Annotated in this window: 54 protein-coding genes and 1 pseudogene (2 of these 55 only partly in view); 30 read left to right on the top strand and 25 right to left on the bottom strand. The window is 69.0% G+C overall.

Annotated elements, in window-relative coordinates; all coding sequences use genetic code 11:
- The 5 genes from ABD727_RS01975 to lgt form a co-directional block, all read right to left on the bottom strand.
- Positions 1-193, bottom strand: the beginning of a protein-coding gene (locus ABD727_RS01975) for an SLC13 family permease (protein ID WP_344705714.1). Its footprint begins 1,214 nt before the window's first position; only the first 193 of its 1,407 coding nucleotides appear in the window; its start codon is at positions 191-193; its stop codon lies off the left edge, out of view.
- A gap of 62 nt (positions 194-255) precedes the next feature.
- On the bottom strand, positions 256-1,035 hold the full coding sequence (pgeF, locus tag ABD727_RS01970) for a peptidoglycan editing factor PgeF (protein ID WP_344705713.1): 780 nt from the start codon (positions 1,033-1,035) through the stop codon (positions 256-258).
- Entirely contained in the window at positions 1,017-1,529 is a 513-nt protein-coding gene (locus ABD727_RS01965) for a GNAT family N-acetyltransferase (protein WP_344705712.1), read from the bottom strand. The genes pgeF and ABD727_RS01965 overlap by 19 nt, the downstream gene beginning before the upstream one ends.
- Entirely contained in the window at positions 1,526-2,482 is a 957-nt protein-coding gene (locus ABD727_RS01960) for a class I SAM-dependent methyltransferase (protein ID WP_425566745.1), read from the bottom strand. The genes ABD727_RS01965 and ABD727_RS01960 overlap by 4 nt, the downstream gene beginning before the upstream one ends.
- A gap of 17 nt (positions 2,483-2,499) precedes the next feature.
- Entirely contained in the window at positions 2,500-3,375 is an 876-nt protein-coding gene (gene lgt / locus ABD727_RS01955) for a prolipoprotein diacylglyceryl transferase (protein WP_344705711.1), read from the bottom strand.
- A 68-nt stretch (positions 3,376-3,443) separates the two neighbouring features.
- Between lgt and ABD727_RS01950 the strand changes: the two genes are divergently transcribed.
- From ABD727_RS01950 to ABD727_RS01930, 5 genes are read left to right on the top strand one after another with little or no spacing between them, the layout of a single operon-like run.
- Complete coding sequence (locus ABD727_RS01950; RefSeq protein ID WP_344705710.1) at positions 3,444-5,111, top strand: class I adenylate-forming enzyme family protein; 1,668 nt, start codon at positions 3,444-3,446, stop codon at positions 5,109-5,111.
- Positions 5,108-7,240 carry a molybdopterin cofactor-binding domain-containing protein gene (locus tag ABD727_RS01945; RefSeq protein ID WP_344705709.1) on the top strand — a complete coding sequence of 711 codons (2,133 nt, stop codon included), beginning with the start codon at positions 5,108-5,110 and terminating at the stop codon, positions 7,238-7,240. The genes ABD727_RS01950 and ABD727_RS01945 overlap by 4 nt, the downstream gene beginning before the upstream one ends.
- Positions 7,241-7,244: 4 nt before the next feature.
- Positions 7,245-8,252, top strand: coding sequence for a ferrochelatase (hemH, locus tag ABD727_RS01940; protein ID WP_344705708.1), 1,008 nt, complete (start codon positions 7,245-7,247; stop codon positions 8,250-8,252).
- A 28-nt stretch (positions 8,253-8,280) separates the two neighbouring features.
- The gene (phbB, locus tag ABD727_RS01935) at positions 8,281-9,003 is read left to right on the top strand and encodes an acetoacetyl-CoA reductase (protein ID WP_344705707.1); all 723 of its coding nucleotides are present in this window, start codon (positions 8,281-8,283) and stop codon (positions 9,001-9,003) included.
- Positions 9,004-9,005: 2 nt separating this feature from the next.
- Positions 9,006-9,245, top strand: coding sequence for a ribbon-helix-helix domain-containing protein (locus tag ABD727_RS01930; protein ID WP_344705706.1), 240 nt, complete (start codon positions 9,006-9,008; stop codon positions 9,243-9,245).
- Here ABD727_RS01930 and ABD727_RS01925 read toward each other — a convergent pair.
- The 3 genes from ABD727_RS01925 to ABD727_RS01915 form a co-directional block, all read right to left on the bottom strand.
- Positions 9,234-10,088: an ATP-grasp domain-containing protein gene (locus ABD727_RS01925; RefSeq protein WP_344705705.1), complete on the bottom strand. Its 855-nt coding sequence runs from the start codon at positions 10,086-10,088 to the stop codon at positions 9,234-9,236. The genes ABD727_RS01930 and ABD727_RS01925 overlap by 12 nt on opposite strands.
- Positions 10,089-10,091: 3 nt before the next feature.
- Positions 10,092-14,717, bottom strand: a complete 4,626-nt coding sequence (locus tag ABD727_RS01920) for an NAD-glutamate dehydrogenase domain-containing protein (RefSeq protein ID WP_344705704.1) — start codon at positions 14,715-14,717, stop codon at positions 10,092-10,094.
- A gap of 87 nt (positions 14,718-14,804) precedes the next feature.
- Complete coding sequence (locus tag ABD727_RS01915) at positions 14,805-15,989, bottom strand: PAS domain-containing protein (protein ID WP_344705703.1); 1,185 nt, start codon at positions 15,987-15,989, stop codon at positions 14,805-14,807.
- Positions 15,990-16,128: 139 nt separating this feature from the next.
- Between ABD727_RS01915 and ABD727_RS01910 the strand changes: the two genes are divergently transcribed.
- The 7 genes from ABD727_RS01910 to ABD727_RS01880 all read left to right on the top strand — a co-directional run bounded on the left by ABD727_RS01910 (position 16,129) and on the right by ABD727_RS01880 (position 22,793).
- Positions 16,129-16,359: a KTSC domain-containing protein gene (locus ABD727_RS01910; RefSeq protein WP_344705702.1), complete on the top strand. Its 231-nt coding sequence runs from the start codon at positions 16,129-16,131 to the stop codon at positions 16,357-16,359.
- A gap of 58 nt (positions 16,360-16,417) precedes the next feature.
- Positions 16,418-16,636 carry a hypothetical protein gene (locus tag ABD727_RS01905; protein WP_344705701.1) on the top strand — a complete coding sequence of 73 codons (219 nt, stop codon included), beginning with the start codon at positions 16,418-16,420 and terminating at the stop codon, positions 16,634-16,636.
- Between the two features lie 64 nt (positions 16,637-16,700).
- The gene (hmgA, locus tag ABD727_RS01900) at positions 16,701-17,993 is read left to right on the top strand and encodes a homogentisate 1,2-dioxygenase (RefSeq protein ID WP_344705700.1); all 1,293 of its coding nucleotides are present in this window, start codon (positions 16,701-16,703) and stop codon (positions 17,991-17,993) included.
- Positions 17,990-19,267 carry a fumarylacetoacetase gene (fahA, locus tag ABD727_RS01895; protein WP_344705699.1) on the top strand — a complete coding sequence of 426 codons (1,278 nt, stop codon included), beginning with the start codon at positions 17,990-17,992 and terminating at the stop codon, positions 19,265-19,267. Before hmgA ends, fahA begins: the two co-directional genes overlap by 4 nt.
- Complete coding sequence (locus ABD727_RS01890; RefSeq protein WP_425566744.1) at positions 19,243-20,565, top strand: M20/M25/M40 family metallo-hydrolase; 1,323 nt, start codon at positions 19,243-19,245, stop codon at positions 20,563-20,565. Before fahA ends, ABD727_RS01890 begins: the two co-directional genes overlap by 25 nt.
- Complete coding sequence (locus ABD727_RS01885; RefSeq protein ID WP_344705697.1) at positions 20,565-20,864, top strand: GNAT family N-acetyltransferase; 300 nt, start codon at positions 20,565-20,567, stop codon at positions 20,862-20,864. Before ABD727_RS01890 ends, ABD727_RS01885 begins: the two co-directional genes overlap by 1 nt.
- 132 nt (positions 20,865-20,996) lie before the next feature.
- Complete coding sequence (locus tag ABD727_RS01880; RefSeq protein ID WP_344705696.1) at positions 20,997-22,793, top strand: autotransporter domain-containing protein; 1,797 nt, start codon at positions 20,997-20,999, stop codon at positions 22,791-22,793.
- A 58-nt stretch (positions 22,794-22,851) separates the two neighbouring features.
- On the opposite strand, the gene ABD727_RS01875 is transcribed toward ABD727_RS01880, so the two are convergent.
- Positions 22,852-23,298 (bottom strand): flagellar hook assembly protein FlgD, encoded by a 447-nt coding sequence (locus ABD727_RS01875; RefSeq protein WP_344705695.1) that lies wholly within the window; start codon positions 23,296-23,298, stop codon positions 22,852-22,854.
- Between the two features lie 78 nt (positions 23,299-23,376).
- Entirely contained in the window at positions 23,377-23,877 is a 501-nt protein-coding gene (locus ABD727_RS01870; protein ID WP_344705694.1) for a flagellar basal body-associated FliL family protein, read from the bottom strand.
- Between the two features lie 104 nt (positions 23,878-23,981).
- Here ABD727_RS01870 and ABD727_RS01865 point away from each other — a divergent pair, with 104 nt between their 5' ends.
- From ABD727_RS01865 to ABD727_RS01840, 6 genes and pseudogenes are all read left to right on the top strand, one after another.
- Positions 23,982-24,725: a flagellar hook-basal body protein gene (locus ABD727_RS01865; RefSeq protein ID WP_344705693.1), complete on the top strand. Its 744-nt coding sequence runs from the start codon at positions 23,982-23,984 to the stop codon at positions 24,723-24,725.
- Positions 24,726-24,748: 23 nt separating this feature from the next.
- Positions 24,749-25,534: pseudogene (gene flgG, locus ABD727_RS01860) on the top strand (flagellar basal-body rod protein FlgG).
- Positions 25,531-25,812 carry a flagellar basal body P-ring formation chaperone FlgA gene (flgA, locus tag ABD727_RS01855; protein ID WP_344705692.1) on the top strand — a complete coding sequence of 94 codons (282 nt, stop codon included), beginning with the start codon at positions 25,531-25,533 and terminating at the stop codon, positions 25,810-25,812. Before flgG ends, flgA begins: the two are co-directional and overlap by 4 nt.
- 25 nt (positions 25,813-25,837) lie before the next feature.
- A complete protein-coding gene (gene flgH, locus ABD727_RS01850; RefSeq protein ID WP_344705691.1) occupies positions 25,838-26,569 on the top strand; it encodes a flagellar basal body L-ring protein FlgH in 732 nt (243 codons plus the stop codon).
- Positions 26,570-26,726: 157 nt separating this feature from the next.
- On the top strand, positions 26,727-27,578 hold the full coding sequence (locus ABD727_RS01845) for a flagellin (protein WP_344705690.1): 852 nt from the start codon (positions 26,727-26,729) through the stop codon (positions 27,576-27,578).
- Between the two features lie 113 nt (positions 27,579-27,691).
- On the top strand, positions 27,692-28,123 hold the full coding sequence (locus tag ABD727_RS01840; RefSeq protein ID WP_344705689.1) for a hypothetical protein: 432 nt from the start codon (positions 27,692-27,694) through the stop codon (positions 28,121-28,123).
- Positions 28,124-28,132: 9 nt separating this feature from the next.
- Here ABD727_RS01840 and msrB read toward each other — a convergent pair whose 3' ends face one another.
- The gene (gene msrB / locus ABD727_RS01835) at positions 28,133-28,561 is read right to left on the bottom strand and encodes a peptide-methionine (R)-S-oxide reductase MsrB (RefSeq protein ID WP_344705688.1); all 429 of its coding nucleotides are present in this window, start codon (positions 28,559-28,561) and stop codon (positions 28,133-28,135) included.
- Positions 28,562-28,666: 105 nt separating this feature from the next.
- Here msrB and ABD727_RS01830 point away from each other — a divergent pair, with 105 nt between their 5' ends.
- Both ABD727_RS01830 and ABD727_RS01825 read left to right on the top strand, forming a co-directional pair.
- On the top strand, positions 28,667-29,179 hold the full coding sequence (locus tag ABD727_RS01830) for a DUF4402 domain-containing protein (RefSeq protein WP_344705687.1): 513 nt from the start codon (positions 28,667-28,669) through the stop codon (positions 29,177-29,179).
- A 101-nt stretch (positions 29,180-29,280) separates the two neighbouring features.
- The gene (locus ABD727_RS01825; RefSeq protein ID WP_344705686.1) at positions 29,281-29,796 is read left to right on the top strand and encodes a DUF4402 domain-containing protein; all 516 of its coding nucleotides are present in this window, start codon (positions 29,281-29,283) and stop codon (positions 29,794-29,796) included.
- Between the two features lie 3 nt (positions 29,797-29,799).
- On the opposite strand, the gene ABD727_RS01820 is transcribed toward ABD727_RS01825, so the two are convergent.
- Positions 29,800-30,657 carry an SDR family oxidoreductase gene (locus tag ABD727_RS01820; RefSeq protein WP_344705685.1) on the bottom strand — a complete coding sequence of 286 codons (858 nt, stop codon included), beginning with the start codon at positions 30,655-30,657 and terminating at the stop codon, positions 29,800-29,802.
- A gap of 3 nt (positions 30,658-30,660) precedes the next feature.
- The gene (locus tag ABD727_RS01815; RefSeq protein ID WP_344705684.1) at positions 30,661-30,912 is read right to left on the bottom strand and encodes a hypothetical protein; all 252 of its coding nucleotides are present in this window, start codon (positions 30,910-30,912) and stop codon (positions 30,661-30,663) included.
- A 115-nt stretch (positions 30,913-31,027) separates the two neighbouring features.
- Here ABD727_RS01815 and ABD727_RS01810 point away from each other — a divergent pair, with 115 nt between their 5' ends.
- Positions 31,028-32,848 (top strand): ABCB family ABC transporter ATP-binding protein/permease, encoded by a 1,821-nt coding sequence (locus ABD727_RS01810; RefSeq protein ID WP_344705683.1) that lies wholly within the window; start codon positions 31,028-31,030, stop codon positions 32,846-32,848.
- A 245-nt stretch (positions 32,849-33,093) separates the two neighbouring features.
- On the opposite strand, the gene ABD727_RS01805 is transcribed toward ABD727_RS01810, so the two are convergent.
- The 3 genes from ABD727_RS01805 to ABD727_RS01795 all read right to left on the bottom strand — a co-directional run bounded on the left by ABD727_RS01805 (position 33,094) and on the right by ABD727_RS01795 (position 35,361).
- Positions 33,094-33,267 carry a hypothetical protein gene (locus ABD727_RS01805; RefSeq protein ID WP_344705682.1) on the bottom strand — a complete coding sequence of 58 codons (174 nt, stop codon included), beginning with the start codon at positions 33,265-33,267 and terminating at the stop codon, positions 33,094-33,096.
- 73 nt (positions 33,268-33,340) lie between these two features.
- The gene (locus ABD727_RS01800; RefSeq protein ID WP_344705681.1) at positions 33,341-34,792 is read right to left on the bottom strand and encodes an ATP-binding protein; all 1,452 of its coding nucleotides are present in this window, start codon (positions 34,790-34,792) and stop codon (positions 33,341-33,343) included.
- Positions 34,789-35,361: a DUF7010 family protein gene (locus tag ABD727_RS01795; RefSeq protein ID WP_344705680.1), complete on the bottom strand. Its 573-nt coding sequence runs from the start codon at positions 35,359-35,361 to the stop codon at positions 34,789-34,791. Before ABD727_RS01795 ends, ABD727_RS01800 begins: the two co-directional genes overlap by 4 nt.
- 163 nt (positions 35,362-35,524) lie before the next feature.
- Between ABD727_RS01795 and recQ the strand changes: the two genes are divergently transcribed.
- The 3 genes from recQ to ABD727_RS01780 are packed head-to-tail and all read left to right on the top strand — an operon-like array spanning position 35,525 to position 38,601.
- Complete coding sequence (gene recQ / locus ABD727_RS01790) at positions 35,525-37,285, top strand: DNA helicase RecQ (protein ID WP_344705679.1); 1,761 nt, start codon at positions 35,525-35,527, stop codon at positions 37,283-37,285.
- 10 nt (positions 37,286-37,295) lie between these two features.
- The gene (locus ABD727_RS01785) at positions 37,296-38,207 is read left to right on the top strand and encodes a sterol desaturase family protein (protein ID WP_344705678.1); all 912 of its coding nucleotides are present in this window, start codon (positions 37,296-37,298) and stop codon (positions 38,205-38,207) included.
- Positions 38,185-38,601, top strand: a complete 417-nt coding sequence (locus ABD727_RS01780; RefSeq protein ID WP_344705677.1) for a protein tyrosine phosphatase family protein — start codon at positions 38,185-38,187, stop codon at positions 38,599-38,601. Before ABD727_RS01785 ends, ABD727_RS01780 begins: the two co-directional genes overlap by 23 nt.
- Positions 38,602-38,619: 18 nt before the next feature.
- Here ABD727_RS01780 and tldD read toward each other — a convergent pair whose 3' ends face one another.
- From tldD to ABD727_RS01760, 4 genes are all read right to left on the bottom strand, one after another.
- Positions 38,620-40,041, bottom strand: a complete 1,422-nt coding sequence (gene tldD / locus ABD727_RS01775) for a metalloprotease TldD (RefSeq protein WP_344705676.1) — start codon at positions 40,039-40,041, stop codon at positions 38,620-38,622.
- A gap of 38 nt (positions 40,042-40,079) precedes the next feature.
- Positions 40,080-40,274: a zinc-finger domain-containing protein gene (locus tag ABD727_RS01770; RefSeq protein WP_344705674.1), complete on the bottom strand. Its 195-nt coding sequence runs from the start codon at positions 40,272-40,274 to the stop codon at positions 40,080-40,082.
- Between the two features lie 50 nt (positions 40,275-40,324).
- Positions 40,325-40,849, bottom strand: coding sequence for a DUF4402 domain-containing protein (locus ABD727_RS01765; RefSeq protein ID WP_344705673.1), 525 nt, complete (start codon positions 40,847-40,849; stop codon positions 40,325-40,327).
- Between the two features lie 112 nt (positions 40,850-40,961).
- A complete protein-coding gene (locus ABD727_RS01760; RefSeq protein WP_344705672.1) occupies positions 40,962-41,471 on the bottom strand; it encodes a DUF4402 domain-containing protein in 510 nt (169 codons plus the stop codon).
- Positions 41,472-41,581: 110 nt separating this feature from the next.
- Between ABD727_RS01760 and ABD727_RS01755 the strand changes: the two genes are divergently transcribed.
- Genes ABD727_RS01755 through ABD727_RS01745 form a run of 3 tightly spaced genes read left to right on the top strand, consistent with a single transcriptional unit; the run spans position 41,582 to position 44,740 of the window.
- Positions 41,582-42,508 carry an ABC transporter ATP-binding protein gene (locus ABD727_RS01755; protein ID WP_344705671.1) on the top strand — a complete coding sequence of 309 codons (927 nt, stop codon included), beginning with the start codon at positions 41,582-41,584 and terminating at the stop codon, positions 42,506-42,508.
- A gap of 31 nt (positions 42,509-42,539) precedes the next feature.
- Positions 42,540-44,117 (top strand): L-aspartate oxidase, encoded by a 1,578-nt coding sequence (nadB, locus tag ABD727_RS01750; RefSeq protein WP_344705670.1) that lies wholly within the window; start codon positions 42,540-42,542, stop codon positions 44,115-44,117.
- Complete coding sequence (locus ABD727_RS01745; RefSeq protein ID WP_344705669.1) at positions 44,114-44,740, top strand: hypothetical protein; 627 nt, start codon at positions 44,114-44,116, stop codon at positions 44,738-44,740. The genes nadB and ABD727_RS01745 overlap by 4 nt, the downstream gene beginning before the upstream one ends.
- Here the strand turns inward: ABD727_RS01745 and ABD727_RS01740 are convergent.
- Both ABD727_RS01740 and ABD727_RS01735 read right to left on the bottom strand, forming a co-directional pair.
- On the bottom strand, positions 44,737-46,776 hold the full coding sequence (locus ABD727_RS01740) for a TonB-dependent receptor plug domain-containing protein (protein ID WP_344705668.1): 2,040 nt from the start codon (positions 46,774-46,776) through the stop codon (positions 44,737-44,739). The two genes, ABD727_RS01745 and ABD727_RS01740, sit on opposite strands and share 4 nt — an antisense overlap.
- 192 nt (positions 46,777-46,968) lie before the next feature.
- Positions 46,969-47,148, bottom strand: a complete 180-nt coding sequence (locus ABD727_RS01735; protein WP_344705667.1) for a hypothetical protein — start codon at positions 47,146-47,148, stop codon at positions 46,969-46,971.
- A gap of 74 nt (positions 47,149-47,222) precedes the next feature.
- Between ABD727_RS01735 and ABD727_RS01730 the strand changes: the two genes are divergently transcribed.
- Positions 47,223-47,909, top strand: a complete 687-nt coding sequence (locus tag ABD727_RS01730) for a Crp/Fnr family transcriptional regulator (protein ID WP_344705666.1) — start codon at positions 47,223-47,225, stop codon at positions 47,907-47,909.
- 27 nt (positions 47,910-47,936) lie between these two features.
- Here ABD727_RS01730 and ABD727_RS01725 read toward each other — a convergent pair whose 3' ends face one another.
- Positions 47,937-48,368, bottom strand: coding sequence for a hypothetical protein (locus ABD727_RS01725; RefSeq protein ID WP_344705665.1), 432 nt, complete (start codon positions 48,366-48,368; stop codon positions 47,937-47,939).
- Between the two features lie 116 nt (positions 48,369-48,484).
- On the opposite strand from ABD727_RS01725, the gene polA reads away from it, so the two are divergent.
- A complete protein-coding gene (gene polA, locus ABD727_RS01720) occupies positions 48,485-51,265 on the top strand; it encodes a DNA polymerase I (protein ID WP_344705664.1) in 2,781 nt (926 codons plus the stop codon).
- The gene (locus ABD727_RS01715) at positions 51,262-52,794 is read left to right on the top strand and encodes a lipopolysaccharide biosynthesis protein (RefSeq protein ID WP_344705662.1); all 1,533 of its coding nucleotides are present in this window, start codon (positions 51,262-51,264) and stop codon (positions 52,792-52,794) included. Before polA ends, ABD727_RS01715 begins: the two co-directional genes overlap by 4 nt.
- A 30-nt stretch (positions 52,795-52,824) precedes the next feature.
- On the opposite strand, the gene purH is transcribed toward ABD727_RS01715, so the two are convergent.
- Complete coding sequence (gene purH / locus ABD727_RS01710) at positions 52,825-54,417, bottom strand: bifunctional phosphoribosylaminoimidazolecarboxamide formyltransferase/IMP cyclohydrolase (RefSeq protein ID WP_344705661.1); 1,593 nt, start codon at positions 54,415-54,417, stop codon at positions 52,825-52,827.
- A 7-nt stretch (positions 54,418-54,424) separates the two neighbouring features.
- Positions 54,425-55,738, bottom strand: partial view of a heparinase II/III family protein gene (locus tag ABD727_RS01705; protein ID WP_344705660.1) — the 3' portion only. The gene runs 324 nt beyond the window's last position; the window shows 1,314 of its 1,638 coding nt (coding positions 325-1,638); the start codon falls outside the window, past its right edge; the stop codon is at positions 54,425-54,427.

Below are 55,738 nucleotides of genomic sequence, written 5' to 3'. Positions count from 1 at the left end.
AGGCGGGCAGGAGCAGGAAGGGCAACAAGGCGGTGGCGGTGAGCGGAAGCGCCTGCGTCATCCACCAGGTCGCCATCAAGGCGGCGAGCGCGACCACCCGCCAGGCGGGAAGCGGCATGCCTTCGGGCGGCGGCAGCAGCAGCAAGGCCGCAATCAGCAGAAGCCCGCCCCAAAATCCCCAACGCTGCGCCATTATAGTCCCCTGCCCTGCCCTCCCCTGTCATCGCGGGCGGGAGGAAGCGAGGCAATCCCCGTTCAGGGGCGGGGCAGACCGATCAGGCTGATCTGGCGGCCGTAGCTTGGCTCGTCCCGGTGCGTGGAGCGGCGGTAGCTGTAGAAGTCCTCCTCGCGGGCATAGGTGTCGAGGCCGAGCGCCTCGATCCGGGTGAGCCCGGCTGCAGCGAGGCGCTGGAGGAGGTAGGCGGGCAGGTCGAAGTGCGGCTTGCCCGCGGGCCCGTCGGCGAAAAAGCGCTCGTTGTCGGGGTCGGCCTCGCAGAAGCGCGCCATGAAGCCGTGGTCGACCTCGTAGCTGGCGCGGGCGATGGTCGGGCCGATCGCGGCGACGATCCGGCCGCGGTCGGCACCGAGCTTCTCCATCGCGGCGATGGTGGTGTCGGTCACGCCGCCCAGCGCCCCTTTCCAGCCCGCATGGGCGGCACCGACCACGCCCGCCTCGCTGTCGGCGAAGAGGACGGGAGCGCAATCGGCATTGAGGATCCCGAGCAGGATGCCCGGCCGGTCGGTGACGAGCGCATCGGCATGGGGCCGGTCAGCGTCGGCCCAGTCGCCGGCCTCGAGGACCTCGATGCCATGGACCTGGTAGGGCGAGACGATCGGCGCACCGGCAAGAACCGCGTCGGCGGCGCGGCGGCGGTTCTCGACGATGAGCGAGATGTCGTCGCCGCTCCCCCAGCCGCAGTTGAGGCTCGCCATCGCGCCCTTGCTGACCCCGCCGGCCCGGCCGAGGAAGCCGTGCGGCAGGTCGCCGAAGCTTCGGGCACGCCAGACCGGCGGGTTCACAGCGAGGCTTCCCACACACGGTCCTCGTCGGGATGGTTGCCGACCATGAAGGTGACGGGTCCGCGATCCGCAAAGCCGAAGCGGCGGTAGAAGGCCTGCGCGCGCCAGTTCTCGCTCCACACCGACAGGGCCATCCGCCGCGCCTGGCGGCGACGCGCCTCGGCAAGCGCCCATTCCATCAGCTGCGCGGCGAGGCCCGAGCCGTGCGCGGCCTTGAGGAGGTAGAGCTGCTTGAGTTCGACCGTGCCCTCGGACTCGACATGGGGAAGCTTGTTCGGGCCGAGCTTGGCATAGCCCGCGATCTCGCCGTCGATCAGGCCGACCGCGAAGGCATATGCGGGGTCGGTGAATTCGGCCGTCCAGCCCGCGGGCGTGAAGCCGCCGAGAAAGGCCGCGAGATCCTCCGCCTGGTAGAGATGGGCGAAGGTGTCGCAGAAGCTGGTGCGAAAGATCCGGTCGATCTCGGGGAGGTCGGCGGCCGTCGCCGGGCGGATCGTGGGCGCGTTCATAGTCCGGCGGGTCTTGGCCAATCGGGCGAGTGGATGGCAAGCACCTTGAACAGGCTGCCCATGGCGTCGGGCCGGCACAGGCGGGCGCGGGCCGCCTCGATCTCGCCGGCGCGCCCGGGCGCTGCCTGGGCCAGCCGCCGGGCGCGGGCCTGGATCCCGAGACGCTCGAGCCAGCTGCCCTGCTCGGCCGGCGCGGTCACGAAGGCACCCGCCTCGCGGGCAACGGCCGCGACCCGCTCGAAGTCGACATGGCTGGTGAGGTCCTGCTCGCCCGGGCGGTCGAGGGCGGGCGCGAAGGCGTGGCCGCGGACCGCCTGGAGCGTGTCGCCGGGCGCGCTGCGTTCATGGCCATAGTCGATCAGGAGGGCGACTCCGCCGAGCGCCACCAGCCCTTCGGACAGCGCCGAGACCGCCTCGTCACGGGCGGGCGAGCTTTCCACCACCTCGCCGTCACGGTCGAAGGCGAGGCCGTCTCCGATCAGCTCGACGTGACGCTCGATCCCGGCGACATGCTGGCGGATCGGAAGCGCGTCGAGAAACTCGTTGGCGACAACCAGCAGGGGCGCGTCGCCGGGCAGGTCGCCGATGCTGTCGTGGTGGGTCGCCCCGGGCACCGCGGCAAGCTGGGCCTCGCGAAGCACCGGGCTGGTCTCGACGAGGTGCACGGGGGGCGCGAGGCCGGCCGAGTGCATCACCCGGAGCGCGTCGGCGGCGAGCGTTCCCCGCCCCGGCCCGATCTCGACATAGCGGACGCTTGCCGGTGCTCCTGCGCGCCGCCAGACATCGACCAGCGCAGCGCCGATCAGCTCGCCGAACATCTGGCTGATCTCGGGCGCGGTGGTGAAGTCGCCGCTGCTCCCGAGCGGATCGCGGGTGGCGTAATAATAATCGTTGCAGGCGCCCATGAAGGCTTCGAGCGTGATCGGTCCGTCCGCCCGGAGCCGGTCGAACAAGGCGCGCTGGAAGGGCGTCAGGCGACGCTCTCCAGACCCACGGTCGGCTCGATCCGCTCGCGCCGGCCCTTGGCGGTCGCCATCAGGTAGAGGCCGCCTAGGATCATCGGCACGCACAGCCACTGGCCCATGTGCAGCCCGGTCGCCTCGGCGAACTGGCGCAGGTGATTGTCGGGTTCGCGGATGAACTCCACCCCAAAGCGGAACAGGCCGTAGAAGAAGAGGAAGGCGCCGACGAGCAGCCCCGGCTGGTAGCGGGCACGGGTCCGCCAGAAGAGGATCGCTAGGATGGCGAAGAGGAGGATGCCCTCGAGCGCGGCCTCGTAGAGCTGGCTCGGGTGGCGCGGCGGTCCGAGCACGACCACGCCGGCGACCACTTCAGGAAAGCGGACGGCCCAGGGCACGGTGGTCGGAGCGCCCCACAGTTCGCCATTGACGAAGTTGGCGAGGCGCCCGGTGAAGAGGCCGATCGGGACCACGCAGGCGACATAGTCGTGGACCCGGAGCCACTGCAGTTTCTCCTTCCAGCTCATGTAGATGATCCCGAGGCTGGTGCCGATGACGCCCCCGTGAAAGCTCATCCCGCCGTCCCACAGCTTGAAGATCTCGAGCGGGTTCTCGGCGTAGAAGCCGGGGCGGTAAAAGAGGACGTAGCCGAGCCGGCCGCCGAGGATCACGCCGAGCGCGGCAAAGAAGACGAGGTCGTCGGCATGGCGCCGGGCCATCGGCGCACCCGGCTGGCGGATCAGCCGGAGCAGGTACCAGTAACCAAGGAAGATGCCGGCAAGATAGGCAAGGCTGTACCAGCGAAGCTCGAAGAAGCCGAGGTCGAGGGCCACCGGCGACAAGCCCAGCTTGGTAAAGTCGATGCCGGCGGATGATACACTGTTCATTATCGTCTTTCCCTTGGCCCCGCGCGTCTCATAAGAGGGGGCAAGACAAAGTCCAAGGAGGCCGTTCCATGCCGAGTGAGCTCGACCAACGTTACGACGCCGTTCTTGCGGCGGTCACGGGGCCGGGCGGTCGGGTGGTGGTCGGCAAGGATCCCGAGGGACGGACCGCGGTCACCAACTTTCCCGCGACCCTGCCCGCCTTCTTCAAGACCTTCTGCACCCTCAACGGCCAGGTCGAGGGTGTCATCGCGGGCGACGAGCGGCTGACCTTCGCCGAGCTCGACCGGGTCTCGGACGAACTCGCCCGCGCGCTGGTCGGGATCCACGGAATCGCCAAGGGTGACCGGGTCGGGATCGCGATGCGCAACTGCCCGGCGTGGATCGTCAGCCACATGGCGGTGCTCAAGGCGGGCGGCATCTCGACGCTCCTCAACGGCTGGTGGCAGAGCGCGGAGATGAGCCATGCGCTCGAACTGACCGAGCCCAAGCTGATCATCGCCGACGAACCGCGGGCCAAGAGGATCGCGGCGGCCTGCGGGCCGTGGCCGATCGTATCGCTGCCGATCGAGCGGCCGATCGCCGAGGCACTGGCACCGCTGATGGAGGGTGATGCGAGCGGCGCCGAGCTGCCCGAGATCGGTCCCGACGACGACGCGACCATCCTGTTCACCTCGGGCTCGACCGGCGGTGCCAAGGGCGCGCTGTCGACGCACCGCGCGGTGACCCAGGGCGTCTACACCTATGCGACCAGCATCATGTGCCTGCTCGGAATCATGCAGAGCATGGGGAACGAGCCCAAGAATCCGCCCAAGACACTGGTCAACGTGCCGCTGTTCCACGTCACCGGCGAGGTTCCGGTGCTGCTCAACAGCTTCGTCATCGGGCGGGGCATGGTGCTGCTGCCCAAGTGGGACGCGGGCGAGGCGCTGCGGCTGATCGAGAAGGAGAAGGTGACCTATTTCGTCGGGGTCCCGACGATGAGCCTCGAGATGATGAATCATCCCGACCGCGACCGCTTCGACCTGTCGAGCCTGACCGACATCGCCGCCGGCGGGGCTCCGCGGCCGGTCGCGCACGTCGAGCGGCTGAAGGAGAGCTTCGAGACCGCGCAGCCCGCGCTCGGCTACGGCCTGACCGAGACCAACGCGGTCGGCTGCGGCAACTATTGGGGAAATTACATCGCCAAGCCGGCTTCGACCGGCCGCGCGCTGCCCTATGTCGAAATTGCAATCCTCGGTGCCCAGGACACGCACCTGCCGCAGGGGGAGCGCGGCGAGGTCGGAATCCGCTCGGCCGCCAACATCAAGGGCTATTGGAAGAACCCCGAGGCGACGGTCGACGCCTTCTCGTCCGACGGCTTCTTGAAGACCGGCGACATCGGCTACCTCGACGAGGACGGCTACCTGTTCATCGTCGACCGCAAGAAGGACATCATCATCCGCGGCGGCGAAAACATCAGCTCGGCCGAGGTCGAGGCCGCCATCTACGCCTGCGAGGAGGTCGCCGAAGCCTCGGTGTTCGGAGTACCCGACGAGCGGCTGGGCGAAATCCCGCTGTGCGTGGTGGTGCCGGCCGAGGGGAGCGACCTCGACGAGGCAGCGCTGCGGAGCTTCCTCGCGCCGCGACTGGCGGCCTTCAAGGTGCCCGACCGCTTCGTCTTCGCACGCGAGAGCCTGCCCCGGCTGGGCACGGGCAAGATCGACCGGGTAGCGCTCAAGGCCCAGTTCGCGGCTTGAGGATCGACCGCCGGACATTGCTGGTCGGCACCGGCGCGGGGGTCGGGCTGGCCCTCGCTTATGCCTGGTGGCCGCGGGGCGAGGCCGCCGTGCTCCGTCCGGGTGATGGCGAGCACCTGCTCGGACCGGGGATCGCGATCGGCCGCGACGGGCGGGTGACGGTCGCGGTGCCGCAAGTCGAGACCGGCCAGGGAATCTGGACCGGCCTCGCGCAGGAAGCGGCGGACGAACTGGGCGCGGCGTGGGAGCGGGTGTCGGTCGTTCCCGCCCTGCCCTCCCCGCTGTGGGACAACCCGCTGGCGAAAGGCGAGGGCTGGACCGACGCGCTCGGCCCATGGCGGCGCTGGCGGCTGGACGAGGGCGCGCTCCGGATCACCGCCGGCTCGACCTCGATCCGGGCGATGGCGCCGGTCATGCGCCAGCTGGGTGCCGCGGCGCGGGCCCTTCTCGCCGCCGAGGCGGCGTCGCGCTGGGGCGTCGCGGCGGCCGAATGCGACACCGCCGACGGCATCGTGACGCACGAGGGCAAGGCGCTGGGCTTCGCCGAGCTGGCGGAAGGCGCGGCGTCGCGACGACTGCCCGACAGCGCTCCGCTACGACCGCGACCGGGCAAGCTCGCCGGCCAGCCTCTGCCAAGGCTGGACGCGCTGCCCAAGACGCGCGGAAGCCTTCGCTTCGCCAACGACGTCCGCTTGCCGGGCATGGTCTATGCCTCGCTTCGCAGGTCGAGCGGCGGAGCGGCTCGGGTCGACACGCCGCCGCCGCTGGGCGTCGAGTTCGTGAGCGGTCCGGACTGGGTCGCGGCCCTCGCCGCGGATTGGTGGTCGGCCGAGGCTGCACTGGCCGGGGCTGGCGTCCGCACCTTCGGGCCGGGCGGCGGAGACGATGCGGCGGTGGAAGGGGCCCTCGACGCCGCGCTCGGGAGCGAGGACGCGGAGACCCTCTTCGCGCGTGGCGATGTCGAGCAGGCGTTTGACGGAGTCCGACCGCTCGCCGCGAGCTATTCGGCGGCGGCGATGCTGCACCACGACCTCGAGCCTCCGAGCGCGACCGCCCGGTTGGCGAACGGCCTGCTCGAAGTATGGGCTGCGACCCAGGCGCCCGAGCTCGTCCGCCGCAGCATCGCCGCCACGGGACCGGAGCGAACCGTCCTCTACCCGATGCCGGTCGGCGGCCAGGGCGGACGGGCACTGGATGACGAGCTGGCGGGGATCGCGGTGACGCTCGCGCGGCGCACCGGCAAACCGGTGCAGGTCACGCTCAGCCGGACCGAGCAGGTGCGGAGCGATCCCGTGCGCTCGCCGCTCAAGGCGCGCATGCTGGCGCGACCGATGCCCGACGGAAGCATTGCCGGCTGGCGAATGCGGCTGGCGGGGGTGGACGGGACCGGAGCGGCGATGGCCCGGCTGCTCGGGGGCGAGAGCGGGGCCGTCCGCCCGGCGCTTCTTGCCACGCTGCCTTATGCGGTTCCGAACGTCGCCATCGAGGTCGCTTCCGCAAGCCTTCCGATCCGCACCGGCTACCATCGCGGCGAACTGCTCGGTCCGCTGACCTTCTTCACCGAAAGCTTTCTCGACGAGCTCGCCCGGATCGGCGGCCGCGATCCGCTGGGTCTTCGCATCGGGCTGCTCGGCGGCAATCCGAGGCTTGCGCGCTGCCTCGTCCGGGCGACGGCGCTGGGCGGCTGGGACGGCGGCGGCCCGGGAAGCCAGATGGGGCTGGCGGTCGCAAGCGTGCTCGGAAGCCACATCGCGCTGGTCGCCAGCGCGTCGCTCGGTCCCGGCGGCGCCGTCGCGCCCGATCGGCTGGTCGCGGTGGTCGACTGCGGGCGGATCGTGAACCCGGCGCTGGTCCGCCAGCAGGTCGAGGGCGGACTGATCGCGGCGCTCGCCCAGGCTTCGGCAGCGGCACCTTCCTTCCGCCACGGCCGAGTCCTCGGCCCGCTTCCGCCGCAAGCCCCGGCGATGGCCGCCCAGCCCGAGATACTGGTCGAAATACTGGCTAGTGGGGCCGAGCCCGGGGGTGTCAACGGACTGGGGTCGGCCGTCGCCCCCGCGGCGGTCGGCAATGCGCTGGCGGCCGCGACCGGTCGGCGCTTGCGCTCCCTTCCCTTCGCGCCGATGGCCTGATCCGATGCTTCCTCCTTCCGACCATCCGACCATCCCCGCGCCGAAAGTCGGCGTGCTTCTGATCAACCTCGGCACGCCCGACGCACCCGAAGCCCCGGCCGTGCGCCGCTATCTTGCCGAGTTCCTTTCCGACCCGCGGGTGATCGAGATTCCGAAGCTGGTGTGGAAGCCGATCCTGCACGGGATCATCCTCCAGGTGCGGCCGAAGAAGTCGGCGCATGCCTATTCGCAGGTGTGGACCGAGGAAGGCTCGCCGCTGGCGGCGATCACCCGGCGCCAGGCCGAGAAGCTGCAGGCACGGTGGGGCGAGCGGGTCATGGTCGACTGGGCCATGCGCTACGGCAATCCGGGAATCCGGCCGGCAATCGACAAGCTCAAGGCGGCCGGGTGCGAGCGGATTCTCGTCGCGCCGCTCTATCCGCAATATTGCGCGGCGACGACGGCGACCGCCAACGACAGCGTCTTCGCGTCGCTTGCGCTGCAGCGCTGGCAGCCGGCGCTTCGGACGCTTCCGCCCTACCATGACGATCCACGCTATATCGACGCGCTCCAGCACAGCCTCGAACAACAGCTGGCGACGCTCGACTTCACGCCCGAGCGGCTGCTGCTGAGCTTCCACGGCATGCCCGAGCGGACGCTGATGAAGGGCGATCCCTACCACTGCCACTGCCGCAAGACCGCGCGACTGCTCGGCGAGCGGCTGGCGATCCCGACCGACACCGCCTTCCAGTCGCGCTTCGGCCGCGACAAGTGGCTCGAGCCATCGACCGAGGACGTACTCGCCGGCTATCCCGCCGCGGGCGTGACGAGGCTGGCGATCGCCGCCCCGGGCTTCTCCGCCGACTGCATCGAGACGATCGAGGAGCTCGGCATTCGCGGCAAGGAGACCTTCATTGCTGCCGGTGGAACGCACTTCGCGCGGCTCGACTGCCTCAACGACGGCGAGGAGGGAATGGCGATGCTCGATGCCATCCTGATGCGCGAACTTGCGGGCTGGGTGACGCCTGCCTAGGCTCCCCTCCGATCAGGAGGAGATCAGTATGGCGCGCGTTGCAATCGTCACCGGGGGTACACGAGGGATTGGCGAGGCGATCAGCGTCGCGCTCCGCAACATGGGCATGACCGTCGCCGCCAATTACGCCGGAAACGACGAGCGCGCCCGCGACTTCACCGAACGCAACCGGATTCGGGCCTTCAAGTGGGACGTGTCCGACTATCAGGCCTGTCTCGCGGGAGTGCGCGAGGTCGAGGACGAGCTCGGACCGGTCGACGTCCTGGTCAACAATGCCGGCATCACTCGCGACACGACGATGAAGCGGATGGACCATGCTAAGTGGCAGGAAGTCATCGACACCAACCTCGGTGGCTGCTTCAACATGGCCAAGGCCTGCTGGGACGGAATGAGCGCCCGCGGCTACGGACGGGTCGTCAACATCGGCTCGATCAACGGCCAGGCCGGCCAATATGGCCAGGTCAACTATGCCGCCGCCAAGTCGGGCATCCACGGCTTCACCAAGGCGCTCGCCCAGGAAGGCGCGCGGACGGGGATCACCGTCAACGCCATCGCGCCGGGCTATATCGACACCGACATGGTCGCGGCAGTGCCCGAGGAAGTGCTCGGCAAGATCGTCGCGCGGATCCCTGTCGGACGGCTCGGCCGGGCCGACGAGATCGCCCGCGGCGTCGCCTTCCTGGTCGACGAGAATGCCGGCTTCGTTACGGGCTCGACCTTGTCCATCAATGGCGGCCAGCACATGTACTGACGGTGGAGACCGTCACCTACTCGCCGCCCGTCAAGCGAAGCGTCCTTATCCGCGGCCACCAGACCAGTGTCAGCCTCGAGCCGCTGTTCTGGCGGGCACTGGAAATCGCGGCGCGGGACTCGGCAATGCCGGTCAATGCGCTGGTGGCCGAAGTCGACGAAGCGCGGCTCAAGGTCCGCAATCCGCCCAATCTCACCAGCGCGCTACGCCAGTGGCTGTTCGGGCGGGCGCTAGGCGGCTGAGGCCGTGGCGAGCACCGCCTCGGCGAAGCGCTGCTCGGCCGGGGCATTGCCTTCAAGGAACAATGCGGGCTCGATCAGCTCCATTTCCATCAGCAGCAGACGGCCGTCGTCACCGCGAATGAGGTCGATCCGGGCATAGGTGGTCGCCGCGGGCGCCACGCCGAGGGCGGCTTCGGCCACTGCAAAGGCGCCGTCGGGCGGGGCGGAGGCTTCGGTCGAGCCGCCATGGTCGGGCTGGACCCGGAAGTCGCCGATGCGCGGACGCTTGGCGACACAGTGCGAATAGCGGCCGCCGAAGTAGAGCAGGCTATACTCGCCCTCGTCCTGAACCGAGCGCAGCCACGGCTGGATGAGCATGCGCTCGCCATGCACCTCGCCCGGGACGGGGTCGCCGGGACCAAGACGGAAGGTACCCCAGGCTCCTGCCGAGACCGGCGGCTTGATCACCAGCTGGTCGGTCCCGAGGACGCCGTGCGCGGCGGCGAGCGCCGCTTCGTTGAGGTGGTCGACGGCGAGCGTCGGGACCGTCGGAACGCCCTTTTCGGCAAGCTCGGTCAGATAGACCTTGTCGCTGTTCCAGCGGAGCAGCGCGGCGGCATTGGCAAGCGGCATGCCGCTCGCCTCGGCCCGGTCGAGGAAGGCCAGCCACTTGGGCAGGCGGAGGTGATAGCCCCAGGCGACCAGAGGAAGAACGAGGTCGACCGCGTCCAGCCTTGCCACGTCGGTCCACGGCATCGCCACCACCTCCGCCCCGGCGTCGCGCAGGGCGCGGGCCTGGTTGTCGAAGGCCCAATCGAACGGCCACCCGTAGTCGGGCGCCGGGACCAGCATGGCGATCCGCATCGGCTAGCGCGACAGCAAGATCCGCGCCTGACCGGCGACCTGCGCCAGCATCGGCACGGTGGCGACACCGCCACGGCGGGCCCGCCCGACCAAGCGGCGGAACTGCTCGATCCGCGGAGCCTGGCGCTCGGTCCAGCGCTCGACCGCACCGACCGGATCCTCGCCGCGGGTGCGCGACAGCCAATCGATCCGAAGTTGCTCGAAGTCGCGGGCGAGCCCGGCGACGACCAGCCGCTCCCAATGGTCGGTCGGAGCGAGGCGGACAGCCTGGCTCTGCGCCCAGTCGATCCCGAGCACTTCACCGAGGCGGACATAGGCCTGCGTCAGCGCAAGCTCGTCGACGTCCTTGCGCTGCGCCAGCGCGGCCAGCCCGAATACGCCGTAGAGCTCGTAGAGCTTGACGAGGCCGCGCACGATCTCGGGCCCGGCACCGAGCGCCTCGAGGCTGTCGCGGCGGGCGGCGGCCTGGGCCTTCACCTCGTCGCGGATGATCCGCCCGGCGGCGGCGTTGACCTTCATCAGCCCCGGCTCGAGCATCGCGACCAGCGTCGATATCTCGGTCTCGCCGCTGCCGGCGCGAAGCACGTCGGCGATGTGGCTGCGGACGCTCTGCGCGGCCATGGCGAAGAGCTGGAGCCGCACCGCCTCGGTCACCGGCGCGGCGTCGATCCGGGCCCAGAGGACGTCGAGCTGGAGCAGCCGTTCGACCGTCAGGAAGGCCGCGACCACCTGGCCGAGCGAGCTGCCCTCTTCCTCGGTGAGGTCGAGCGCGATGCTCGGTCCCAAGCGGTTGACGAAGCGATTGGCGATCTTGGTGGCGAGGATCTCGTGGCGCAGCCGGTGCGTGAGGATGGAGTCGCGATGCGCCTCCTGCATCGGTTTGGGGAAGGCCGCGAGGAGCTGGTCCTGAAGCAGCAGGTCATCGGCGAGGCGCAGGTCCTCGGCGGCATCCTGAAGCGCCAGCTTGGACAGGCTGAGCAGCACCGACAGCTCGGGGCGGGTGAGCCCACGATTGTCGGCCATCCGGCGAAGCAGGTCTTCGCTCGAGGCGAGCCCCTCGACCCGACGGTCGAGACGGCCCGAGGCCTCGAGCAGTTCGAGCGTTCGGACCTGTGCCGGGACCGAGGCCGGGCCACCGCTTTCCGCGACCGACAGTGCGAGAGTCTGCAGGCGATTGTCCTCGAGCACCAGGTGGCCGACCTCGTCGGTCATTCGGGCGAGCAGCGCGTTGCGATCGTCAAGCGCGAGCTTGCCCTCCAGCATCTCCTGGTTGAGCGGGATCTTGATGTTGACCTCATTGTCCGAGCAGTCGACGCCCGCCGAATTGTCGATGAAGTCGGTGTTGCAGCGCCCGCCAAGCTCGCTGAATTCGATCCTGGCGGCCTGGGTGATGGCGAGGTTCGCGCCTTCGCCGATGACCCGCGCACGAAGCTCGGAGGCGTCGACCCGGAGCCCGTCGTTGGCGGGATCGCCGACCGCGCTGTGCGCCTGAGAGCTGGCCTTCACGTAGGTGCCGATGCCGCCGAACCACATCAGCCCGACGGGGGCCTTGAGGATCGCCGAGATGAGGGTTGAAGGATCGACGGTTCCGGGCTCGATCCCGAGCGCCGTCGCCGCCTCCTTCGTCAGCTCGATCTCCTTTTGGCCGCGCGGCACGATCATCGCACCGGGGCTGAGCTTCGAGCGGTCGTAATCGTCCCAGCTCGAGCGCGGCAGGTCGAACAGGCGCTGGCGCTCTTCCCAGCTTGTCGCGGGGTCGGGGGTCGGGTCGATGAAGATGTGGCGGTGGTCGAAGGCGGCGACGAGCTGGATCGCCTTCGACAGCAGCATGCCGTTGCCGAACACGTCGCCCGACATGTCGCCGCAGCCCGCCGCGGTGACCGGCTGCGTCTGAACGTCGATGCCCATCTCGAGGAAGTGGCGCTGGACGCTGATCCACGCGCCCTTGGCGGTGATCCCCATCGCCTTGTGATCGTAGCCGTTCGACCCGCCCGAGGCGAAGGCGTCGCCGAGCCAGAAGCCACGCTCGAGCGCAATGGCGTTGGCGACGTCGGAGAAGGTCGCGGTGCCCTTGTCGGCGGCAACGACGAAGTAGGGATCGTCGCCGTCGTGGACCACGACCTGGGCCGGATGCACGACCTTGCCCTCGAGGATGTTGTCGGTGACCGACAGCAGCGAGCGGATGAAGATGCGGTAGCTTTCGGTGCCCTCGGCAAGCCACGCCTCGCGGCCCGCGGCGGCGCTGGGGAGCTGCTTGGGATAGAAGCCGCCCTTGGCGCCGGTCGGGACGATCACCGCATTCTTAACCAGCTGCGCCTTCATCAGCCCGAGGATCTCGGTGCGGAAGTCGTCGCGCCGGTCGGACCAGCGAAGGCCGCCGCGGGCGACCGGCCCGCCGCGCAGGTGGATGCCCTCGACCCGTGGGCTGTAGACCCAGATTTCCCGGTAAGGGATCGGCCGGGGGAGACCCGGGACCTTGCTCGGGTCCAGCTTGAAGGCGAGCGCCTCGTCGGGCTTGGGCGCAAAGGCGTTGGTGCGCAGCGTCGCGTCGACCACGCTTCGGTAGAGGCGCAGGATGCGGTCGTCGTCGATCGCCTTGACGTCCTGGAGCGCGTCGTCGAACGCCGCCTTCTCGTCGCGGACTGCCTGCTCGCGACCGTCGCGGGCCGGATCGTGCGCGGCCGAGAACCAGCCGATCAGCGCCTTGGTCGCGAGCGGCGAGCGCTTCAGCGCGTCGGCGAAGGTGATGAGGCCGTAGGCGACGCCGGTCTGGCGGAGGTAGCGGAACCAGGCGCGGAGCCAGACTACCGGCTGGGGATCGAGCCCGGCGAGCAGCACCAGCTGGTTGAACTCGTCATCCTCCGAGTGGCGCTGGAGGACGGCGGCGATCGCGCCTTCAATGACGTCGGTGCGGGCGAGGATGGCGTCGATGTCGGCGCCGGCCAGCTCGACCCGGAAGTCGTGGATGTGGCCAACCTTGCTGTCGTCGCCGAGCTGGGTCGGGCGCTCCTCGATGACCTCGAAGCCGAAGTTCTCGAGCACCGGGACAGCTTCGGAAAGCGGGATCAGCCCGCCCGCGCGATAGAGCTTGAGGCGAAGCTCGCCCGGACGATCACGCTCGTCGCGGAACAGGCGGACGTCGCGGTCGTCGGGACCTTCGAGCGCAGCCAGCCGCATGATGTCGGAAGCCGCCTCGGCGGCCGAGGCACGGCTCCGATAATCCTCTGGGAAACCCGGGAGGTAGGTAAGGGCGAGGCGCGTGGCCCGGCCTGTTCCGGCCTGCTCGGCAAGCCCGGCCTCAACCGCCGGAGCCCAACCGCGCACCTTCTCGACCAGCTGCTTGTCGAGCTGCGCGACGTCAGGAAGCGGCCGCGATGCGGAGAAGCCGAGGGTGAAGCGGATCATCGCCAGGTCGCCGTCGCCGAGCTCGACCGCCCAGCTGGTGACCGAGGACAGCACCGCTTCCTCGATCATCTTGGCGATCGCCTTGCGGCGCGCGGTGGTGAGCTCGTCGCGGTGGAGCCAGACGAAGGCGAACAGGTGCCGGCGAAGTGCGCCGGGAAGCAGCAGCAGCGCCGGGCGCGGCCGGTCGGCAAGGCTCATCGCGGTCAGCGCGGCGGCACGGACCTCGGCCTCGTCGAACGAGACCAGGAGGTCGTGCGGGAGCGTGGAGATGGCATGGGCCAGCGCCTTGGCGCCGTGGCTGACCGGGGCGAAGCCAAGCAGCCGGTCGAGGTCGACGAGGCGCTGGCGGATGACGGGGATCTCGGCCGGCGGGCTGCGCAGCGCGGCACTGGTCCAAAGCCCGGCATGGATCGACATGCTTCCGTCCGGAAGGTGGACGATGACGACGTCGAGCGGCACCCGGCGGTGGACCGGTGACAGCCGGTCGGCCTTGAGCGCGAGCACCGGCCGGGCCTCGGCCCTGGCGGCCTCGAGCAGGCTGCGTGTGTCCTCGCTGCTCCACAGGTCGAGTTCGGCTCCGGAAAGGATGCCGAGGCCCTCGACCCGCTCGTCCCCGGCGGCGAGCTTCTGATATCCGAGAAGCGTGAAGTTGTTGTCGGCGAGCCAGTGGAGCAAAGCGGCGCTCTCGGCATCGACCGGTTCGACGGCGGCGGCATCCTTGCGCATCCGGTCGCGAAGCGACTTCCAGTCGGTGACCGCGGCTCGGACGCAGGCGAGCACCGAGCGCAGGTCGGCGACCAGTTCCTGCCGGCCACGCGCGTCGGCGCGGTCGAGCTCGACATAGATGACGCTTTCGCCGGTGCCCTGGCCGAGGCCGGTCAGCCGGTCTCCGTCGCGGGTGACCGCAACGATGGGGTGGAGCAGCCGGTGGACGGTCAGCCCGTGGCCGGCGATCACACCCGCGACGCTGTCCACCAGGAAGGGCATGTCGTCGTTGACGATGGCCAGCCGCATGATGCGCTTGCCGATTTCGCCCGGGAGCGACTGGAGCTTGAGCGCCACCTCGCCCGGCTGCCGCACCGCCGCCACCTCGGCGATGAAGGCCGCGGCCTCGGCCTGCTGCGCCGGGTCAAAGCCCGCCGTCTCCCCCGGCAACGCGCCAGTCAGAAGGGCATCGGAAAAGGCGTCCTGCAACAGCAGGGACGCGCGGGGGTCAGCCGCCATGATCGTGATTTGCTCCGCCTCGTGAGATGGCGGGCGTCTAGACCCCGGAGCCCTGCGTCACAACCCTAGCGCACCGAAGCGGAGAGATCAGGCGACCCGGCGAAGCGCCTTTTCGAGCAGCGCAAGGTCGGTCACCGCAGACACCGGCTCGACCCGCCCCTGCGCGTCGCGGCGGACGAGGACCAGCGTGAACTCGTCATTCCCGGCGAGGCTGGAGAGCGGCTGGGCATGGGCGGAACGAAGCCGACTGCGCGCGCGGTCGGCCCGGGTGTCGGTGCGCGGCTCGGGTCGGCGGGCATCGCGCTCGGCCGCGACCACGCCCTTGAGACCGCCAGGGAAGGCCTCGATGAAGGGTAGGAAACCCTCGAAATCGATTTCGAGCCGCTCGGCATGGGCGAGCGCGGCGGCGAACTCGGTCAGGCGCGCCTTGTCATAGTCGACCCCGAAGACGAGCTTGACGATCGGGGTCATCGGCGCGCGGGCCTGCGCCTTGACCCCGGCATCGTCGAGGATCTCGGCATAGTCGTCGGGCACGCGGCGCGCGGCGACCGAGAAATCATAAGCCATCGAGAGCGCCCGGTAGAGCGCGATCCGGCTGCGGCCGTCGGCAGCCTTGAGCACCTCGGCGGTCTCGCGCGCGGCCGAAAGCCGGTCGGCAAGTCCGCTGTCGTCGTCGAGCACCAGAGCGGGCTCTTCCTCCTCGACATCGAGGGGCTGGGTCAGGTCGAGCACGTCGCCCTGTGGCACGGGGTCGGGGCGCGGCTGGGGAACGGCGCTGCCGTCCTTCCAGTTGATCACGCCGTAGATGAAGTCGATCGTCTCGCCGTCCGACGAGAAGGGCATCAGGATGCCACGGTAGCAGAGGTCGCGGCCGCGCTGGTTGGTGAACTCGGCCTCGAAGCCGATCGGGGCGCGGTTGGCGATGATCTGCATGTAATGGTCGGTCAGCCGGCTGAGCAGGCTGCGCGGCGGCACGTCGGCGATCGTCCGGACCTCGTCGGCGAGGTCGCACTCGTCGCGCAGAGCGGCGCCGATGTAGCTGGTCGCCGGATCGGCCGAGCCCGCGGTGAAGTCGAGCAGCAGGCTGTGGTTCGAGAAATCGCGGACGTCGGTCGGGTCCAGGTCCTCGATCGACGGGAAGTCGCGGCCCGCCAGCAGCGACGCCCAATAGTTGTAGGCGCGCACGTGCATCCGCCGTTCGTCGGTGCCGATCACCTGGTCGATGTCCTGCTCCGGCTCGGCCGTGGCACTCGAAGGAAGATAGCCGTCCATGATCCCCCGTTTTCCCCCAATCCGGAGTGAAATGCGCGAAGAGCCGTTACCATTCGGTTAAGTATATCGGTTCGACTCGCTTGGGAATCCTCTCGTCCGAGGCGGCGAGTCGAACAGCGGCGGGCAGCGTTGCGCGGGGGTGGACAGCAGTCTCATCCAGGGTGCGCGCTACTGGCCGGACCACCGGGCGCTCGAACTGTGCCTGTCAAGCGGGCGGCGCTACCTCTACCTTGGGGTTCCGGCCGAGGTGGCGGAAGGATTTGCCGCGGCCGGGTCCAAGGGCGCGTTCTTCAATCGGGCCATAAGGGGCCGCTTCGACTGTCATCCGCTGCGCGACGAATTCCCGAAACGACGCGGCGTCAACGACTGATCCGGAACAGCTGACCGCAGGAGACGTTCGTTACGCCGCAACAACAGGAGTGAGCGTGATGGCTGACGTGAATGGCGATGGCATCGATGACGGCCCGGTGGTGGAGCGCACCACGGTGGTCAACACCGACCGGGGCGGCGGAAGCGGTGGCATCGTCGCCATCGTCGCGCTGCTGGCGATCCTTGTGATCGGCTACCTGCTTTATCAGAACGGCGTGTTTGGCGGGTCCAAGACCGAGATCAACGTCCCGGACAAGATCGAGCTCAACGTCAACTGATCGGCTGAGCAAGGCTGGGCTCCCGGTGCTTCCATCGGCAGCGCCGGGAGCCTAGAGCTTGCCCATGCTGACTTCATCCACCCCTGCCTACCTGCCCGGGCTGGGCGGGCATTTCGCGACCGAGGCGGTGCCCGGAGCGCTGCCCAAGGGTCGCAATTCCCCGCAAAGGCCAGCCTTCGGCCTCTATACAGAGCAGCTGTCGGGCACGGCCTTCACCATGCCGCGGCACGAGAATCGGCGGTCGTGGCTATATCGACTGCGGCCGAGCGCCGATCACCGGCCCTTCGTCCGCTACGAGGGCGCGGCAGGGCTGCGCTGCGAGACCGATGGCGCCCCGCTGGCTCCGAACCGCTTGCGCTGGGACCCCCTGCCTGAGCCGGCACAGGGCACCGACTTCATCGACAGCCTGACGACCGCCGTCTTCAATCGCGCCCCGGCCGAACTCGAGGGAGTCGCGGTGCACCTTTACGCGGCGAATGAGGAGCGTCTCGACCGGGTGTTCGTCTCGGCCGACGGCGAGCTGCTGGTTCTTGCACAGCAGGGCCGCCTCGACCTCATGACCGAACTTGGTCGGATCGAGATCGCGCCGGGGCAGATCGCGCTGATCCCGCGCGGGGTGCGGTTCAAGGTCGCTCTGCCCGACGGCGCCGCCCGAGGCTATCTCGCCGAGAATTACGGCGCGCCCTTCCGCCTGCCGGACCTTGGCCCGATCGGCGCCAACGGCCTTGCCAACCCGCGCGACTTCGAGACTCCGATCGCCTGGTTCGAGGACAAGGACGAGCCGACCGAGCTCATCCAGAAATATGGCGGCAGGCTGTGGACGACGACCCTCGACCACAGCCCGCTCGACGTCGTCGCCTGGCACGGCAATCTCGCGCCGTGCCGCTACGACCTGTCGCACTTCAACGCGATCGGGACGGTCAGCTTCGACCATCCCGATCCGTCGATCTTCACCGTGCTGACCTCGCCGTCGCACATGCACGGCCGCGCGAACGTCGACTTCGTCATCTTCCCGCCGCGCTGGATGGTCGGCGAGGATACCTTCCGGCCGCCCTGGTTCCACCGCAACGTGATGAGCGAGTGCATGGGGCTGCTGACCGGCGAGTATGACGCCAAGGCCGAGGGCTTCCAGCCGGGCGGACTGTCGCTCCACAACATGATGAGCGGGCACGGCCCCGACGTCGAGACCTGGCGCCGGGCAAGCGAAGCGGAACTCAAGCCGATCAAGATCGACGGGACGATGGCATTCATGATCGAGAGCTGCTGGCCGTTCGAGGTCGCGGGGGAGGCGCTCGGCCGCGCGCAGCCCGACTATGACCTTGCCTGGGCCGACTTCCCCAAGGCGCGCCTGCCATGACCATCGACGCGACCCATGATCCGGCGCTGACCTCCTGGGTCGAGAGTGCCAACGGCCACCGCGACTTCCCGGTGCAGAATCTTCCGCTCGGCATCTTCAGCGCCGAGGGCCTCGAGCGCCGCGCCGGAGTCGCCATCGGCGACTTCGTGCTCGACCTTCCGGCCATTGCCGAGGCGCTCGGTGACGCGTGGCTCGACGAGCTTGCGCAACCGGTGCTCAACGGCTTCTTCGCCCTGGGGGCGGAGCCGCGGCGGGCGCTTCGTGCACGATTGTCGGAGTTGCTCAGCGATCCCGCCAATCGCGATCGCATTGAAAGCGCGCTGATCGGCCAGTCGGAGGTAACGATGCACCTGCCGGCGATCGTCGGCGACTACACCGACTTCTACGTCGGCATCCACCACGCGACCAATGTCGGACGGCAGTTCCGGCCCGACAATCCGCTGCTGCCCAACTACAAGTACGTCCCGATCGGCTATCACGGTCGCGCGTCGAGCGTGCGCGTGTCGGGAAAGCCGGTGGTTCGTCCCTCGGGCCAGCGCAAGCCGCCCGAGGCCGAGGTCCCGGTATACGGCAAGTCGCGCCGGCTCGACTATGAGCTCGAGCTCGGCGTGTGGATCGGTCGCGGCAACCAGCTCGGCGAACCGATTCCGATCGGCGAGGCAGCCGACAGCATCGCGGGATACAGCCTGCTCAACGACTGGTCGGCGCGCGATCTCCAGGCGTGGGAGTATCAGCCGCTCGGTCCCTTCCTCGCCAAGAACTTCCTCACCAGCGTGTCGCCTTGGGTGGTCACCCCGGAGGCGCTGGCACCCTTCATGACGGCGGATTTTGCCCGGCCGGACGGAGACCCCGCGCCACTCGACTATCTGGCGGGCGGGTCGGACAAGCCTGGCCTCGGGCTGACGATGGAAGCGTTCCTGACCACCGCCGCGATGCGCGAGCAGGGCGTGGCGCCGCTTCGGCTGAGCCGTGGCAGGGCGGCCGACGCGATGTACTGGACGGTCGAGCAGATCGTCACCCACCATGCGAGCAACGGCTGCAACCTCCAGCCAGGCGACCTGATCGGCACGGGCACGCTGTCGACCGCGGCGGCCGACGGGCTGGGCTCGCTGCTGGAGATCAGCGCGGGGGGTAAGTCACCGCTGACCCTGCCGACGGGCGAGCAGCGGAGCTTCCTCGAGGATGGCGACGAGTTGACCATAACCGCCCGGGCCGAGGCTGACGGCTTCGTCGCCATCGGGCTCGGCGAATGCCGCGGCGTGGTGTTCGGGTGAAGTCGGGCCTGCTGCTTGCCGGCCTGGCGCTTCTCGCCGCGCCCGCCCATGCCCAGCTGACTTCTGCGGAACGGCTGATGAAGGCGACCGTCGAGGCCGAGCAGCAGCGCACGCTCGGCCTGCTCGAGCGTATGGTCAACCAGAACAGCGGCAGCCAGAACCCGGAAGGCGTCGAGAAGGTCGCCGAAATTGTTCGCGGCGAGCTCGAGCCGCTCGGCTTCGCCGTGCGCTGGATTCCGCTTCGCGAAACCGGGCGGGCCGGGCATCTCGTCGCCAGCCGCGTGGGTCGGGCGGGGACGAAGAAGCTGCTCCTCATCGGCCATCTCGACACGGTGTTCGAACCGGACTCGCCCTTCCAGCGCTGGGTGCGCGAGGGCGACAAGGGTCATGGCCCGGGCGCCGCGGACGACAAGGGCGGGGTCGCGGTGATGATCGCGGCGCTGCGCGCGATGCAGGCTGCGGGCACGCTCCGGAACAGCAACGTCACGGTCTTCCTGACCGGCGACGAAGAAGATCCGGGGACGCCGCAGTCGCTTGCCCGGCGCGACCTGATCGCGGCCGGCAAGGCGGCCGACGTGGCGCTCGATTTCGAGGGGCTCGCGCAGGAAGACGGCCGCGACATGGGCTCGATCGCGCGACGTTCGGTCAACGACTGGCAGCTGACGATCAAGGCGAACAGCGCCCATTCGAGCGGCGTCTTCTCGGCGGCGAGCGGCTATGGCGCCAATTACGAGCTGGCGCGGCTGGTCGACGCCTTTCGCCGCGAGGTGGCCGAGCCGAGCCTGACCTTCAACGTCGGGCTGATCGCGGGGGGAACGACGGCCAGGCTCGGGCCGGGTGGAATTCGCGCCGAAGTGACCGGCAAGACCAACATCATCGCCGGCGAAGCGGTCGCCCGCGGCGACCTGCGCGCGCTCAGCCAGGAGCAGATCGACCGCGCCAAGGCCAGGATGCAGGTGCTGGTCGCCAAGCCGCTCGCCGGAGTGGTGTCAGCAACCCTGACCTTCGAGGACGGCTATCCGCCGATGGCGCCGACCGCCGGCAACCGGGCGCTGCTCGACCGGCTGAACGGGATCAACCGCGACCTCGGCCTGCCGGCGATGGCGGCGCTCGACCCGCTCAAGCGCGGCGCCGGGGACATCAGCTTCGTCGCCGCCGATGTCGACGGGCTGGTCGGGCTGGGCCCTTCATCGAGCGGCGACCATACCGACCAGGAACGTGTCGACATTCCGTCGATGTCGCGGCAGGCGACCCGTGCGGCGATCCTGATGAGCCGGCTTGGCAGGGAGCGACGCTGATGGACGTGGTCAACAACGAGGCCGAACAGAGGTTCGAGATCGCGCTCGAGGACGGCTCGGTCGCCTTCGCCGAATATCGGATGCTCAAGGGCAAGGTGATGTTCCCCCACACGGTGGTGCCGAGCAAGCACGAAGGCCAGGGGCTCGGTTCGCGCATCGCCAAGGTGTCGCTCGAATGGGTGCGCGAGCAGGGCCTGCTGGCGATCCCCGCCTGCACCTTCTACCTGCGCTACATGCAGCGGCACCCCGAGACGCACGACCTGCTCGAACCCGAGCTTCGCGGGCAGTTCGCCACCTGAGCAAGAGCGGCGCGGTGTGGCCGCGCCGCCACTTGTCATCCTCCTGTCCCGCTTGCCATAGGTTCGGCAACCGGCTTCGCGCCGGATGGGAGGGAAAAACACATGATTAAGCGTCTCGCTTCTCGCGCCCTGATGGCTGCGACCGCCCTTGGTGCCGTCGCCGTGGCGAGCCCCGCGTCTGCCCAGCGGATCGACCGCATCGTCACCTTCGGCGACAGCTATGCCGACGACGGCAACCTGTTCCCGCTGATCGGGCAGAGCCCGCTGACGTTCCAGAGCGGCATCTACCGCACCGGCCGCTTCTCGGGCGGGACCAACTATATCGACACATTGTCCTTCCTGCTGAATGCCCCGGTCGACAATTTTGCCATCGGCGGCGCCTCGGCGACAGGCACCGCGACGGGCTCGTTCAGCTTCCAGTATCAGGTCGACCAGTTCCTCAACGTCGGACCGCAGCGCGACGACGTCTTCCCGGTCACGACTCCGACCTTCGGCAAGGGCGACCTCCTCACCGTCTCGATCGGCGGCAACGACGCGCGCTATTTCCAGCGCGGCGAATATGGCACGCTGACCGTCAACGACGCGATTCTTGCCGCGCGCACCCAGCTCAATCGGCTGGTCGCGGCCGGTGCCCCGACCATCAGCTTCCTCGCCGGCAACACCGCGCTGCTGCCCGAGGTCGCGACCAACCCGTCGGCGCAGGCGGTCCGCAACACCTTCTCGACGACCTACAATGCGGCGTTGCAGACGACGCTCGCCGGCTATGCCGCGAACGGCGTGACCGTCCATTATCTCGACCTCACCAAGGTGCTCGAGCGGGTCCAGGCCAACAGCGCCGCCTACGGGCTTCCCAACGGGGTCGTCTGTCCGGCAACCACCGCCAACGTGCTGAGCGGCTGCGCGGGCTATCTCTTCTACGTCGACGCGCTGCACCTCAGCTCGGACGGCTTCCGGGTGGTCGGCCAATATGTGCAGCGCCAGCTTCAGGCGCCGCTCAACCTCGGCGCGACCAGCGACATCGCGCTCGACAATGCCCGCCAGTTCGGGCGCACGCTCAACAGCCGGATGGATCTCGGCAGCCCGCGCGACGGCGAGGTGCTCGAGGGTGCACGCGTCTTCGTTATCGGCGACCACTTCAGCCGTGACGTCGGCATGAGCGACGTCACCGATGCCTTCGACGTCGACGGTGTCGGCGCCACTGCCGGTGCCGAGTTCGGCTTCGGCGGCAACGGCCTCGTCGGCATTGCCGGCAATGTCAGCCGGGTGCGCGCCAAATTCGGGATCGACAGCGCCAACGTGCGGGGCCACGCGCTCCAGATCGGCGCCTATGCGACCTACGCCATCGGGCCGGCCTTCATCCAGGCGCATGCCGGTGCCGGCCGCACCAACTATGACATCACCCGTCGCGGCGTGATCGACGACCTCAGCGCCGATCCGGACGGCAAGCATGTCCTCGCCGGTGCCAAGGCCGGCTACCTCGCCCCGATCGCCGGCTTCCGCGTCGGCCCGGTCGTGTCGCTCGACTATGCCCGGGCGAGCGTCGACGGCTACACCGAGGAAGGCGATGCCGCGCTTGCGCTCAACGTCGGCAAGCAGCGCTATTCGGCGCTGGTCGGCGGCGCCGGCCTCGAGCTTCGCGGCGACCTCGATGCCGGCGGCACGTCGCTTCGCCCGTTCGCCTCGGCAATGCTCGAGAAGGACTTCAAGGGCGACGGACGGACCCTGTCCTACTCGCAGACGGCCTCGCCGATCATCGTCAACAGCTTCGACCTCGGCGAGCGCGACAAGGGCATGTACACGCGCTTCGCGGGCGGTGCCTCGGCGGCGATCACCCAGTCGGTGCAGCTCGATGTCCTCGCCAGCACCACCGCCGGCAAGGATCAGGGCAATGAGGTCAGCGTCCACGCGGGGGTCCGCGTCGGCTTCTGACCTGCAGGCAAGCATGAGAGAGCCGCTCCGCCCTTAACGGCGGGGCGGCTTTTTCGTGTCAGGCGGCGATCCGCACCAGCTTGTCGAGCGGCAGCGCGACACCACCGAGCCCGACCCATAATTCGCCATCGCGCGAGAGGACTTCGCGAACCCGGCCGATGCTGGTGAGGTCGGCGGTCATCGCTGCGCCGCCTGCATCCTTGGCGGTCAATCGAAGGACGTAGGCCCCCTCTCCGGCCTTGCCACCGTCGGCGAGCGTTCCGTCCCATTGGAGCGAGCCGGTGCCGGCGCCCGTCACCGCGGGCCTGGCGACGACCCTGCCGCCGCTGTCGAGGATCTCGGCACTGACCGAGCTCGGCGCCGCCGGAAAGCTCCAGCGCCATTCGGCGGGACGGTCTGCGCTCAGTCCGCTGACCGAGGAGCGGAACTCGGCGGTTCGGTCGATCAGCTGTCCGGCACGCGAAAGGTCGTCGCCCGACAGTCGCGACAATATGTCCTTCAGCACCGAGGTCTGCTGAAGCGCCTGCTCGACCTGCGAATATTGGACCAGCTGCTGGGTGGTCGAAGGCGGGCGGGTCGCTGCTCATCCCTGCATCAGGTCCTGGATCAGGACGTCGCGAACCGAGCCGACCCCGAGCGCCTGGTTGGAGCGGATCAGCAACTCCTCCTTGACCCGGAAGGTGGCCGCCGAGCCGGCGAGGTCCTCCGGCCGAAGCTCGCGGAGAAAGGGCTGGTAGCGGTCGATCAGCTGCGGCAGGCGATGAGTCAGTTCCTCCTCGGTGAGCGAGCCGGGGACCAGCATGACATGCAGCTTGAGCATCCGGCTGCTTCCGTCCGCCGCCCGCATCGACACCTGGATCGGAGGAACGTCGACGAAGGCCTCAGGCGCTTCCTCCGCTTCATGGTCGGCGGTCTCGGTTTCTTCCCCTCCCGAGAGGAAGTACCAGCCTCCGCCTCCGCCGAGCGCAAGCACGACGACCGCGGCGATGATCAGGATCAGGCGCTTCTTCTTGCCGGGTGGCGGCGGAGCTTCAGCCGGAGCCTCCTCCTCCTTATCCTCCGGCTCGGTCGCCGCCTCGCTCATCCCGTGTCCCCAGCGCTTTCAATGGCTCGCGACCGGCAGGGCCGCTGTCCAACTATCATTGAGGAAGGATGCGACGGGCGGTCGCGGTGTGACGAGGAGCCCTCATGGACATTCCCGCCTATGTGCTGCTGAGCCACGACACGGCTCTGAGGCGGCGGATGGACGTGGTCGCGAACAATCTCGCCAACGTCAGCACCACCGGCTTCAAGCGCGAACAGCCGATGTTCGAAGAAACCCTGCGCCGCAGCGAAGGCACCGATGCCGCCGCTCGCGACGTCTCCTTCGTGCTCGACTTCGGCGCCATCCACGACACGGCCGAGGGGGCCTTCACCACCACCGGCAACCCGCTCGACCTCGCGATCGAAGGGCCCGGCTACCTGTCGGTCGGCCTGCCCGACGGAAGCACCGCCTTCACCCGCGCCGGCAACCTCGCCATCCTTGAAGACGGGCGCATCGTCACGCCCGCCGGCCTTCCCGTCCTCGGCGACAATGGCCAGCCGGTGACGGTCCCGCCGGAAGCGCAGGGGCGTCTCCGCATCGGGCGCGACGGTTCGGTTGACGGTCCCGACGGCCCGCTCGGCCGCCTCGGGATCACGGTGTTCGCCGACGAGCGGAGCGTCACCCCGCGGGGCGACGGGCTATTTAACGGCAACGGCGGGCGGCTGCTCGCCCCGACCGAGACGCGGCTGCGCAGCGGCGGGCTCGAGGCGAGCAACGTGCAGCCCGTCGCCGAGACGACCGCGATGATCCAGATCCTGCGCGCCTACCAGTCGAGCCAGCGCATGGGCGACGCACTCAACGACCTTCGCCGCACCGCCATCCAGCGGCTCGGCGCCTTCCGCAACTAACCACCAGCCCGGGAGAGACCGCCATGCGATCGCTGTCCATCGCCGCCACGGGAATGCTCGCGCAGCAGACCAACGTCGACGTCATCTCGAACAACATCGCCAACATGAACACCACCGCATTCAAGCGGCAGCGGGCCGAGTTCCAGGACCTGCTCTACCAGCAGGTAGAGCGACCGGGCGCAGCGGCGGGAGGGGGCGACAGCCGCTCGCCCTCGGGCATCCAGATCGGTGCCGGCGTGCGGACGGCGGGCGTCTACCGGATCGCCGAGCAGGGCGCGATGACCACCACCGACAATCGATACGACATCGCGATCGAGGGGCCGGGCTATTTCCAGGTCACGCTGCCCTCGGGCGAGACCGCCTACACGAGGGCCGGCTCGTTCCAGGTCAGCGACCAGGGCGAGCTCGTCACCGCCGATGGCTACAAGATCGAGCCGGGGATCACCGTGCCCGCCGAAGCAGTCGACGTCAGCGTCGGGCGCACCGGCGTCGTTTAGGTCAAGCTCGACGGGCAGGCGGAGATGCAGGACGTCGGCCAACTTCAGCTCGCCACCTTCGTCAACGAGGCCGGGCTCGAGGCGCGCGGCGGCAACCTGTTCCTCGCTACCGCCGCAAGCGGCCAGCCCAATGTCGCCTCGCCCGGAGATCCGGGTTTCGGCCAGCTCCGCCAGGGCTATCTCGAAGCCAGCAACGTCAACCCCGTCGCCGAGATCACCGCGCTGATCACCGCCCAGCGCGCCTACGAGATGAACAGCCGCGTGGTGAAGACCGTCGACGAGATGCTCGCCACGACGAGCCAGATGCGGTGAGCGCGCTGCTGCTTGCCCTGGTGCTCGCCACGCCAGACCCGCTCGCGCCGATCGCCGAGACGCCGCCTGCATCCGCTCCGGTCGAGGAACGGCTGGTCCGCCGCGGGCAGCCGGTCACGCTTCTCATCCGCTCGGGCGCGCTTCGCATCGCCACCGCGGGTCGCGCGCTGTCCGACGGCCAGCTCGGCCAGCGGATCCGGGTGGTCGCGCTTGCCACCCGCCGAACCCTTGACGGGGTGGTCGAGAACAACGGCGAGGTTCGCCTCTTCACCCCCTGATTGCTTCCCATTGAAAGGCCGCTCGATGCCCCGCTCCCCCTGTCTTCTCGCCGCCGCAAGCCTTGCCCTCGGTGGCTGCAGCATCGCGGGCAAGGTTGCCAGCATCGGCCGGCCCCCGCGCTTCTCCGTTCCGACCGACGTTCCCGCCCCCGCGGTCGAGCGGTCGATCGCCACCGCGTCGGTCCCGGTCGCCCCGGCCCCGAGCGCATCGCTGTTCCGCGAAGGCGCGGCCTCGCTCTTCTCCGACAATCGTGCCCGCGCCCGCGGCGACCTGCTGACCATCCGCATCTCGGTCGCCGACAATGCCTCGTTCGACAATCGCAGCGAGCGCCAGCGCGGCGGCGGAGAGAATGCCGGGATCGCCGGCCTGCTCGGCCTCGACAAGCTGCTCGACCGGATCGTCCCGGGTTCGGCCACCTCGGCCTCGATCGACGGGACTTCGGACAGCCGCTCGTCTGGCGCGGGCAAGATCACCCGCGGCGAGACGATCAACATGACCCTAGCCGCGCTCGTCACCGAAGTCCTTCCGAACGGCAATCTGGTGGTTCGCGGCCGACAGGAGATGCGGGTCAACAACGAGCTTCGCGAGCTGGTCATCACCGGAATCGTGCGGCCTTCCGACATCGCCCGCGACAATAGCGTGCGGCACGACCGGATCGCCGAGGCGCGGGTCCTGTACGGCGGCCGCGGTCAGCTCAGCAGCGCGCAGTCGGCACGTTGGGGTCAGCAGCTGTTCGACGCGCTCTTCCCCTTCTGACGACCGCCGCGCGCGCCGTTAACCTGCTGCCAACCATCAAAATACGCCTCTTGCGACCGAACCGGCGGGGAGCCCTCCACAAGGAAAGGACAGGCCGTCCTGGCCTGCCATCCCCAGGCCGCAGAAGCGGCCGTAGCTTCCAGAAGGAACCCACAGCATGTCCTTTACCGTGAACACCAACGTCGGCGCGATGGCCGCCCTGCAGAGCCTGGCTTCGACCAACAAGGGCCTCGCCCAGACGCAGAGCCGGATCAACTCGGGCTACAATGTCGGCTCGACCAAGGACGACAGCGCCGCCTTCGCGATCGCCCAGACGCTGCGTAGCGACATGAATGGCCTCAAGGCCGTGTCGAACAGCCTCAACCGCGCCAAGTCGGTGACCGACGTCGCCGTTGCCGGCGCCGAGCAGGTCTCCGACATCCTGATCGAGATGAAGAAGAAGGCCTATGAGGCCGCCGACACGATCGACCAGGCCAGCCGCGACGCGATCAACCAGGACTTCGTGGCCCTGCGCGACCGCATCACCACGGTGGTCAACTCGTCGGACTTCAACGGCACCAACATCCTCAAGGCGGGCGGCGGAAGCGTCGCGGCGCTCCAGTCGGTGCAGGATGGCGATGGTACGACCGCGGGCTGGCAGCCCGATGCGCTGAGCGTCGCCAACCAGGGGCTCGACCTTGGCGGTTCGGTCATCACCGTCGCCGCTGCGGGCGACATCTCGACCCAGGCCAATGCGCAGACGATGGTCGAGACGCTGACCACCAGCCAGAACAACCTCAAGACCTCGCTGTCCTCGCTCGGCTCGGCCGCGCGCCGGATCGACTCGCAGCTCGCCTTCTCGAGCAAGCTCAGCGACGTGGTCGAGGCATCGGTCGGCAACCTCGTCGACGCCGACCTGGCGAAGGAGAGCGCGAAGCTGCAGGCCCTGCAGGTCAAGCAGCAGCTCGGCATCCAGGCGCTGTCGATCGCCAACCAGTCGCCGCAGGCGATCATGTCGTTGTTCCGCTAAGCGGAACGCATGCCTCACCGGCCTCGCGGTCGATGATGCGGGGGCCGGGGCGACGACCATCGCTCCGGCCCTTCGCGTCCTAGGTTCGCGCGACGCCTGACAGGGAATGTGACATGCGCATCCGAGACATCGTCCACGCTTCCGGGCGTCGACTGCGGATCGGCCTCGACCGCGGCTCGGCCGACGAGGCGATGGTCATTCAGCTGAGCGATCCCGAGCGCCCCGGCAAGGAACCGGTCCTGCTCGACCTCTACGGCGCTGAATTGCTCGCCGGCTTCCTGATGAATGCCCGCCTCGCGACCAGGGGTGAGCTGGCCGACGAGATGTGCGGTGGCCTGCTCGGCTGCCGGCTGCGGCTGGCCTCCGACGGCGGCGAGGCCGCGGTGGAGCTGTTCCAGCATGCCGAAGCACTGCGCGTCCCGCAGCCCTTCTGGGACCGGCTCTATGCCGAGCTGACGCTGGCCCTTGCGCACGGCCGCCATCTCGCGACCGCCGCGACCGGCGGCCCCGTTCCGGCCGAGGGATTCCAGCGCCTCCTCCACTAGGCAGGCGCGTCAGTCTTCCTTGGCGTGGAAGTCCAGGCTTGCCGAGTTGATGCAGTAGCGCAGGCCCTCAGGCCCCGGCCCATCGGGGAAGACATGGCCGAGATGCCCTTGGCAGCGGGCGCAGCGCACTTCGACGCGGTGCATGCCGTGGCTGTCGTCCTCGATGTTCGCGACGGCCTGGTCGGCGACCGGAGCAGTGAAGCTCGGCCAGCCGCTGCCGCTCTCATATTTGGTGTCGCTCTCGAACAAAGGCGCCCCGCAGCCCGCGCAGACATATTCGCCCTTGTCCTTGTTGCCGAGCAGTTCGCCGGTCCACGGCGCCTCGGTGCCGTGCTGGCGGAGGATACGGTAGCGCTCCGGACCCAGCTTCTCGCGCCATTCGGCCTCGCTGGTCGGCATGTCGGCGGCCGTCGCGGCCTTGTCGTGCTGTTCGCTCATCGGGTTGGATCTCCTTGCCTTCAAATATGGTGAGCAGGCGCGGCCGCGCCAATGGTTAGCGCCGGGTTTACCGAACTTACACCAAATTGGAGCTATCGCGGGAGCATGTGGAGGCTCCTCCCCCTGCTCGGTCTAGCCGTGAGCCTGTCGGGCGCGACCCCGGCGGCGGCGCAATGCCGCCTGTGCAGCGGCGGCGAGAGCCTGACCGCGCCGGGTGACGTGCCCACCGGGCCGGTGGCGCTCGAGGTACAGACCAGCCTCGACTTCGACCAGGTCGTGCTGACCGGTCCGGCCGGGGGGACCGCCCGCCTGACCCCCGACGGCGGCCGCGGAACCAGCGGTGCGCTCGAGGGGCTGACCGCGAGAGCGATGAGTGGGGAAGTCATCATCCGCGGCGAGGCCGGGCGGAGCATCCGGGTCGACCTGCCGGGGCGGATCGACCTGTTCGGGAACAGCGGCACGCTCAGCATCGGGCATATCGTCAGCGATCTCCCGGCCGCTCCGCGGCTCGATGGCGAAGGGCGCCTTCGGGTGCGCTTCGGCGGCGAGCTCAGCGTCTCGGGTGATGCCGAGGGCCAGTATCGCGGCGACGTGCCGATCACCGTCGAATATCTCTAATTCGGCATTAACCATAAGATGAGACAGGTCGGTAAGCCGCTGGGGTTAATGCACCGGTTACGGTGTTGTCTCACCGGCGATTGTGGGGATCGACAATGAGCATGGCAAAGCGTTCGGCCCTCGTTGGCCTGGCCGCGCTCGGACTGGCGTCCGGGCAAGCCCTCGCCGCGCCCGTCAGCGTGAGCGGCACCAAGCCGACCGCCAACGTCAAGGTGTTGAAGCCGCTCCAGCTGTCGGTCGTGCGCAATTTGAACTTCGGCACCATCGTGATGAGCAGCGTGACGACCAACCAGACGGTGCGGGTCGCGCCGGCGGGGCGGACCTGCGGGACTGGCCCGGCGCTGACATGCTCGGGCACCTTCTCGACCGCGCAATATCGGGTGAACGGGACCAACAACCAGCAGGTGATCATCAGCTCGAGCAGCCCGACCTACGCATTGACCGGATCGAACGGTGGCAGCCTGACGCTGACCCCCACCTTTCCGACGTCGGTGACGATCGACAACAGCGGCAATCCGGGCGTGCTGTTCGAGGTCGGGGGAAGCTTCGTCATCACGCCGACCACCCCGGACGGGCTGTACAGCGGGACGATCGATATCCAGGTCGCCTACCAGTAATCGTCAGCTCGAAACGGTGTTGCCCCCGTCGGGGTGGAGCACCTGCCCGGTCATGTAGCTGGAGTCCTCGCAGGCGAGGAACAGGAAGCTCGGCGCGACCTCGTTGGGCTGGCCCGGCCGGCCCATCGGCGTGTCCTTGCCGAACTCGGGCATCTTTTCCTTGGGCTGACCGCCGAACGGATTGAGCGGGGTCCAGATCGGCCCCGGCGCGACGCCGTTCACCCGGATCCCCTGTTCGACGAGGTTCTTGGCGAGGCTTCGGGTGAACGCCGTGATCGCGCCCTTGGTCGATGAATAGTCGAGCAGGATCGGGGCGCCCTTGTACATCGTCTCCGACGTGCAATTGACGATCGCCGCACCTTCCTTGAGGTGCGGCATTGCCGCCTGGACCATGAAGAACATCGAGAAGATGTTGGTCTGGAAGGTCCGCCGGAGCTGCGCCTCGGTGATGTCCTCGATCTTCTCGTCGGGATGCTGCTCGCCGGCATTGTTCACCAGCACGTCGAGCTTGCCGAAGGTGTCGACGACCTGCTGCACCGCCTTGAAGCAGAAGTCGCGGTCGCCGAGGTCGCCGGGAATGCAGATGGCGCGCCGGCCTTCGGCCTCGACGAGCTTCTGCGTGTCGCGGGCGTCGTCATGCTCGTTGAGATAGAGGATGGCGACGTCGGCGCCTTCTCGCGCATAGAGCACCGCGACGGCGCGGCCGATGCCGCTGTCGGCGCCGGTGACGATCGCCACCTTGCCTTTGAGCCGACCCGAACCCGGGTAGCGGGGCTGCCACTCGGGCTTGGGATCAAGCTCGCGCTCGGAGCCGGGAAGCGCCGGCTCTTCGCGGGTCGGCGGATCGATCGTCTCGGCCATGGATCAGCCTTCCTTGACGACCTGACCCGACTTGCGCGCCGGGACGCGCTGGACGGCCGCCGGGCTCTTGGCCGACTGGCAGCGGGCGAGAAGGGTCGGGAAGTCGAGGTCAGTGCTACCCGCCAGGACGTTCATCGTATTGGCTTCGCAGGCGGCGGCGCTCTCGTAGCGGGCGGGCGCAACGGCGACCTGCTGGCAGGCGGCGCCGCCGTCGGCGCAACCCAGGATGGCAATGACGTAAGAAACCGGACCCATGATGCTTAACCCCGTGAGGTGACTTGCAACCGAGAACGGGGGAATAACCTTGTGGTTCCAGTCATTTCGGCTGGCGATTTGGCGGCAGGCCGGCGACTTCCTACGTTAGGCGTCGATGCCCCCCGCCACCGAACAGCAGACTGGCCCCCGCGAACGCAGCGGCTTCAAGGTCCTCGCCCGCTTCCTGCCCTATCTGTGGCCGGAAGGCGCGCCGGGCCTCAAGCTGCGCGTCGTCGTCTCCTTCCTCATGGTGGTCGCGAGCATCCTGCTCACCACCCTCGTAATGCCGCGTGCATTGGGAATGGCGGTCGACCGGATGACCGCAGGCCAGTCCGGGGCGGCAAGCGTCGTGATGGCGCTGGTCGCCGCCTATGCCGCGGCCCGCTTCGGCGGGGTGCTGCTCGACAATCTGCGTAACGGGATCTTCGAGACCGTCGGGCAGGAAGCGACGCGGATGCTGTCCGAGCGGACCTTCGCCCACCTCCATGGCCTGTCGCTCCGCTTCCACCTCGAGCGGCGGACCGGCGCGGTGACCAAGATCATCGAGCGCGGGAGCAAGAGCATCGACATGATGCTCTATTTCCTGCTGTTCAATCTTGCCCCGACCCTGCTCCAGCTGGCGATCGTCGCGGTGCTGTTCTGGACCGGCTTCGGACCGGGCCTTGTGGCGGCGACAGCGGTGGCGGTGGTCGCCTACGTCTGGTTCACCAAGGCGGTGACCGACTGGCGGGTGCGGCTGCGCGAGGAGTGGACCAGCCACGACACCGCAGCCACCGCCCGCGCGGTCGACAGCCTGCTCAACTTCGAGACGGTCAAGTATTTCAACGCCGAGGAACGCGAGCGGCGCCTCTACGGCCGGGCGGTCGAGAGCCTCGCCCGCTCGACGGTCAAGATCGAGACCAGCCTCGCGGCGATGAACATCGGGCAGAGCCTGATAACCAACGCGCTGATGGGCGGGGCGATGGCCTATACCGTGTGGGGCTGGAGCAGGGGCCAGTTCAGTGCGGGCGACGTGGTGGTGGTGAACGCGCTGCTGATGCAGCTCTTCCGCCCGCTCGACATGCTCGGTACCGTCTATCGGACGATCCGCCAGGGGCTGACCGACATGGACGAGATGTTCCGGTTGCTCGACACGCCGGCCGAGGTCACCGACCGGCCGGGGGCGCCGCCGCTGGCCGTCGGCAGGGGTCATGTCCGCTTCGAGGACGTGCACTTCGGCTATGAGGACGGGCGCGAGATCCTCAAGGGACTGACGCTCGACGTCCCGGCCGGGCAGACGGTGGCGGTGGTCGGGCCGAGCGGCGCGGGCAAGTCGACCCTCGCCCGACTGCTGTTCCGCTTCTACGACCCTCAAGCCGGAAGGATCACGATCGACGGCCAGGACATCACCGACGTCACCCAGGCCTCGCTTCGGGCGGCGATCGGGATTGTCCCGCAGGACACGGTGCTGTTCAACGACACGCTCAAGTACAACATCGCCTACGGCCGCGACGAGGCGAGCGAGGCGGAGGTGGTTGCAGCCACCCGCGGCGCCTCGCTCGACCGCTTCGTGGAGGCGCTTCCCGACGGATTCGAGGCCAGGGTCGGCGAACGCGGGCTGAAGCTTTCGGGCGGCGAGAAGCAGCGGGTCGCGATCGCCCGGACGCTGGTCAAGAACCCGCCGATCCTGATCCTCGACGAAGCCACCAGCGCACTCGACAGCCGGACCGAGGAGGCGATCCTCGCGACCCTGAGCGCGGTCTCGACCGGGCGTACCACCATCACCATCGCGCACCGCCTGTCGACGGTGGTCGACGCCGACCGGATCGTGGTGCTGGACGACGGGCGGGTGGCCGAGGAGGGCAGCCACGCCGAGTTGCTGCGCCGCAACGGGCTCTATTCCGAGATGTGGGCGCGCCAGCAGGCCGAGCGCGAGATGGCTGAGGCAGCCGAGTAACAGTCGGGCCGGCGAAGTTCTCGAAGTTCCCGGGGGGCGAGGGTTCGGCCCGGTCCGAAGTTCTCGAAGTTCACAGGGTGCGGCGGTCGAAAGCGCCTGCTCCCCCTTTCTGTAGGATGCCGGCGGGCCACAGTGGCGGCGCGCACGCGACACGCCCCGCGATGACCGCCAATCCGATCGAACATAACCATAACGGTTACTAGACCGATCGAAGTCCTACATTGCAAGCGGGTCGGGCGAGCGCCCTAGAGGCGGTCGCGCATGGTCGTAAGCAGCCCTGTCAGCAGCGTGTTCGCATGGCGAAGTTCGCGCGTGCTGACGATGGTGACGAGGGCCAGCGCGCTGGTGCTGAGCAGCACCAGGAAGATGCCGGCGAGGGCGAAGATCTGGAAGGTCGACACGCCGGCGACCTTCAGCACGGTGACGTTACGGATTTGCTAAAAATGCGGGCCGGCAATCCGACCAAGGTGGAAACAAGGAGTGGTCCGGCGATCAGGCCGCCGCCGTGCTCCAGCCGAGGCGCGGGATGGCGATGCTGCGCTTGCCCGAGAGGTCGGTGCGGGTGACGATGAGGTCTCGGCTTTCGATATAGCTGAGCAACCGGCGGGCGCGGCCGAGGCTGGCGGTGCCATAGCTTTGCGCGATCGCCTCGTCGGACGGGGTCGGAGCCGAATCGCGGGCCGCGCGGGCGAGCAGCAGGAACGGGCCGAGCATGTCCTCGGGAAGTCCCTCGGCGGCGTCGAGCGCGGGCTGCCAGTCGGGATCCTCGGTGAAGATGCCGGCGCGGGCCATGGCGAGGCGGCGGGAGAAACCGCCAAGGTCGAGCGGCGCCGGCGCGACCCCGGCCATGCGCAGGCGGACACTGAAGTCCTGGTAGAGGACCGCCGCGGAGCGGCCGCTGCTGTCGCTGTCGGCGACCATCGCCTCGAGCACGGTGGCGACGGCCTCGGCCTGCTCGTCGACGGACTTGGCCGGAACGGCTGGTGCGCGCGGCGTCACAGTGGCGGCGAGCTGCTCGAGCAGCGTTTCGCTCGGCGATGCGGCGGCTTCGCGTGGGGTGCGGGCGACCGGGGCCGGCTCGTCGAAGTCGAAGCCGGTCTGGAACAGGAGTTCCTGCAGGCCTTCCGACGGGGCGCTCGGCAGAGGCACCAGCTTGGGGCTCATCGAGCGGGCACGGGTCTCGACCTCGCCGATCGCGACCGACAATGGCCGGCGCGAGATCGCGGGACCGAGCGCGAGAAAGGTCCCGCGCGGCAGGTCACGGATCGCCTCGGCCTGGCGGCGCTCCATGCCCAGAAGGTCGGCGGCGCGGGCCATGTCGATGTCGAGGAAGGTCCGCCCCATCAGGAAGTTGGACGCTTCGGCGGCGACATTCTTGGCGAGCTTGGCGAGGCGCTGTGTAGCGATGATGCCCGCCAGACCGCGCTTGCGGCCGCGGCACATGAGGTTGGTCATTGCCGAGAGGGACGCGCGGCGGACTTCCTCGGCGACCTCGCCGCCGCCGGCGGGTGCGAACAGCTGGGCCTCGTCGACCACCACCAGTGCCGGATACCAATGGTCGCGCGGGGCATCGAAGAGCGCCGAGAGGAAGGCCGCGGCGCAGCGCATCTGGCCCTCGGCCTCCAGCCCCTCGAGGCTGAGGACGACCGACGCGCGATGCTCCCGGATACGGGCGGCGGCGCGGGCGATCTCCTTCTCGTCATGGTCGGAGGCCTCGATGGCGAGATGGCCATAGGGGCCCGCAAGCGTGGTGAAGTCGCCCTCGGGATCGATCACGATCTGCTGCACCTGGCCCGCGCTCTTCTCGAGCAGGCGGCGGAGCAGGTGCGACTTGCCCGAGCCCGAATTGCCCTGAACGAGCAGACGGGTGGCGAGCAGCTCCTCGAGATCGATGGTGACGGGCGCGCCTTGCGGCGACAGGCCCATGTCGACGGCGACGGTCATGCGGCGGCGGGTCGAACCTCGGCTTGTGGTCCGAGCGGACGCATGAAGGCGAGCGAGTAGAGATAGGCGAGGACCACGACGGCGCAGATGGCGGTTCCGGTCCAAGGCGCAGGAACGAGGCCGTAGGCAAGGTAGCAGCCGATGCCGCGGGCGACCGCGTGGACGGTACCGGTCTGGTCGTCGGCGGCCCAGCCGAACGGGATCCAGACCACGCCGGCGAGGATCGCCATGCCGAGCAGGACCAGCAGGGGCTGTCCGCCCTTGGCACCGATCACGGCAAGCGGGACGGTCAGCGCGACCATGATGATCCCGCGAAGGAACAGCATGACGAGCGGATTGTCGCCGCCGCCGAACAGGTTGCGGCCGCGTGCCCGGTCGATGACGAAGGCGAGCGGGAGGATGACGGCCATGATGTAGAGCGAGGCGTTGGCGACCGTCCGCTCGGGCAGTGCGGTCGCGGCGATCCCGAGCGCGGCCCAGGTGATCATGCCCGCGATCGGCATCGCGTTGGTGCTGCTGGCGCGAAAATCGGCCTGGAGTTCGGCAAGGCTTCGGTTCGACATGGTCATGTTTCTGCTCCCCCCAACGATCCCTCGACTGCGCTCGCGACGAGCGGAGCGGAGGGCGCTCCCCCATGCTCGCCAAAGGGCGAGCGACGTCGCGGCACGTTTGACCGCCGCCCGCGCGCATTACAAGGTTGCGCAGCTCGGGACCGACCGCCAAGGCGCCCCTGTGACCGACCCGCATCAGCTTCTGAAACAAGTCTTTGGATTCGACCACTTCCGCGGGGTGCAGGAAGAGGTGGTCGAGCGCGTGCTGGCGGGCCGGCCGACGCTTGCGATCATGCCGACGGGCGCGGGAAAGAGCCTCTGCTACCAGTTGCCGGCGCTCGCGCTCGAGGGCACGGCGCTGGTGATCAGCCCGCTGATCGCGCTGATGCACGACCAGATCCGCTCGGCCGAGGCGCTCGGCATCCGGGCCGCCTCGCTGACCAGCGCCGACGACCGCGACACGGTAGTGCGCCGCTTCCTCGGGGGCGAGCTCGACCTCCTCTACGTCGCGCCCGAGCGGGCGACCACCGACGGCTTCCGGCGGCTTGCCGACCGGGTGCCGCTGTCGCTGGTCGCGATCGACGAGGCGCATTGCGTCAGCGAATGGGGACACGACTTCCGCCCCGACTACCGGCTGCTGACCCGACTGCTCGACGACCATCGCGAGCTTCCGCGGCTGGCGCTGACCGCCACCGCCGACCCGCGGACCCGCGCCGACATCCTCGTCCAGCTCGGCATTCCCGAGGACGGACTGATCGTGTCCGGCTTCGACCGGCCCAACATCCGCTACCATATCCTCCCGCGCGAGCAGACCGGACGGCAGGTATTGGGGCTGCTCGCCGAGCGGCCCGGGCCGGCGATCGTCTATGCGCCGAGCCGCAAGGAGGCCGAGAGCCTGGCGGCGCAGATCGCGGCGAGCGGGAGGCCTGCCCTGCCCTATCATGCCGGGCTGGAGCCGCAGGTGCGGGCCGCCAATCAGGCGGCGTTCGTCGGATCCGAGGAGATGGTGATGGCGGCGACGATCGCCTTCGGCATGGGGATCGACAAGCCCGACGTGCGGACGGTGATCCATGCCGGCGCGCCGAAGTCGATCGAGGCCTATTATCAGGAGACCGGGCGCGCCGGACGCGACGGTGACCCGGCCGAGGCCCATCTGCTGTGGAGCGCGGCCGACTTCGCGCTGGCGCGGCAGCGGATCGAGCGCGAGATGCCAGCCGACCGCCAGGCCGACGAGCGGGCCCGGCTGCAGTCGCTCGCCGGGCTGGTCGAGGCGACCGGCTGCCGCCGCGCGATCCTCCTCCGCCACTTCGGCGAGGATCCCGCGCCGCAGTGCGGCAATTGCGACAATTGCCTCAACCCGCCGGCGACGGTGGAGGTGACGGAAGTCGCGAGGAAGCTGCTGTCGGCGGCGTTCCGGACCGAGATGCGGTTCGGGGTCGGGCATCTGGCGGACGTGCTTGCGGGCAAGGAGACCGACAAGGTCTTCTCCAACAACCATCACCAGCTGAGCGTCTTCGGTATCTGCTCGGCCGAGGAGATGGCGATGGTCCAGCCGGTCGCCCGGGCGCTGATCGCGCGCGACGCGCTCCGGGCGGACGCCTATGGCGGGCTGAGCTTCGGCCCGGGCGCGCGCGGGATCCTCAAGGGCGGCGAGGAGGTGCGGATCGCGCTTCCCCCGCCCAGGCGCGCGCGGCGCCGGCGGGGCGCGGCGGCGGACGGTCCGCACGATCCTTTGTTCGAGGCCCTGCGCGAGGCGCGGCGGTCGCTGGCCAAGGAAGCCGGGGTGCCGCCCTATGTCGTGTTCCACGATTCGACCCTGCGCGAGATCGCGGCGGTGAAGCCCGGCACTATGAGCGAGCTTGCCGGCATCCAGGGCGTCGGCACGGCCAAGCTGGAACGGTACGGCGCGGCGATGCTGGAGGCGGTCGCCGCTTTCGCCTAAGCCTTGCCCCATGACCCTGCCCGATCCGGTCATCCTCGCCATTCCCTTCTTCCTCGCCACGCTGGCGCTGGAGACATGGTGGCTGCGGCGCGCCGGGCGCGGGCCGGACCTGAGGGACTCGGCGACGAGCGTCGGACTGGGGCTCGGAAGCCTCGCGGCGGGCGCGCTTACGGCGGGGCTGGTGTTCGCGCTCGGGCAGTGGCTGCACGGCTTCGCGCCGGTCGCGGTGCCGATCGCCTGGTGGAGCTTCCTCCTCTGCTTCGTGCTCGACGATCTCGCCTATTACGCCTTCCACCGCTCGGCCCACCGGGTGCGCTGGTTCTGGGCGAGCCACGTCGTCCACCATTCGAGCGAGGCCTACAATCTCTCGACCGCGCTGCGGCAGACCTGGACCGGCTTCGTCAGCCTCAACTTCCTGTTCCGGCTGCCGCTGTTCCTGATCTTCCCGCCCGAGCTGATGCTGTTCTGTGCGGGGGTGAACCTCGTCTACCAATATTGGATTCACACCGAGACGATCGGGCGGATGCCGGGCTGGTTCGAGGCGGTGATGAATACGCCCTCGCACCACCGGGTCCACCATGCGGTCAATCCGCGCTACCTCGACCGCAACTATGCCGGGGTGTTCATCGTCTGGGACCGATTGTTCGGGACCTTCGAGCCCGAGCGGGCCGACGATCGGCCGCGCTACGGAATCGTCACGCCGCTCAGGTCGCGAAACATCCTGTGGGCGGCGCTGCACGAGTGGGTCGGGATCGCGCGCGACCTGAGGGCCGCGCCGGGCGGGTCGCGGCTCGGCTATCTGTGGCGCGAACCCGGCTGGAGCCACGATGGAAGCCGGGAAACCAGCGACAGCATCCGCGCGACGTGGCACAAGCGCGCGGCTGACGAGGAGACGAGGAATGACGATATTCAAGCCGCTTGACGAGAGGACGCTCGTCGCCGGGCAGATCGACGTCGCCGACCTCGAGGAAGCGCGCCGGCAGGGCGTGACCATGGTCGTCAACAACCGTCCCGACGGCGAGGACGAGGGGCAGCCGACCAGCGACTCGTTGCAGGCGGCGGCCGAGGCGGCGGGGCTCGACTATCGCCATATCCCGATCGCGCGCGGAATGGGCCCGGCGCAGATCGAGGAGATGCATTCGGCGATGAGCGAGCTTGGCGAAGGCGGCAAGATGCTGGCCTTCTGCCGCTCGGGCATGCGCTCGACCCTCGCCTGGGCGGTCGCCTGCCGCGAGAACGGCGTCGCCCGCGACGAGCTCGAGCGGCGCGCCGCCGAGGCCGGCTACAGCCTCAGCGCCGTGGACCATCTGCTTTAATGTTCGGTCGTCGCGGGACTAGCCCGTCCCGCCGACCGTCAGTCCCTCGATCAGCAGGGTCGGCTGGCCGACTCCCGCGGGCACGCTCTGTCCGCCCTTGCCGCAGATGCCGACGCCCTCGTCGAGCTCGAGATCGTTGCCGATGCCCTTGACCCGGGTCAGCACGGTCGGGCCGTCGCCGATCAGGGTCGCGCCTTTCAGCGGCTCGGCCAGCTTGCCGTCGCGGATCCGGTAGGCCTCGGTGCAGGAGAAGACGAACTTGCCGCTGGTGATGTCGACCTGCCCGCCGCCGAAGCTCTTGGCGTAGATGCCGTCCTTGACCCGCGCGGTGAGCTCGGCAGGATCGTCGCGGCCGCCGAGCATGAAGGTGTTGGTCATCCGCGGCATCGGCGCATGGGCGAAGCTCTCGCGGCGACCGTTGCCGGTGGGAGCGACTCCCATCAGCCGCGCATTGAGGCGGTCCTGGAGATAGCCGACGAGGATCCCGTCCTCGATCAGCGTGGTCCGGCCGGTCGGCGTGCCCTCGTCGTCGATGGTCAGGCTTCCGCGCCGCTCGTGCATCGCGCCGTCGTCGACCACGATGACGCCCGGCGCCGCGACCCGCTGGCCGAGCATCCCGGAGAAGGCGCTGGTGCCCTTGCGGTTGAAGTCGCCTTCGAGCGTATGGCCGACCGCTTCGTGGAGGAGGACACCGGGCCAGCCGGGGCCGCACACCACGGTCATCTCGCCCGCCGGAGCGGGGACCGAATCGAGGTTCACCAGCGCCTGCGCGAGCGCGATGTCGATCGCCCGGTTCCAGGTGCCTTCGTCGAACAGCCGGTTCATGTCGTAGCGACCGCCGAGCCCGTGGAAGCCCATCTCGCGGCGGCCGTTCTGCTCGACCACGATCGAGACGTTCAAGCGGACGAGCGGGCGGACGTCGGTCGCGACGAAGCCGTCGGCCCGGACGATCTCGACCACCGACCAGCTCGCCTGGAGCCCGACGCTGACCTGGACCACGCGCGGATCGCGGGCGCGGGCGGCGGCGTCGATCGCCTGGCAGAGGGTCACCTTGTCGGCGAAGGCGAGCTGTCCGAGCGGATCGTCGCTGCCATACTGCGCCTGGTTGGTGCGCGGCGGAGCGGCGGCGGGCGCCTTCCCGGGGGTGAGCAGCTGCAGCGTCTCGGCGGCGCGGTCGATCGCGGCGGCGGAAAGCTCGTTGGCATGGGCGAAGGCAGTGGTCTCGCCCGACACGCCGCGCAGCCCGAAGCCCTGCCCGACATGATAGTCGGCGGTCTTCAGCCGGCCGTCGTCGAAGCCGAACGCTTCCGAGCGGCGATACTGGAGGTAGAGCTCGCCATCATCGTGCGCGGAGAGGTGGCGGGCGGCGAGGCGACGGGCCTCGTCGGGGTCGAGCGCGCCGGCATAGAGGAAGCGGCGCGGGTCGGTAATGCTGGTCATGACGGCCAATATAGGCGCGGAGTGCGCCCCGACCAGCCTCAGGCGGCGGGCTGGTCGTCCGCCGGGCCGCCGATCAGCACGAAGCGGCGATCGCAATAGCCGCATTCGACGAAGCCCTTCTCGTCGATCCGGAGATAGACGCGCGGGTGGCCGAGCGCGGGACTGACGTCGCCGCTGCCGTCGCAGGAGACGGCGTTGGTCTTCACTCGAAGCACTTCGGGAGGCGGTTGCATGACCTGTCGGTAGCAACCGCCTCCCGTCGCTTCAATAAGCTGTGGGGTGCTTATTGAAACTGGGCGTCGACATAGACCTTGCCGGTGTACTCGCCGGGCGCCTGGCCGGCCTTGACGTCGATCTGGCCGCCGACGAACACGGTGAAGAGCCCGTCGGGACGAATGTTGAAGGTGCCCGCGCCGTAGCTGCTGCCGGCGAAGGCGAGGAAGTCGCCCGACCCGCTGCTGTGGAGCAGGTTGCTGTCCCAGGTCACGGTGACGCTGACTTCGCTGTCCGGCGTTCCGTTGCCGTTGAAGGTGCCGCGGCTGGCGCCGGTCACGGCGGTCGCGCCGCCCGTATCGCTGACGAGGATGCCATTGGGATCGGGATTGACGGTGACGGTGCCGGCCGCGTTGCTGGCGACGACGGTGCCGAAGTCGAGGCGATTGCCGGCGACGATGGTCGCGGGCTGAAGGATCAGCGCACGGCTCTGGATCTCGGCCGAGCCGCTGGTCGGAGCGGCGACCTGGGCAAAGGCCGGGGTGGCGAAGGCGGTGGTGGCGGCAAGCGCCGCGGCATAGACGGTGTAACGCATGATTTCTGGTCCCCACATTGGTTGGAGCCCAAGAAATGTCCGTTTCGGTGTGAATAGCCGTTCACCAAGGCACGCTAATTGCGCCTTAACCCTGCCCTTTCAGAAACTGCCGTCAGGGATATTGGACGAGGACGTCAAATGTCCCGGTGTAGATGCCCTCGGCCTGGCCGGCATTGACGACCAGCGTCGCGCCGACGTTGAACTCGAAGCTTTCGAGCCGGGCGAGGGTCCTCTTGTCATTCCCCTGGAGAGTGAAGTTGCGGACCTGCATCGTCTCGGTCCCGCCGACCCTGGTGAGGGTGATCGGCTGGTTAGGGACCCGCAGATTGACCACCGCCGCGCTTCGCGCCGCGCCGGCGAAGGTCGCCGGGCGAGGGCTTCCGCCCATCGGGGTGATGCCTCCGCTGACGGACAGCGCGCTGGTGTTGGGATCGATGATCGCCTGCCCCGCGCCGAGCACCGAGATATAGCCGAAATCCATGTTGTTCTTGGTCACCACGGTCAGCGGGTAGACCAGGACCGACTGGGCATTGGCTCGCGGCACGGCCGACTTAACCGTCTGGGCGTCGGCCGCCGCGGCGAGCAGCAGCAGGGGCAAGCCCAGAAAGGTGGTTCGGCACATGGCGACCATTTAGGAGGGTTAACGTCAAATCCACTTTGCCAAGTAAGGTAAACGGCAGCTTTACCTTCGCGCCTTTCGCGCATTGCAGGGGCTCGCTAAGCGCTTTGGTCATGAACAATGACGCGGCGGCGATCCGAATCGAGGGGCTGGGCAAGACCTATGCCGGTGGCAAGCGGGCGCTGGACGGCATTTCGCTGTCGATTCGCCCGGGCGAATTCTTCGGATTGCTGGGGCCCAACGGGGCCGGCAAGTCGACCCTGATCAACATTCTCGCCGGTCTCGTCACCAAGAGCGAGGGCCAGGCCGAGATCTGGGGCTTCGACATCGACAAGCATCCGCGCAACGCGAAGCTGTCGATCGGCGTGGTCCCGCAGGAGATCCTGTTCGATCCCTTCTTCACCCCGAGCGAGGCATTGGAGATCCAGGCCGGGCTCTACGGCATCCCCAAGCCCCAGCGGCGCACCGCCGAGCTGCTGGCGGCGATGCGGCTGACCGACAAGGCCAATGCCTATGCCCGCACTCTGTCGGGCGGAATGAAGCGGCGGCTGCTGGTCGCCAAGGCGATGGTCCATTCGCCGCCCATCCTGGTGCTCGACGAACCGACCGCGGGCGTCGACATCGAGCTTCGCCAGCAATTGTGGGCCTATGTCCGCGAGCTGCATGCGGCGGGCACGACGGTGATCCTGACCACGCACTATCTCGAGGAAGCCGAGGAATTGTGCGACCGGATCGCGATCATCAACCATGGCAAGGTCGTCGCCGACGAACCGACCCCCACCCTCCTCGCCCGCGCGCAGGAGAAGAATGTGGTGGTGACGATCGACCGCGACCTCGATGCGGTTCCCGAGAACATCTGCTTCGACAAGGTCGAGCTGAAGGGCGAGCGGCGGCTGGCGATCACCTACCGCAAGGACAAGGTGAACGCCGGCGAGGTGCTCGCCGCGCTGCAGCGCGACGGGCTGGGAATCGTCGACGTGGTGACCAAGGAGCCCGATCTCGAGGACGTGTTCCTGAGCCTGGTGCGGGCAGATGGATGATCTCTCCTCCCGCTCGCGGGCAGGGGCTTAAGTGAGCTCCTACGACGTCCTCGTCATCGGTTCGGGCGCGGCGGGGCTGACCGCGGCGCTCAACCTGGCCGAGCACAAGAGAGTGGCGGTGATCGCCAAGGGCGCGCTCGGCGAAGGCGCGACCGGCTGGGCGCAGGGCGGGATCGCCGCGGTGCTCGAGGAAGGCGACAGCTTCGAGGCGCATGTCGAGGACACGATGGTGGCCGGGGCGGGCCTCAACGACCGCCATGTCGTCGAGCATGTGGTGAGCCACGCCCCCGCCGCTATCGCCCGGCTGATCGAACTCGGCGTGCCCTTCGCCGAGGAGGATGGCGCGCTCCACCTGACCCGCGAGGGCGGGCACAGCCACCGCCGGATCGTCCATGTCGCCGACGCGACCGGATGGGCGGTGCAGCAGGCGCTGGAGAAGGCCGCCGCGGCCAATCCCAACATCGTGCTCCTGCCCGACATGGTCGCGGTCGACCTCGTCACCGGGCGCCACGGCCTGCGCTTTTCGACCGAGGGCGCGGTCCACGGCCTCTACGCCTTCAATCGCGCGAGCGGGAAGGTCGAGACGCTGACCGCCCGCGCGACGGTGCTGGCGACCGGCGGCGCGGGACGGGTCTATCTCTATTCGACCGCGCCGCGCGGGGCGACCGGCGACGGCATCGCCATGGCCTGGCGCGCGGGCTGCCGGGTCTCCAACATGGAGATGATGCAGTTCCACCCGACCTGCCTCTACCATCTGGAAACCAAGAACTTCCTGATCACCGAGGCGGTCCGCGGCGAGGGCGGAATCCTCAAGCACCCGCTGACGAGCAAGCGCTTCATGCCCGACTATGACGAACGCGGCGAGCTTGCGCCGCGTGACGTGGTGGCGCGAGCGATCGACAACGAGATCAAGCGCGACGGCCTCGACTTCATCCATCTCGACATCAGCCACCGCGATCCGGCCTTCGTCCGCGAGCATTTCCCCAACATCTACGACAAGCTGATGTCGCTCGGGATCGACATGACCCGCGAGCCGATCCCGGTGGTGCCGGCGCAGCATTACACCTGCGGCGGGGTGGTGGTGGACCTCGACGGACGGACCGACGCGCCGGGCCTCTATGCCGCGGGCGAAGTGACCGAGAGCGGTCTCCACGGGGCCAACCGATTGGCCAGCAACAGCCTGCTCGAATGCCTGGTATTCGGCGAGGCGGCGGCGCGTGACATTCTGGCCCGCTGGGACGAGCTGCCGGCGCTCGCCAAGGTGCGCGAGTGGGACGAGAGCCGGGTCACCGACAGCGACGAGGAGGTCGTCATCGCCCAGACCTGGGGCGAGATCCGCCGCTTCATGTGGAATTATGTCGGCATCGTCCGGACGACCAAGCGGCTCGAGCGGGCGAAGCGGCGGATCGACATGCTGCGCCAGGAAGTGACCGACTATTATTCACACTTCCGGGTGACGCCCGACCTTATCGAGCTTCGCAACCTGGTCGAGGTCGCCGACCTCATCATCCGCTCCGCGCTCAACCGGCGCGAGAGCCGCGGGCTGCACTTCACCCGCGACTGGCAGCGAACCCTCGCCCAGGCCCGCGACACGGTGCTGGTGCCGTGAGGCTGCCGCTGCTTGCGACGGTGCTGGCGCTCGCCGTGCCGGCAAGTGCGCAGGGACTGTGCGGAAATGGCGAAGCAAGGATGGGAACTGCCGAGCTGTCGGTTCTCATCACCGATCGGGACCCTCCCGAGCGCCCCTATGTGCGACTGCAGGCGCCGGGCAGCGGGAACTTCGTACTCGACCTCACCTTCCGCACGGCCGACCGGAAGATTGGCGCGATCGGCGTGGCCTCGCTCCGCGCCAAGGTGCTTCCCGGTTCCGACCGCTTCGTCCAGCTCGAGTGGCGCGAGGCAGGCGCGGCAGAGTGGTTCAACGAAGGCTATAAGTTCCAGCCGCGCTTCTACCCCGGCGATCCGCTTGGCCATGTCGACACGCGCATGGGCCAGGGACCTCCGCTTCCTTTCCGAGCCGACCTGCTCGAGGCACTGCAGCGCGGAACGACCTTCGAGGTGCGCAGCCTGACGGACACGGGCGCCGTGATCGAAGCTGGCAAGGTGGCGCTGCCCGCTCCGGCACTGGTCGAACAGGCCTATGCTTCGGCCTACGCGTCCGCGATGAAGTCGCTTGGGCCCTGTGGTGCACCCATGATCATTGTGCCCGCCCGTCCGCCTGCCAAGAGCTAGAACGTCCCCCGTGCGCTGAAGCTGAGGATGGGGCCGATCAGCCGGTCGCGGGTCTCGACGAAGTCGATCGGGGCGACGTTGCGGCGGCCGGCGTAGACCGTCCGGTCCCAGCGGCTGCGCGCGTTGAGGATGTTGTTGATGCCGGCGCGCATGGTCAGCCCGGCCACATCCTTGTTCTCGACGAAGAGGCTTAGCCAGACTGGGCCCTCATACTGACGCCCGACCTCGGTCAGGCGGTAGGCGAGCGCGTCGCGGCTGTAGTTGGCGTTGAAGCCATAGGCCCAGTCGCTCCTGGGAATGTCGTGGCGGAAGCCGAGCTCGAGCAGGCGGACGGTCTGCCCCGAGTAGAGCCGGTTGCGCCCGGTCAGGGGATCGCGGACGCGGCTGGTCTGGGCGAGAGCGCGGAAGTCCACCTTGGCTCCCTTGAGGCCGAGCGGGTCGAGCTGGATGGTGCTGTTCCAGTCGATCGAGAAGGCGCGGCCCTTGTCGATGTTGCCCGGGGTCTCGCCATCCTCGCCGACCGGCACGATGTCGATCAGGTCCTCGGCGAAGGAGGCGACGAGGTTGAGCCTGGTCTTGCCCCACCGCCCGAGGTCGCGCGCCTGCTCGAGCTCGAAGCGCCATTGCTGGGTCGGCACGAGGTCGGGGTTGCCGGCATTGGCATTCTCGTTGTCGAGGAAGACGCGGGCGAGGAAGTCGCCGAAGTCAAGCTGGCCGACCCGGCGGATGATCTTGAAGTTGAGGTTGTAGCGCGGGGTCAGCTGGGCGGCGATGTTGAGCGAGCCCTTGGGCCGGAGGAAGGTCCGCTCCTTGCCCGCGGGGCCTTCCTGGATGATCGTCGAGCGCTCGGCCCCGACCACCAGCTGCGCGGTGACCTTGGACGACAGCGGACGGCCGATGGTCAGCAGCCCCTCGTAGCGGTCCTCGCTGACCTTGCCCGAGCCGAACGGGAAGAGCAGTTCCTCATAGTCGCCCGCGGCGTTCAGCGCGTAGAGCCGGCTGGCGCTGTCGAGGCTGTTGAAGGCGGCCTCGCCCGACAGCTGGAGGTCGGTCCGGCCCATCTTCCAGCGATATTCGGCACGGCCGATCAGCTCCTTGCTGCGGCCGTCCTGGACGAAGCGGTTGCCGCTGTCCGCACTGCCGTCGTCGAAGGCGGTCCGGACCTCCTGGAAGAAGGGCTCGTCGGACGACCGGTTGAGGCCGATGAACTTCAGCCGCCCGCCGAGCAGCGCGACCTCATAGTCGCCGCCGATCTCGTAATTCTCGCCCTTCTGGCGGATGCTCGTGCGACGGAGGAGGTCGGGGCCGCTGACCCGGTCGCGGGCGCTCCGCTCGTCGTAGCGGTAGCGGAAGTGGCGGCCGAGCAGGTTGAGGTTGCCGACCGACGAGCCGGGCCCATCGAGCTTGAACTGGGCCGAGACCTGCGGCTGGTCAAAGTTGCCGCGCCAGACGTCGTCGCGGGTCTCGAACAGGGTGTTGCCGCCACGCTCGATGAGGGTCGGGCCGCCGGCCGAGCTCCGGCTGCCGTCGTTCTTGAGGCTGAGCGTATATTCGACCGGCCCGCTCGCGCCGCTGACCGAGACGTCGAAGCGGGTCAGGAGCGGATCGGCATAATGGGCGCGGAACTGCGGCTGGTAGCCGAATTGTCCGCTGAGCTTCTTCGCCTCGTAGATGACGTTGGCGACCTGGCCGGTGAGGCCGGGCACATCGACCTCGGCCGCGTCGACGATCTCGATCCGGGTGACGTTCTCGGCCGGGATCGACTGCAGCGCGTCGACCGGGTCGGCCGACTTGCCCGACAGGCGCTTGCCGTTAAGCAGGATGTTGCCAGTCGCCTGGCCAAGCCCGCGCGAGCCGCTGTCGGTGCCCTGGATCCGGAAGCCTGGGACCTGGCCAAGCATGTCGAGCGCGCTGCGCGGGGCGAAGCGGGCGAAATCGGCGGGGGTGAAGACCTTCTTGCCGTTGACCGGCGTCGCGACGGGGGGCGGCGCATCGCCGGTTGCGGGCACCGTCTGCGCCGCGGCAGGGACACTCAAGGCCAGCAGCGATGCCCCCAGGCAAAGCGCCCCGATCGACCCAACTCGCAACATCAAACGCCCCTCGATACCCCTGAGCCCGACCCGAGTGTCTTGCTCACCTAAGACAGTGGCGTGAATGACGAAGGCTGGCAACGGATCGCCTGACGAGCGGTGCTGTCCGTTCGACAGACCGCCAGACGTCGGTGCTTCCTAGCGCAGCTTGGCGATCCCGATCTTGAGCTGCTTGGCCTGCGCCTGGGTGCTTTCCTCCGAGCGGGTCAGCGCCTTGGCGATCGCCTTCAGCCCCATGCCCTTGGCGGCAAGGGTCCGGAGCTTGCCGGTTTCCTCGGGGGTCCAGGGCTGACGGTGACGTGCGAACTTCTCGGCCATGGCACCTCATCGACCCGCCGGCTGCCGCTTGCAAGCCTTGAGGCGGCGCTGGCATCGGCTAGTCTGCGGAGGCGATGACCAGCAGCCCGCTTGCCTGTGCCACCTGCCCCGTGCGCGATCGCGCCGCCTGCTCGGCGCTCGGCGGGGAGGAGCGCGCCGACCTGGCGCGGCTCGGACGGCACCGGACGCTTGTCCCGGGTGAGGTGCTGTTCGCGGCCGACGAGGACAACGATCGCTGCGCGACACTGGTTCGCGGGGCGCTCAAGATTAGCGCGACCGAGCGCGACGGGAGCGAGCGGATCCTCAGCCTCGTCCACCCCGCCGGCTTCGTCGGGGAATTGTTCGCGCCCGTCGCCCGCTTCGAAGTGGCCGCACTGACGGCAAGCGAAGTCTGCCTCTTCTCGCGCCGCGAATATGAAGCGGCGGTGGAGCGCTATCCGGCGCTTGCCCGGGCCCTGCTCCGGCGTTCGTCCGAGGATCTGTTCGACTTGCGCTCGCTGGTCGGGATCGTCGGACGCCACTCGGCGCGCGAAAAGATGGCGGCATTCCTTCTGGCAATGGCCCGGGCGGCGAGCAGCTCGCCCTGTCAACCGGCCGCCAGCTTTGACCTCCCGCTGAGCCGGGCGGAAATCGGCGGGATGCTCGGCCTCACCATCGAAACGGTCAGCCGCCAGCTGACCGCGCTGGAGAAAAGCGGCGCGATCCGCCGCGTGGGTCTGCGCGGCATCGAACTGGTCGACGCCGCGCAGCTGGGGAGCTGAAGGGTAGTCCGCCTTCCCCCGAAGGCATCAGACCAGCGCCGCGATGGTCGTCGTGGCCAGTCCCCAGAACAGGATGCAGGCCGGAAGCAGCAGGACCAGCGTGGTCGCCTCGCCCGCCGACGTCTGGCCGGTCGCGGTCTCGATGCCGTGGCGACGGAAGCGGTCGAGATCGAGCGCACGGTCACGATGCGCGGGCTTCATCGTCGCCCACTTGGACGGCACGAAGGCGAAGGCGGCGACGAAGATGACGTTGACCACCATCGGCAGCACCAGTCCTTCCGCCGCGAAGCCGACCCACATGACCGCGAGATAGGCCATGAAGAAGGCGAAGACGCCGAGCAGGAGGGGCGCCGGCAGTCCGAAGTTGCGATCCTCGCAACAGGGCCGGTCGTCGATGGGCGGCGGCGCGACGACCTCGCCGCGGGCGAGCAGCATTTCCTTGGCGAAGCGATCCGACATCGAAACTCTCCTGGCTGTTGCCGGGGAGAATGACGCCGCGCCGGAGGCCACGCATTGATCGCGATCAAATGGCTAGGCGTTTCCTGCGGGAGCGAACCTGCTAAAGCCGTGGGTTCATGCCTGACACCCAGCCCCACCTCTACCTCGTCGACGGATCGAGCTACATCTTCCGTGCCTATCACCGGCTGCCGCCGCTGACCAACCGCCACGGGATGAATACCGGCGCGGTCTATGGCTATACCGCGATGCTGTGGAAGCTCGCCGACGGGCTGAGCAAGGCCGACGGCCCGACCCACATGGCGGTCATCCTCGACAAGGGCTCGTCCTCGTTCCGCAACGAGATGTACGACCAGTATAAGGCGCATCGTCCGCCCGCGCCCGAGGACCTCGTGCCCCAGCTGCCGCTGATCCGGGTCGCGACGCGCGCCTTCTCAATCCCCTGCATCGAGCAGGCCGGGCTGGAAGCCGACGACATCATCGCCTGCTACGTCACCGCCGCCACCAACGCGGGCTGGAAGGTGACGATCGTCAGCTCCGACAAGGACCTGATGCAGCTGATCGACGACGGCAAGGTCGACATGCTCGACACGATGAACGACCGTCGCTTCGATCGTGCTGCGGTGATCGAGAAGTTCGGGGTCGGGCCCGAGCTGCTCGGCGACGTGCTGGCTCTGATGGGCGACAGCGTCGACAATGTCCCCGGCGTGCCGGGGATCGGGCCCAAGACCGCGACCCAGCTGATCCAGGAGCATGGCAGCCTCGAGGCGGTGCTGGCCGCGGCCGACGGGATCAAGAAGCCCAAGCTTCGCCAGAACCTTCTCGAACATGCCGACAATGCGCGGCTCAGCCGCGAGCTCGTCCGGCTGGTGTGCGAGATGACCTTGCCCGAGCCATTGGACGCGCTCGAGCTCAAGAACATTCCCGAGGCGCCGCTTCGCGAGTTCCTCGAGGACCAGGGCTGGAAGACGTTGCTCAACCGGATGGTCGGCCAGGGCGCGCGGCCGAGCGAGGGAACGCGGCCGGCGGCGCCGGTGAGGCCGGCCGGACCCGGCGAGGCGGAGGCGATCAGCGTCGACCGTGCGGGCTATGCGACCATCACCGATGCCGCGACGCTCGGGGAATGGATCGCCGAGGCGAAGGCGCAGGGGCGGATCGCGATCGATCTCCAGGGCGACGGCGGGCATGGCCTGGCCGAGGGGCTGGCCGGGATCAGCCTCGCGCTGGCGCCGGGCAAGGCGGCCTATGTTCCGCTCGGCCACGGCGAGAAGGACCTGTTGAGCGAAGGGCCGGACCAGCTCGGCCTCGGCGAGGGGCTCGGATTGCTCGAGCCGCTGCTCGAGGACGAGAGCGTGCTCAAGCTCGGGCACAACCTCAAGGACCAGCTCAAGCTGCTGGCGGACCGTGGGATCCACGTGCGGCCCGCCGAGGACGTGATGCTGGCGAGCTTCGCGCTCGACGGGGGGCGCTTCGGGCACGGGCTCGACGAGCTGGTGAAGAAGCATTTCGAGCATGACTGCCTGCCGCTCAAGGCGGTGTGCGGGACCGGGCAGAAGGCGATCCGCTTCGGCCAGGCGCCGGTCGCCGCGGCGACCGAATATGCGGCCGAGAATGCCGACATGGTGTGGCGGCTGTGGCACCGGCTCGAACATCGCCTCGCGGCCGAGCACGCGACCCGGGTCTACCGGCTGGTCGACCTGCCGCTGATCCGCACCGTGGGGGCGATGGAGCGCGAGGGCGTCAAGGTCGACCGCACCTATCTCGCCGACCTCTCGCAGACCTTCGCGACCGAGACCGCGGCACTGGAGGAGCGGATCTTCGCCGCCGCCGGCGGATCCTTCACCATCGGCTCGCCGCAGCAGCTGGGACAGGTGCTGTTCGATCGCCTCGGCCTCAAGGGCGGGCGCAAGGGCAAGAACGGCAACTATTCGACCGACCAGAGCGAGCTCGAACGGCTCGAGGCCGACGGGGTCGAGGTCGCCCGGCTGGTGCTCGACTGGCGGCAGCTGACCAAGCTTCGGATCACCTACACCGACGCGCTCCAGGCGCAGATCGACCCCAAGAGCGGGCGGGTGCATACCCGCTACGCGCTTGCGGCGGCGCAGACCGGGCGGCTTTCGTCGACCGATCCCAACCTGCAGAACATCCCGATCAGGACCGAGATCGGGGCCAAGATCCGCAATGCCTTCATCGCCGAGGACGGGCACAGCCTGCTGTCGGCCGACTATGGCCAGATCGAGCTCCGCCTGGCGGCGCACATGGCCGACGTGCCGCAACTGAAGGAAGCCTTCGCGCGCGGCGAGGACATCCACACCATCACCGCGCAGGAGCTGTTCGGCGACGCCGGCAAGGACAGCCGGAACAAGGCCAAGACGATCAACTTCGCCATCCTCTACGGCATCTCGAGCTGGGGCCTCGCGGGCCGGCTCGGAATCTCGACCGAGGAAGGCAAGGCGATGATCGATCGCTATTTCGAGCGCTTTCCGGGCATCAAGAACTACATCTCGACCACGCTCCAGAAGGTCCGCGAGTGCGGCTATTCGGAGACCCTGTTCGGGCGGAAGACGCATTTTCCGAACATCAAGTCGGGCATCATGAACCTGCGCCAGGGGGCCGAGCGGGCGGCGATCAACGCGCCCATCCAGGGGACCAGCGCCGACATCATCAAGCGGGCGATGGTGCGGATGCCGGGCGCGCTGGCCGAGGCCGGACTGACCGGCACGCGGATGCTTCTCCAGGTCCATGACGAACTGGTGTTCGAGGTCCCGCACGGCGACGAGGAGAAAGCCGCCGCGGTGATCCGTGACGTCATGGCGCATGCCGCCGAGCCGGTGGTGGCGCTCGACGTGCCGCTGAGCGTCGAGGTCGGCTGGGGCGACAATTGGGGCGTCGCGCATTGAGCGCTGAAACGTCGGAAGCCGGGAGCCAGGACCTCGCCGCGCTCGCGCGGGGCGGTCGGATCAATTTCCTCGGCTTCCTGCTCCGGCTCGCGGCGCGGGTGCCGTTCCTGTTCATCGCGGGGCGGATGTACGGCGCCGAGGCGCTTGGCCGCTTCGCCTATGCGGTGCTGGTGGTCGAGTTCGTCGCGCAACTGGCGACGCTCGGGCTCAAGCGCGGGCTCGCGCAGCAGCTATCGGCGACCGACAAGCCGCATGTCTGCGTGACTTGGGACGCGCTCCTCGTCGCCCTGATGGCGAGCGTGCTCGGAATGGCGCTGCTGTTCGCCTTCCCTCGCGCGATGTTCCCCAATTCGGAGATCCACGGACTCGAATGGCTGCTCCCGGTGGCGGTGCTGGCGCTGGCGTGGAGCGACGTCATGCTGGCGGCGCTCGCCTATCGCCACGACGTCGGCGCGACCGTCCGGGCACGGGCGATCGTCGAGCCCTGGACGATCAGCATCGCCGCGCTGGTGTTCGCCTTCGTGTCCAAGCGCGACGGATTGATCTTCGCCTATGCGCTGTCGATGATCGGGGCGCTGGTCGCCTCGGCTCTCCCCTTCTTCCGCACCTACGGCCGGGCCGCGGGATGGCGACCGAGCCCCGCCGAAAGCTGGCGGCTGGCACGCCGCTCGATCCCGATCGCCGCGGCCGACACGGTCGAATGGGCGAGCCGCCGGATCGACCTCGCCATCCTCGGCCTGTTCGCGAGCCCGGCGACGGTCGGTATCTATTATGTCGCGCAGAACGTCGCCTCGCTGCCGAGCAAGCTCAAGACCAGCTTCGACCCGATCCTCGGGCCGGTGATCAGCCGCAGCCTCAACGAGGGCGACCGCGCCGGTGTCGCCCGCCAGATCCGCCAGGTCGGCTTCTGGGTGATCGCCGCGCAGGCGGCGGTCGCGCTCGCGCTCGGAATCCCCGGCGAGGGCGTGATGGGGCTCGTCGGGCCGGCCTTCGTCGCCGGAACGGCCGCGCTGATCTTCCTCTTGGGTGCCGAGGTGATCGCCGCCACCGCCACCACCAGCGAAGCCGCGCTCATCTACATCGCGCGCCACCGCAACATGGTGCTGAGCCTCGCCATGCTCGCGCTCCAGGCGGTGCTGACGGTCGCGCTGATCCTGCTCTTCCGCCACCTCGGCTGGCCGATCGAGTGGCAGGCGACCGCGCCGGCGGTGGCACTGTGCCTCGCCCTCGCCTTCGCCGCGCTGACCAAGGCGCGGCTTGCCGGCAAGCTGCTCGGCGCGCCGGTCAGCGGATGGCGCTGGCCATTGCTGTGGGCCGCCGCCGCCGCGATCGTGGTCGGTCAGCTCGCCATGCTGATGCCCGAGTGGATCGAGCTCAGCATCGGCATTCCGGCGATCCTCGCCGCCTTCGGCTGGGTCATCTGGCGTCGCGGCTTCGGGCCCGAGGACCGGCTGTTGTTCAAGATGCGCAAGAAGGACATCGAGGTCGACCTGCCCGCGCCGGGGACGACCAGCGACGCCGCCCGCTAGGCGCTCCGAGCCGCGCCGAAACGCGAGCCGTCAGTGCCGGAAGTGGCGCATGCCGGTGAAGATCATCGCCAGGTTCGCCTCGTCGGCCGCGGCGATGACCTCGTCGTCGCGGATCGAGCCGCCCGGCTGAATGACCGCGGTGGCGCCGGCCTCGACCGCGGCGAGGAGGCCGTCGGCGAAGGGGAAGAAGGCGTCGCTGGCGACCGCCGACCCGGCCGTCCGGGGGCCGTCCCAACCGAAGGTTTCGGCCGCCTCGCGCGCCTTGGCGGCAGCGATCCGCGCCGAATCGCGCCGGTTCATCTGGCCCGCGCCGATGCCCGCCGTCGCCCCGTCCTTGGCATAGACGATCGCGTTCGACTTGACGTGCTTGGCGATTGTCCAGGCGAAGCGGCAGTCGGCGACTTCGCGCTCGGTCGGCTGGCGCCTTGTGACCACTTTGAGGTCGGCCGGACGGATGATCCCGTTGTCGCGGCTCTGGACGAGCAACCCGCCGGCGATGCTCTTGACCTGCAGCCCCGGCCGGCTGGCATCGGGCATCCCGCCAGTCAGCAAAAGGCGGAGGTTCTTCTTGGCGGCGAAGACCGCCAGCGCCTCGCTGTCGGCGTCGGGCGCGATCACCACCTCGGTGAAGATGTCGGTGATCGCCCGTGCGGTCTCGCCGTCGAGCGGCTGGTTGACCGCGACGATCCCGCCGAAGGCGGACACCGAGTCGCAGCGGAAGGCCGCGGTATAGGCGTCGAGCAGGCTCGCCCCCTCGGCGACCCCGCAGGGATTGGCATGCTTGACGATGACGCAGGTCGGCTTCTGGTCGCGGAACTCGGCGACCAGCTCGAGCGCGGCGTCGGCGTCGTTGAGGTTGTTGTAGCTGAGTTCCTTGCCCTGCACCTGCCGCGCGCCCGCGACCCCGGCGACCGAGGCGACCTGCGGACGGTAGAGCGCCGCCTGCTGGTGCGGATTCTCGCCGTAGCGAAGCTCGGCCGCCTTGGTCATCGCCAGCGGCAGCGTGTCGGGGAGCGACTGGCCCTGGTCGGAGAAGGCGAACCAGCTGGCGATCGCGCTGTCGTAGGCGGCGGTCCGTGCGAAGGCCTTGGCGGCGAGGCGACGGCGAAGTCCAAGTGACGTCATTCCGTCATGCTCGCCAAGTTCGGCAAGCAGCGCCGGATAGTCGGCGGGATCGGTCACGATCGCGACGAAGGCATGGTTCTTGGCCGCCGAGCGCACCATGGAAGGGCCGCCGATGTCGATGTTCTCGATGATGTCGGCACGCTCGGCACCGGCTGCGACGGTCTTCTCGAACGGGTAGAGATTCACCACCACCAGGTCGATGAAGCCGATGCCATGCTCGGCCGCGGCCGCGGCGTGGGCGGCGTCGTCGCGCACCGCCAACAGTCCGCCATGGACCGTGGGGTGGAGCGTCTTGACCCGTCCGTCCATCATCTCGGGAAAGCCGGTCAGCTCGGACACGTCGCGCACGGCATGGCCGAGCTCGCGAAGTCGTGTCGCGGTGCCACCGGTCGAGACCATCTCGACCCCGCGGGCGGCGAGGCCCGCGGCGAGCGTGTCGAGCCCGCTCTTGTCCGAGAGGGAGATGAGAGCGCGGCGGACGGGGACGAGGTCGGTCATGGGGATCCTAGCTGGAGCGGCGGAACTGCCAGCCGATCTCGCCGCCGAGGCTCGAGACCTCGCCGACCAGCACCAGCTGGAGGGTGGAACGGAGCTGGCCGGCGCCGTCGACGACGACGCTTTCCTCGATCCCGAGCTGGGCACCGCGACAGCGGAAGGTCCAGGGCGGCGCGCCGGGCGAGCGGATAAGGGCACCGAGCCCGTCGGCGGTCGGGCTTGCCTCGACCCCCGCCCCGAGGTGGAAGCGGATGGCGAAGGGCACGTCCTCGCGCAATTTCTTGCGGCCGCGAGCGATCAGCCGGTCGAGCCCGCGCACTTCCTTGCCGTCATTGCCGAGGCTGAGCGCGCGGCTGTGGGCCAGCCCGAAGCCGCGAACATAGCCGTCGTGCGTCGCCTCGAGCCGGCTCGCGTCATTGTCCTCGCTGCGTTCGACCGCGACGTCGGTCACGCCCTTGCCGAGCGAGCCGTCGGGAAGGATCGCCGTGCTGTTGGTGTCGGCGAGTGTCAGGGTCGAGTGGGCGGCGGTGGTGCGAAGCGCCTCGGCGAGACCCTCGGGGAGGCTCCCGGCGAGGCGACCCGCGCCGCCGCAATTGACCACCAGCTTCTGCTGTCCGTCGCTGAGCTCGATCGCGAGGGTCGAGGCCGAACCGACCCGCGCGAGCTTGGCGCCCGGGGGAGGCGCGGCATCGATCACCAGCGCGGTGCCGAGCGCGCTCAGCCGGTGATAGCCCCACCCGCGCGGCACCCGGAGCGGGCGGGCGCGGAAGCCGCAGCCCTCGACGATCGCGGCAAGCTCGGCGCGGCTGCCTTCGTTGCCGCCCTGCCAGCTCGACAGGGTGCCATCGCCCATGGTGACGCCATGAAGCGCCGCCAGTGCGGCGGCCCCGGCATCCTCGAAGCCTTGCGGAAAGTCGTGGCGCGCGGCGGCATAGGCCGAGCGGAGCAGGCCGAGCCGGTCGACCAGCATGGCCTGCTCGGCCGGCGAGCGGCTCATCAGCCCGCCGTCGTCATGCTGCGCCGAGGCGAGGGCGCGGGCGAGCCCGCCCTCGGCCCGGGCGAGCCGGGCGGTGCCCGACGAGAGCAGGAGGCACGATGCCGTCAGCCCGGCCCAGGCGGTGATCCGCGGCAGGCCGGGCGAGGCCTCGTCGCCAACCGAGGCGAGATGCCGCGCCGCCCGCGCCATCGTGTTGAGCAGGGCCTTGCGATAGGCCGCATCGCGCCGCGACAGGAGGTAGGGCGCATAGGCCAGCCAGAAGAGCAGCCGCTCGCCCCACAGCGCCGGCGCCCAGGCCGGGTCGATCTTCTCGCCATGGGTCGCAAG

The sequence above is a fragment of the Sphingomonas swuensis genome (assembly GCF_039538045.1).
In the GTDB taxonomy this organism is placed as follows: Bacteria; Pseudomonadota; Alphaproteobacteria; order Sphingomonadales; family Sphingomonadaceae; genus Sphingomicrobium; species Sphingomicrobium swuense.
Note: the sequence above shows the minus strand (reverse complement) of the source record. Positions and strands in the feature narration are given on the sequence as shown.

Bases quoted from the DNA above. Each gene is read 5' to 3' on its own strand.
- ABD727_RS01965 (WP_344705712.1), bottom strand. From the start codon at position 1,529: ATGAACGCGCCCACGATCCGCCCGGCGACGGCCGCCGACCTCCCCGAG.
- lgt (WP_344705711.1), bottom strand. From the start codon at position 3,375: ATGAACAGTGTATCATCCGCCGGCATCGACTTTACCAAGCTGGGCTTG.
- ABD727_RS01950 (WP_344705710.1), top strand. From the start codon at position 3,444: ATGCCGAGTGAGCTCGACCAACGTTACGACGCCGTTCTTGCGGCGGTC.
- hemH (WP_344705708.1), top strand. From the start codon at position 7,245: ATGCTTCCTCCTTCCGACCATCCGACCATCCCCGCGCCGAAAGTCGGC.
- phbB (WP_344705707.1), top strand. From the start codon at position 8,281: ATGGCGCGCGTTGCAATCGTCACCGGGGGTACACGAGGGATTGGCGAG.
- ABD727_RS01925 (WP_344705705.1), bottom strand. From the start codon at position 10,088: ATGCGGATCGCCATGCTGGTCCCGGCGCCCGACTACGGGTGGCCGTTC.
- ABD727_RS01920 (WP_344705704.1), bottom strand. From the start codon at position 14,717: ATGGCGGCTGACCCCCGCGCGTCCCTGCTGTTGCAGGACGCCTTTTCC.
- ABD727_RS01915 (WP_344705703.1), bottom strand. From the start codon at position 15,989: ATGGACGGCTATCTTCCTTCGAGTGCCACGGCCGAGCCGGAGCAGGAC.
- ABD727_RS01905 (WP_344705701.1), top strand. From the start codon at position 16,418: ATGGCTGACGTGAATGGCGATGGCATCGATGACGGCCCGGTGGTGGAG.
- hmgA (WP_344705700.1), top strand. From the start codon at position 16,701: ATGCTGACTTCATCCACCCCTGCCTACCTGCCCGGGCTGGGCGGGCAT.
- fahA (WP_344705699.1), top strand. From the start codon at position 17,990: ATGACCATCGACGCGACCCATGATCCGGCGCTGACCTCCTGGGTCGAG.
- ABD727_RS01890 (WP_425566744.1), top strand. From the start codon at position 19,243: ATGCCGCGGCGTGGTGTTCGGGTGAAGTCGGGCCTGCTGCTTGCCGGC.
- ABD727_RS01885 (WP_344705697.1), top strand. From the start codon at position 20,565: ATGGACGTGGTCAACAACGAGGCCGAACAGAGGTTCGAGATCGCGCTC.
- ABD727_RS01880 (WP_344705696.1), top strand. From the start codon at position 20,997: ATGGCTGCGACCGCCCTTGGTGCCGTCGCCGTGGCGAGCCCCGCGTCT.
- ABD727_RS01870 (WP_344705694.1), bottom strand. From the start codon at position 23,877: ATGAGCGAGGCGGCGACCGAGCCGGAGGATAAGGAGGAGGAGGCTCCG.
- ABD727_RS01865 (WP_344705693.1), top strand. From the start codon at position 23,982: ATGGACATTCCCGCCTATGTGCTGCTGAGCCACGACACGGCTCTGAGG.
- flgH (WP_344705691.1), top strand. From the start codon at position 25,838: ATGCCCCGCTCCCCCTGTCTTCTCGCCGCCGCAAGCCTTGCCCTCGGT.
- ABD727_RS01845 (WP_344705690.1), top strand. From the start codon at position 26,727: ATGTCCTTTACCGTGAACACCAACGTCGGCGCGATGGCCGCCCTGCAG.
- ABD727_RS01840 (WP_344705689.1), top strand. From the start codon at position 27,692: ATGCGCATCCGAGACATCGTCCACGCTTCCGGGCGTCGACTGCGGATC.
- msrB (WP_344705688.1), bottom strand. From the start codon at position 28,561: ATGAGCGAACAGCACGACAAGGCCGCGACGGCCGCCGACATGCCGACC.
- ABD727_RS01830 (WP_344705687.1), top strand. From the start codon at position 28,667: ATGTGGAGGCTCCTCCCCCTGCTCGGTCTAGCCGTGAGCCTGTCGGGC.
- ABD727_RS01825 (WP_344705686.1), top strand. From the start codon at position 29,281: ATGGCAAAGCGTTCGGCCCTCGTTGGCCTGGCCGCGCTCGGACTGGCG.
- ABD727_RS01820 (WP_344705685.1), bottom strand. From the start codon at position 30,657: ATGGCCGAGACGATCGATCCGCCGACCCGCGAAGAGCCGGCGCTTCCC.
- ABD727_RS01815 (WP_344705684.1), bottom strand. From the start codon at position 30,912: ATGGGTCCGGTTTCTTACGTCATTGCCATCCTGGGTTGCGCCGACGGC.
- ABD727_RS01810 (WP_344705683.1), top strand. From the start codon at position 31,028: ATGCCCCCCGCCACCGAACAGCAGACTGGCCCCCGCGAACGCAGCGGC.
- ABD727_RS01800 (WP_344705681.1), bottom strand. From the start codon at position 34,792: ATGACCGTCGCCGTCGACATGGGCCTGTCGCCGCAAGGCGCGCCCGTC.
- ABD727_RS01795 (WP_344705680.1), bottom strand. From the start codon at position 35,361: ATGACCATGTCGAACCGAAGCCTTGCCGAACTCCAGGCCGATTTTCGC.
- ABD727_RS01785 (WP_344705678.1), top strand. From the start codon at position 37,296: ATGACCCTGCCCGATCCGGTCATCCTCGCCATTCCCTTCTTCCTCGCC.
- ABD727_RS01780 (WP_344705677.1), top strand. From the start codon at position 38,185: ATGACGATATTCAAGCCGCTTGACGAGAGGACGCTCGTCGCCGGGCAG.
- tldD (WP_344705676.1), bottom strand. From the start codon at position 40,041: ATGACCAGCATTACCGACCCGCGCCGCTTCCTCTATGCCGGCGCGCTC.
- ABD727_RS01770 (WP_344705674.1), bottom strand. From the start codon at position 40,274: ATGCAACCGCCTCCCGAAGTGCTTCGAGTGAAGACCAACGCCGTCTCC.
- ABD727_RS01765 (WP_344705673.1), bottom strand. From the start codon at position 40,849: ATGCGTTACACCGTCTATGCCGCGGCGCTTGCCGCCACCACCGCCTTC.
- ABD727_RS01760 (WP_344705672.1), bottom strand. From the start codon at position 41,471: ATGTGCCGAACCACCTTTCTGGGCTTGCCCCTGCTGCTGCTCGCCGCG.
- ABD727_RS01755 (WP_344705671.1), top strand. From the start codon at position 41,582: ATGAACAATGACGCGGCGGCGATCCGAATCGAGGGGCTGGGCAAGACC.
- ABD727_RS01735 (WP_344705667.1), bottom strand. From the start codon at position 47,148: ATGGCCGAGAAGTTCGCACGTCACCGTCAGCCCTGGACCCCCGAGGAA.
- ABD727_RS01730 (WP_344705666.1), top strand. From the start codon at position 47,223: ATGACCAGCAGCCCGCTTGCCTGTGCCACCTGCCCCGTGCGCGATCGC.
- ABD727_RS01725 (WP_344705665.1), bottom strand. From the start codon at position 48,368: ATGTCGGATCGCTTCGCCAAGGAAATGCTGCTCGCCCGCGGCGAGGTC.
- polA (WP_344705664.1), top strand. From the start codon at position 48,485: ATGCCTGACACCCAGCCCCACCTCTACCTCGTCGACGGATCGAGCTAC.
- purH (WP_344705661.1), bottom strand. From the start codon at position 54,417: ATGACCGACCTCGTCCCCGTCCGCCGCGCTCTCATCTCCCTCTCGGAC.